This window comes from Citrobacter sp. CK198 (assembly GCF_030333295.1).
Taxonomy (GTDB): Bacteria; Pseudomonadota; Gammaproteobacteria; order Enterobacterales; family Enterobacteriaceae; genus Citrobacter_B; species Citrobacter_B koseri.
In genome coordinates this window covers 1-57671 of the sequence record NZ_JAOWGE010000031.1, presented here as the reverse complement: position 1 = coordinate 57671, position 57671 = coordinate 1, and the positions used below count along the sequence as shown (strand labels likewise).

At 53.1% G+C, this 57671-nt stretch carries 44 protein-coding genes (1 of these 44 running past the window's edge); 16 read left to right on the top strand and 28 right to left on the bottom strand.

Features of this window, described 5'->3' with window-relative positions; all coding sequences use genetic code 11:
* Positions 1–973 carry the 5' portion of an ABC transporter ATP-binding protein gene (locus OGY62_RS12600; protein ID WP_024130472.1) on the bottom strand. 935 nt of this gene lie to the left of the window's left edge, so 973 of the gene's 1908 nt are visible here — the first part of the coding sequence; the start codon lies at positions 971–973; its stop codon lies beyond the left edge, outside the window.
* A 12-nt stretch (positions 974–985) separates the two neighbouring features.
* On the bottom strand, positions 986–3094 hold the full coding sequence (gene rlmKL / locus OGY62_RS12595; RefSeq protein ID WP_286460037.1) for a bifunctional 23S rRNA (guanine(2069)-N(7))-methyltransferase RlmK/23S rRNA (guanine(2445)-N(2))-methyltransferase RlmL: 2109 nt from the start codon (positions 3092–3094) through the stop codon (positions 986–988).
* 153 nt (positions 3095–3247) lie between these two features.
* Between rlmKL and OGY62_RS12590 the strand changes: the two genes are divergently transcribed.
* A complete protein-coding gene (locus tag OGY62_RS12590) occupies positions 3248–4357 on the top strand; it encodes a YcbX family protein (RefSeq protein ID WP_286460035.1) in 1110 nt (369 codons plus the stop codon).
* Here the strand turns inward: OGY62_RS12590 and zapC are convergent.
* Entirely contained in the window at positions 4354–4896 is a 543-nt protein-coding gene (zapC, locus tag OGY62_RS12585) for a cell division protein ZapC (RefSeq protein ID WP_024130474.1), read from the bottom strand. The two genes, OGY62_RS12590 and zapC, sit on opposite strands and share 4 nt — an antisense overlap.
* Positions 4897–5066: 170 nt before the next feature.
* Complete coding sequence (pyrD, locus tag OGY62_RS12580) at positions 5067–6077, bottom strand: quinone-dependent dihydroorotate dehydrogenase (RefSeq protein ID WP_286460033.1); 1011 nt, start codon at positions 6075–6077, stop codon at positions 5067–5069.
* Positions 6078–6320: 243 nt separating this feature from the next.
* On the opposite strand from pyrD, the gene ssuE reads away from it, so the two are divergent.
* Genes ssuE through ssuB form a run of 5 tightly spaced genes read left to right on the top strand, consistent with a single transcriptional unit; the run spans position 6321 to position 10572 of the window.
* The gene (ssuE, locus tag OGY62_RS12575; protein WP_012132980.1) at positions 6321–6896 is read left to right on the top strand and encodes an NADPH-dependent FMN reductase; all 576 of its coding nucleotides are present in this window, start codon (positions 6321–6323) and stop codon (positions 6894–6896) included.
* On the top strand, positions 6889–7863 hold the full coding sequence (locus OGY62_RS12570) for a sulfonate ABC transporter substrate-binding protein (protein WP_012132981.1): 975 nt from the start codon (positions 6889–6891) through the stop codon (positions 7861–7863). The genes ssuE and OGY62_RS12570 overlap by 8 nt, the downstream gene beginning before the upstream one ends.
* Complete coding sequence (gene ssuD, locus OGY62_RS12565; protein WP_012132982.1) at positions 7860–9005, top strand: FMNH2-dependent alkanesulfonate monooxygenase; 1146 nt, start codon at positions 7860–7862, stop codon at positions 9003–9005. Before OGY62_RS12570 ends, ssuD begins: the two co-directional genes overlap by 4 nt.
* 11 nt (positions 9006–9016) lie before the next feature.
* Entirely contained in the window at positions 9017–9808 is a 792-nt protein-coding gene (ssuC, locus tag OGY62_RS12560; RefSeq protein ID WP_012132983.1) for an aliphatic sulfonate ABC transporter permease SsuC, read from the top strand.
* Positions 9805–10572 carry an aliphatic sulfonates ABC transporter ATP-binding protein gene (gene ssuB, locus OGY62_RS12555; RefSeq protein ID WP_115614886.1) on the top strand — a complete coding sequence of 256 codons (768 nt, stop codon included), beginning with the start codon at positions 9805–9807 and terminating at the stop codon, positions 10570–10572. The genes ssuC and ssuB overlap by 4 nt, the downstream gene beginning before the upstream one ends.
* A 72-nt stretch (positions 10573–10644) precedes the next feature.
* Here the strand turns inward: ssuB and pepN are convergent, their stop codons facing one another.
* Positions 10645–13257 (bottom strand): aminopeptidase N, encoded by a 2613-nt coding sequence (pepN, locus tag OGY62_RS12550; protein ID WP_286460030.1) that lies wholly within the window; start codon positions 13255–13257, stop codon positions 10645–10647.
* A gap of 214 nt (positions 13258–13471) precedes the next feature.
* A complete protein-coding gene (locus OGY62_RS12545) occupies positions 13472–14479 on the bottom strand; it encodes a stealth family protein (protein WP_012132987.1) in 1008 nt (335 codons plus the stop codon).
* A gap of 685 nt (positions 14480–15164) precedes the next feature.
* Here OGY62_RS12545 and pncB point away from each other — a divergent pair.
* The 4 genes from pncB to aspC all read left to right on the top strand — a co-directional run bounded on the left by pncB (position 15165) and on the right by aspC (position 21072).
* Positions 15165–16367 carry a nicotinate phosphoribosyltransferase gene (gene pncB, locus OGY62_RS12540; protein WP_071258278.1) on the top strand — a complete coding sequence of 401 codons (1203 nt, stop codon included), beginning with the start codon at positions 15165–15167 and terminating at the stop codon, positions 16365–16367.
* Positions 16368–16582: 215 nt separating this feature from the next.
* On the top strand, positions 16583–17983 hold the full coding sequence (asnS, locus tag OGY62_RS12535) for an asparagine--tRNA ligase (RefSeq protein WP_024130475.1): 1401 nt from the start codon (positions 16583–16585) through the stop codon (positions 17981–17983).
* Between the two features lie 595 nt (positions 17984–18578).
* A complete protein-coding gene (gene ompF / locus OGY62_RS12530) occupies positions 18579–19697 on the top strand; it encodes a porin OmpF (protein ID WP_047457749.1) in 1119 nt (372 codons plus the stop codon).
* A gap of 184 nt (positions 19698–19881) precedes the next feature.
* The gene (gene aspC / locus OGY62_RS12525; protein ID WP_047457753.1) at positions 19882–21072 is read left to right on the top strand and encodes an aspartate transaminase; all 1191 of its coding nucleotides are present in this window, start codon (positions 19882–19884) and stop codon (positions 21070–21072) included.
* Positions 21073–21145: 73 nt separating this feature from the next.
* On the opposite strand, the gene OGY62_RS12520 is transcribed toward aspC, so the two are convergent.
* The 7 genes from OGY62_RS12520 to cmoM form a co-directional block, all read right to left on the bottom strand.
* A complete protein-coding gene (locus OGY62_RS12520) occupies positions 21146–21793 on the bottom strand; it encodes an MBL fold metallo-hydrolase (protein WP_012132997.1) in 648 nt (215 codons plus the stop codon).
* Positions 21794–21821: 28 nt separating this feature from the next.
* The gene (mepK, locus tag OGY62_RS12515) at positions 21822–22370 is read right to left on the bottom strand and encodes a peptidoglycan L,D-endopeptidase MepK (RefSeq protein WP_012132998.1); all 549 of its coding nucleotides are present in this window, start codon (positions 22368–22370) and stop codon (positions 21822–21824) included.
* A gap of 180 nt (positions 22371–22550) precedes the next feature.
* Entirely contained in the window at positions 22551–24413 is a 1863-nt protein-coding gene (ldtD, locus tag OGY62_RS12510; RefSeq protein WP_286460028.1) for a L,D-transpeptidase, read from the bottom strand.
* A gap of 272 nt (positions 24414–24685) precedes the next feature.
* Complete coding sequence (mukB, locus tag OGY62_RS12505; protein ID WP_130028914.1) at positions 24686–29155, bottom strand: chromosome partition protein MukB; 4470 nt, start codon at positions 29153–29155, stop codon at positions 24686–24688.
* A complete protein-coding gene (mukE, locus tag OGY62_RS12500; protein ID WP_024130476.1) occupies positions 29155–29859 on the bottom strand; it encodes a chromosome partition protein MukE in 705 nt (234 codons plus the stop codon). Before mukE ends, mukB begins: the two co-directional genes overlap by 1 nt.
* Positions 29840–31162: a chromosome partition protein MukF gene (gene mukF, locus OGY62_RS12495; RefSeq protein WP_012133002.1), complete on the bottom strand. Its 1323-nt coding sequence runs from the start codon at positions 31160–31162 to the stop codon at positions 29840–29842. The genes mukE and mukF overlap by 20 nt, the downstream gene beginning before the upstream one ends.
* Positions 31163–31165: 3 nt before the next feature.
* The gene (gene cmoM, locus OGY62_RS12490) at positions 31166–31945 is read right to left on the bottom strand and encodes a tRNA uridine 5-oxyacetic acid(34) methyltransferase CmoM (RefSeq protein ID WP_115626555.1); all 780 of its coding nucleotides are present in this window, start codon (positions 31943–31945) and stop codon (positions 31166–31168) included.
* Between the two features lie 135 nt (positions 31946–32080).
* Between cmoM and elyC the strand changes: the two genes are divergently transcribed.
* Entirely contained in the window at positions 32081–32860 is a 780-nt protein-coding gene (elyC, locus tag OGY62_RS12485) for an envelope biogenesis factor ElyC (protein ID WP_012133005.1), read from the top strand.
* Here elyC and OGY62_RS12480 read toward each other — a convergent pair.
* The 12 genes from OGY62_RS12480 to serC all read right to left on the bottom strand — a co-directional run bounded on the left by OGY62_RS12480 (position 32837) and on the right by serC (position 47188).
* A complete protein-coding gene (locus OGY62_RS12480) occupies positions 32837–33730 on the bottom strand; it encodes a YcbJ family phosphotransferase (protein ID WP_286460026.1) in 894 nt (297 codons plus the stop codon). The genes elyC and OGY62_RS12480 overlap by 24 nt on opposite strands.
* A gap of 154 nt (positions 33731–33884) precedes the next feature.
* Complete coding sequence (gene kdsB, locus OGY62_RS12475; protein ID WP_012133008.1) at positions 33885–34631, bottom strand: 3-deoxy-manno-octulosonate cytidylyltransferase; 747 nt, start codon at positions 34629–34631, stop codon at positions 33885–33887.
* Positions 34628–34810, bottom strand: a complete 183-nt coding sequence (gene ycaR / locus OGY62_RS12470) for a protein YcaR (protein ID WP_012133009.1) — start codon at positions 34808–34810, stop codon at positions 34628–34630. Before ycaR ends, kdsB begins: the two co-directional genes overlap by 4 nt.
* A gap of 51 nt (positions 34811–34861) precedes the next feature.
* Positions 34862–36094, bottom strand: coding sequence for a winged helix-turn-helix domain-containing protein (locus OGY62_RS12465; RefSeq protein ID WP_286460025.1), 1233 nt, complete (start codon positions 36092–36094; stop codon positions 34862–34864).
* Positions 36095–36137: 43 nt separating this feature from the next.
* Positions 36138–37115, bottom strand: coding sequence for a tetraacyldisaccharide 4'-kinase (gene lpxK / locus OGY62_RS12460; protein WP_199971427.1), 978 nt, complete (start codon positions 37113–37115; stop codon positions 36138–36140).
* The gene (gene msbA / locus OGY62_RS12455; protein WP_286460023.1) at positions 37112–38860 is read right to left on the bottom strand and encodes a lipid A ABC transporter ATP-binding protein/permease MsbA; all 1749 of its coding nucleotides are present in this window, start codon (positions 38858–38860) and stop codon (positions 37112–37114) included. Before msbA ends, lpxK begins: the two co-directional genes overlap by 4 nt.
* A gap of 36 nt (positions 38861–38896) precedes the next feature.
* Positions 38897–41161 (bottom strand): ComEC family protein, encoded by a 2265-nt coding sequence (locus OGY62_RS12450; RefSeq protein ID WP_286460021.1) that lies wholly within the window; start codon positions 41159–41161, stop codon positions 38897–38899.
* 490 nt (positions 41162–41651) lie between these two features.
* Positions 41652–41936 carry an integration host factor subunit beta gene (gene ihfB / locus OGY62_RS12445; RefSeq protein WP_000167332.1) on the bottom strand — a complete coding sequence of 95 codons (285 nt, stop codon included), beginning with the start codon at positions 41934–41936 and terminating at the stop codon, positions 41652–41654.
* 157 nt (positions 41937–42093) lie between these two features.
* Positions 42094–43767: a 30S ribosomal protein S1 gene (rpsA, locus tag OGY62_RS12440; protein WP_012133016.1), complete on the bottom strand. Its 1674-nt coding sequence runs from the start codon at positions 43765–43767 to the stop codon at positions 42094–42096.
* Between the two features lie 113 nt (positions 43768–43880).
* Entirely contained in the window at positions 43881–44564 is a 684-nt protein-coding gene (cmk, locus tag OGY62_RS12435) for a (d)CMP kinase (protein WP_012133018.1), read from the bottom strand.
* A 181-nt stretch (positions 44565–44745) separates the two neighbouring features.
* Complete coding sequence (gene aroA, locus OGY62_RS12430) at positions 44746–46029, bottom strand: 3-phosphoshikimate 1-carboxyvinyltransferase (RefSeq protein WP_199977541.1); 1284 nt, start codon at positions 46027–46029, stop codon at positions 44746–44748.
* A gap of 70 nt (positions 46030–46099) precedes the next feature.
* The gene (gene serC, locus OGY62_RS12425) at positions 46100–47188 is read right to left on the bottom strand and encodes a 3-phosphoserine/phosphohydroxythreonine transaminase (protein WP_012133020.1); all 1089 of its coding nucleotides are present in this window, start codon (positions 47186–47188) and stop codon (positions 46100–46102) included.
* 409 nt (positions 47189–47597) lie between these two features.
* Here serC and ycaO point away from each other — a divergent pair, with 409 nt between their 5' ends.
* The 4 genes from ycaO to pflA all read left to right on the top strand — a co-directional run bounded on the left by ycaO (position 47598) and on the right by pflA (position 53890).
* A complete protein-coding gene (gene ycaO / locus OGY62_RS12420; RefSeq protein ID WP_286460018.1) occupies positions 47598–49358 on the top strand; it encodes a 30S ribosomal protein S12 methylthiotransferase accessory factor YcaO in 1761 nt (586 codons plus the stop codon).
* Positions 49359–49763: 405 nt separating this feature from the next.
* Positions 49764–50624 carry a formate transporter FocA gene (gene focA / locus OGY62_RS12415; RefSeq protein WP_024130478.1) on the top strand — a complete coding sequence of 287 codons (861 nt, stop codon included), beginning with the start codon at positions 49764–49766 and terminating at the stop codon, positions 50622–50624.
* A 51-nt stretch (positions 50625–50675) separates the two neighbouring features.
* Positions 50676–52958: a formate C-acetyltransferase gene (gene pflB / locus OGY62_RS12410; protein WP_012133023.1), complete on the top strand. Its 2283-nt coding sequence runs from the start codon at positions 50676–50678 to the stop codon at positions 52956–52958.
* Between the two features lie 191 nt (positions 52959–53149).
* Complete coding sequence (gene pflA / locus OGY62_RS12405; RefSeq protein WP_024130479.1) at positions 53150–53890, top strand: pyruvate formate lyase 1-activating protein; 741 nt, start codon at positions 53150–53152, stop codon at positions 53888–53890.
* A 78-nt stretch (positions 53891–53968) separates the two neighbouring features.
* Here pflA and OGY62_RS12400 read toward each other — a convergent pair whose 3' ends face one another.
* On the bottom strand, positions 53969–55117 hold the full coding sequence (locus OGY62_RS12400) for an MFS transporter (protein WP_110494425.1): 1149 nt from the start codon (positions 55115–55117) through the stop codon (positions 53969–53971).
* A 313-nt stretch (positions 55118–55430) separates the two neighbouring features.
* Here OGY62_RS12400 and ycaC point away from each other — a divergent pair, with 313 nt between their 5' ends.
* Positions 55431–56057, top strand: coding sequence for an isochorismate family cysteine hydrolase YcaC (ycaC, locus tag OGY62_RS12395; protein WP_012133028.1), 627 nt, complete (start codon positions 55431–55433; stop codon positions 56055–56057).
* Positions 56058–56154: 97 nt separating this feature from the next.
* Here ycaC and OGY62_RS12390 read toward each other — a convergent pair whose 3' ends face one another.
* Together OGY62_RS12390 and dmsB are read right to left on the bottom strand one after the other, a co-directional pair.
* On the bottom strand, positions 56155–57018 hold the full coding sequence (locus tag OGY62_RS12390) for a dimethyl sulfoxide reductase anchor subunit family protein (protein WP_104868844.1): 864 nt from the start codon (positions 57016–57018) through the stop codon (positions 56155–56157).
* 1 nt (position 57019) lies between these two features.
* On the bottom strand, positions 57020–57637 hold the full coding sequence (gene dmsB, locus OGY62_RS12385; RefSeq protein ID WP_012132456.1) for a dimethylsulfoxide reductase iron-sulfur subunit DmsB: 618 nt from the start codon (positions 57635–57637) through the stop codon (positions 57020–57022).
* Positions 57638–57671: the final 34 nt, after the last annotated feature.

Sequence of the window (57671 nt, the reverse complement as noted above, 5' to 3'; positions counted from 1 at the left end):
CGTTTTCCATCTCGAAAACAATCTTGCCGGAGCGGGCCGCTTCTTCGACCTGCATCTTCGCCGTCCCCATCACTTCACGGCGTTCGCTGCGCTCGCGGCGCATCGCTTTCAGGGCGCGTACGCGACCTTCATTGCGGGTACGGCGCGCTTTAATACCCTGGCGGATCCAGACTTCTTCCTGCGCCAGTTTGCGATCAAACTCGGCATTCTGTAACTCTTCCACGCGCAGGGCTTCTTCTTTCTCCAGCAGATACTGATCGTAATCTCCCGGATAAGAAACCAGTTTGCCGCGATCGAGATCGACGATGCGGGTAGCCATATTGCGGATAAACGAACGGTCGTGGGAAATGAAAATAATCGTCCCGTTGAAAGATTTCAGGAACGTTTCCAGCCAGTCGATCGTTTCAATATCCAGGTGGTTGGTCGGCTCATCCAGCAACAATACGCGAGGGTTGCTGACCAACGCCCTGCCCAGCGCCGCTTTACGCAGCCAGCCGCCGGAAAGCGAAGAGAGCGCCGCGTTAGGATCGAGCCCAAGCTGCGCCAGCACTTCATTAATACGGTTTTCCAGTTGCCACAGGTTGTGGTGGTCGAGCTGTTCCTGCACTCGCGCCATCTCATTGAGATTTTTATCGCTGGGGTCGGTCATCACCAGACGGGAAATATCGTGGTAACGTTTCAGGTATTCAGCCTGCTCCTCGATCCCTTCCGCAACAAAATCATAAACGCTGCCTTCGACATTACGCGGCGGATCCTGTTGCAGACGCGCGACGATCAGATCCTGCTCGTAAATGATGCGTCCGTCATCCAGTCCCTGTTCGCGGTTGAGGATCTTCATCAGCGTTGACTTCCCGGCGCCATTACGGCCCACCAGGCACACGCGTTCGTTATCCTCGATATGCAGCTCTGCGTTATCGAGAAGCGGCGCGTCGCTAAACGACAGCCATGCGCCATGCATACTGATTAATGACATTTACTTTTCCTTTCAGGCTGCGGTAATCAGCCAGCAGTTGTGGATCTGACGATTACGGGCAAAGTCCTGAGAAAGCGTTTTTTGCGTAATTTCTTGTGCTTTCAGTCCCAGCGCCGCCAGGCCGTCCAGATCCATACGGAATCCGCGTTTGTTGTTGGAGAACATGATCGTGCCGCCTTTGCGCAGCAGACGTTTCAGATCTTTCATTAACACCAGGTGATCGCGCTGCACATCAAACGACTCGTCCATCCGTTTTGAGTTGGAGAACGTCGGCGGATCGATAAAAATCAGATCGAACTGTTCATTCGCCTCACGCAGCCAGCCCAGGCAGTCGGCCTGAATCAGGCGGTGCGCACGGCCGCTCAGCCCGTTCAGACGCAGGTTGCGTTCAGCCCACTCCAGATAGGTACGCGACATGTCCACCGTAGTGGTGCTACGTGCGCCGCCCAGCCCCGCATGTACGCTGGCGCTGCCGGTATAGGAGAACAGGTTAAGGAAATCTTTGCCTTTGCTCATCTGACCCAGCATCCGGCGCGCAATACGGTGATCGAGGAACAGACCGGTATCAAGATAGTCGGTCAGGTTAACCCATAAACGCGCGTTATATTCGCTGACTTCAATGAACTCACCTTTCTCGTTCATCTTTTGATACTGGCTTTTGCCTTTCTGGCGCTCACGGGTTTTTAACACCAGTTTATTCGGCGCCATCTCCAGTACCAACAGCGTGGCGGCGATGATGTCGAACAGACGCTGACGCGCTTTCTGCGCATCAACCGTTTTCGGCGGCGCATATTCCTGAATCACCACCCACTCGCCGTAGCGATCGACCGCCACATTGTATTCCGGCAGATCGGCATCATACAGGCGATAGCATTCGATCCCTTCCTGGCGCGCCCATTTCTCCAGCTTCTTAATATTTTTGCGCAGGCGGTTGGCGTAATCTTCCGCCACCGTCGCAGGCTTGCTGTCTGGCGTTTTTTCCGCCAGATGATAGTTTTTCTGCACGCAGTCCAGCGGGCCGTTTTTGGCCTTGAATTGCTTATCCGCGCGCAGTTGCAGGCAGTTCAGCAGATCCGGCGAGGCGCTGAACAACGACAGGCTCCAGCCGCCGAACTGATTTTTCATGGTGCGCCCCAGCAGGCTGTGCAGCGCAATCAGCGCCGGTTCGCTGTCCAGACGCTCACCATACGGCGGGTTGCTGATTACCGTACCGTACGGCCCTTTCGGCAGCGGGTTGCTCAGTTGGGCGACATCTTTTATCTCGAAGGTAATCAACTCACCGATGCCTGCGCGACGGGCGTTGCTGCGCGCACGTTCAATCACGCGGGCATCGCTGTCAGAACCATAAAAATGCGAGCTATATTCCGCAAGCCCTTTACGGGCGCGGGTTTGCGCTTCTGCTTTGACTTCCTGCCAGATAGCCTCATCATGCTGCGCCCAGCCGCTAAAGCCCCAGTGACCACGATGCAGACCCGGCGCGCGATCGGTCGCCCACATTGCGGCCTCGATCAGCAGCGTACCGGAACCACACATCGGGTCGAGCAGCGGCGTTCCCGGCTGCCAGCCGGAACGCATCACGATGGCCGCCGCCAGCGTCTCTTTAATTGGCGCCAGACCGGTACGATCGCGATAGCCGCGCAGGTGCAGGCCATCGCCGCTCAGATCGAGGGCAATGCTGGCAGTGTCTTTGTTCAGCCAGACGTTAACGCGAATATCTGGAGATTCACGATCGACATTAGGACGCGGCAGGTTTTTACGCGTGAACGCATCAACAATCGCATCCTTTACTTTCATCGCACCATACTGGCTGTTGCGAATGGTGTCGTTCAGCCCACTAAAATGCACGGCAAAGGTGGCATCTGGATTAAAAATCTCTGTCCAGTTGATTGCCTGCACGCCGAGGTACAGGTCTAAATCGCTGTAGACCTTGCACTCTCCCATCGGCAGCATAATGCGCGAGGCCAGGCGGCTCCACATTAAACTCTGGTACACAAGCCGCGTGTCGCCCTGAAAATGGACACCACCCTGAACCACCTGGCAATCCGCAGCGCCCAGGTTTTCAAGTTCAGTTTTTAACAGCTCTTCCAGCCCGCGGGCCGTACTGGCAAACAGAGAATTCATATTGTCACTTTTACTCTAAGAAAATTGCTGCGCATTATACACAAAATCTTTCGCGTTGCCTCGCAGCGACAAGCGTGAAGGATGGGGCTTATATAGCTAATCTGGCGCTCATGTCATAAGATTGAAAGCTTATTTTCGTTCGAGGGCTGTACAGTGGTGACGTTAACCCGGCTTTTTATTCATCCGGTCAAATCGATGCGCGGCATCGGCCTGACGCATGCGCTGGCAGACATCAGTGGCCTGGCTTTCGATCGTATCTTTATGGTTACTGAACCTGATGGCACCTTTATTACCGCCCGCCAGTTTCCGCAAATGGTGCGCTTTACGCCTTCTCCGCTACACGACGGATTACATCTTAGCGCCCCGGATGGCAGCAGCGTGGTGGTACGCTTTGCTGATTTCGCCGCGCAGGATGCGCCAACCGAAGTCTGGGGAAACCATTTTACTGCCCGTATCGCCCCGGACGCGATAAATCAGTGGTTAAGCGGATTCTTTTCCCGTGACGTGCAATTACGCTGGGTCGGCTCCCAACTTACGCGCAGAGTCAAACGCCGCGACGATGTGCCGTTGTCATTTGCCGATGGTTATCCCTTTCTGCTGGCCAACGAGGCCTCACTGCGCGACTTACAGCAGCGTTGCCCGGCTGGCGTGAAAATAGAACAGTTTCGCCCCAATCTGGTCGTTTCCGGCGCGGCGCCCTGGGAAGAAGACACCTGGAAAGTCATTCGTATCGGCGACGTCATCTTTGATGTCGCAAAACCGTGCAGCCGTTGTATTTTCACCACCGTCAGCCCTGAGAAAGGGCAAAAGCACCCAACGGGTGAGCCGCTGGCAACCTTGCAAACCTTTCGCACGGCGCAGGACAACGGCGATGTTGATTTCGGGCAGAACCTGATTGCGCGTAACAGCGGCGTCATTCGCGTAGGCGATGAGGTTGACATTCTCGCAACCGCCCCCGCCAAACCTTATGGCGCCGCAAATTCTGATGATGCGGTGGCGCCGGAAAAACAGCCTGATACAACAGTCACTATCGACTGGCAGGGGCAAACCTTTCGTGGGAATAACCAACAGGTGCTGCTTGAACAACTGGAGAATCAGGGTATCCGCATCCCTTATTCATGTCGGGCCGGGATCTGCGGCAGTTGCCGGATAACGCTGCTGGAAGGCGAAGTGAGTCCGCTGAAAAAATCAGCGATTAACGATGACGGAACGATTCTTAGCTGTAGCTGCGTGCCAAAAACCGCGCTCAGGCTGGGAAATTAAACCGCTTGTTCAAGGCTGAAGCTGGCGAGTCGCTGTTGCGGCTTCAGTCTGTCGTTCATGATCTTAATCGCATCGCCAAGCTGCATAGTGCGTCCAGCCACGACGACACCGGGCTGGGCCAGCAGGCACAGCGCCGCGTTTTCACCCGGCTCAACCACCAGTAAATTCACCTGCTCTTCGGTGTCGCTAAGCCACACGCAGGCGGCATCACCCACCGTTGGCGTCCAGATCTCGCCGTGTGCGACAAAATGCCAGCTTTTTGGCATCTGTGGTTTCAGATAACGGATCGCCACCAGCGCATTGAGCACCAGTTCCGCTTTTTGTTCTTTCGATAATTCGAGGTCGCGACATTTTTCTTCAAAAGAGAAATAGAGCGCGGCATCATCGACACAAAAACCAGACGGCGAAAATGCATCCGGCGTGAGCATTTTGCGAGCAAAGCGCGAGCGAAATAACATGCCATTGGCTAAATCGAGCATCATTCGGTCATGCTCTTCATCATAATACCAGCGCCAGTTATCGTCAGGTTTAATTCGCATTGTACTCTCTCCCGTTTCCATCACCCTGTTGCAAAAATGTCCTTTTTCACCGCTTCGTTTATTACCTTAATAAGCAAAGCCTAAAATGTTTAAATAAGCAACAATGAAGGAATATAAAACAACCAGGGCCGGAAATAAAGCCCTGGTTGTCTGATAATGAGAGAAAAGAATCAAATATGGGTAACGATTTCTTTAATCAGTTGCGGACCTTTAAAAATAAAGCCGGAATAAATTTGTACCAGCGTAGCGCCAGCAGCCATCTTCTCACGCGCCGCGATGACAGAATCTATCCCGCCGACGCCAATAATCGGTAACTGTCCTTTCAATTCCTGGGACAGTCGGCGAATAATTTCTGTACTTTTTAACTGTAATGGTCGACCGCTTAAACCACCCGTTTCATCGCAATTTTTCATTCCCTGAACCAGAGAACGATCGAGCGTCGTATTTGTCGCAATCACACCATCAATATTATGGCGAACTAAACTGTCGGCCACCTGGATCAATTCGTCCTCAGAAAGATCCGGGGCGATCTTTACCGCGATCGGAACATATTTATGGTGGATCGTCTGGAGATCATTTTGCTTATTTTTAATTGCCGTCAGCAAATCATCCAGCGCCTCTCCATATTGTAGCGTACGTAACCCAGGGGTATTTGGCGAAGAGATATTAATGGCGATATAACCGGCATATGCATAGATTTTTTCCATACAAATCAGATAGTCATCTTTGCCATTCTCTACCGGCGTATCTTTATTTTTGCCGATATTAATTCCGAGGATACCGTCGAAATGCGCTTTTTTGACATTCTCTACCAGGTTATCAACGCCCAAATTATTAAAGCCCATCCGGTTGATCAACCCTTCGGCATCAACCAGGCGGAAAAGGCGCGGCTTATCGTTACCTGGCTGAGGGCGCGGCGTCACGGTTCCGATCTCAATCGATCCGAATCCCATTGCGCCCAGAGCGTCGATGCACTCTCCGTCCTTATCCAGACCCGCAGCAAGGCCGAGCGGATTCTTAAATGTCAGCCCCATGCAGCTTACTGGCTTCGCAGGGACATTCTGTCGGACAAGCGCTTCCAGCGGCGTGCCTGTTACACGGCGTAATTGCTGAAACGTAAATTCATGAGCGCGCTCTGGATCGAGCTGAAAAAGGGCTTTACGAACGAAGGGGTAGTACATGAACTCTCCTGGATTCCCGGTGTGCAGACCGGGGGCGTATTATGTGCGATATCCAGCAAAAAGGGAATTGACTTGCGGCAATAAATAGCAATCGTTTTCCTTGTTGTCTTCTTTTTATTCAATTTCCAACTTTTCTATCCCGCATAAATCATTTCGGTAAACAAAATCTCTCTGTCAGACTGCACAAATTGTTATCAATGTTAATGAAAATAGAATAATTAGTTATAAGTGGAGATTGAGATTATGCGCGTCATCACTCTGGCGGGAAGCCCACGCTTTCCCTCTCGTTCCAGTGCGTTACTGGAATATTCCCGGGAAAAACTGAACAGTCTGGACGTCGAAGTCAGCCACTGGAATTTGCATAACTTTGACCCCGAAGACTTGCTATATGCGCGTTTCGACAGCCCGGCGTTAAAAACATTTATTGAACAATTGCAGGATGCAGACGGGCTGATCGTCGCAACGCCGGTTTATAAAGCCGCCTATTCCGGGGCGTTAAAAACGTTGCTCGACCTGCTTCCTGAACGAGCGCTGGAAGGCAAAGCCGTATTACCGCTGGCAACCGGCGGTACTGTCGCCCATTTACTGGCCGTTGACTACGCGCTCAAGCCGGTGCTGAGCGCGCTGAAAGCACAAGAGATCCTGCACGGCGTGTTTGCCGACGATTCCCAGGTGATTGATTACCAGCATAAACCGCAGTTCACCCCTAATTTACAACATCGCCTTGACAGCGCGCTTGAAACATTCTGGCAAGCGTTGCACCGCCGCGATGTGCCGGTTCCCGTCATTCATTCACCACGAGGCGTTGCCCATGTTTAAATTTTTCAGACATCGTCCTCAATGGCTGGCGCTGGCCGGATTGCTCTCGCTTTCGGCCTGGTCACACGCGGCAGAGTCAGCGCCTGACGCACTGCGCATCGGCTATCAGAAAGGCAGCATCAGTATGGTGCTGGCGAAAAGCCACCAACTGCTGGAGAAGCGTTACCCGCAAACCAAAATCTCCTGGGTTGAGTTCCCGGCGGGCCCGCAAATGCTGGAGGCATTGAATGTCGGCAGTATCGATCTCGGCAGTACCGGCGATATTCCCCCTATTTTTGCGCAGGCTGCCGGGGCGGACCTGGTTTATGTTGGCGTTGAGCCTCCCAAACCAAAAGCTGAGGTTATTCTCGTCCCTGAAAACAGTCCGATTAAAACCGTCGCGGATCTGAAAGGACACAAAGTCGCCTTCCAGAAAGGTTCCAGTTCGCACAATCTGCTGTTGCGCGCACTGCAACAGGCCGGACTTAAATTTACCGATATCCAGGCCACATACCTGACGCCAGCAGACGCCCGCGCCGCGTTCCAGCAGGGGAATGTCGATGCGTGGGCAATCTGGGATCCTTACTATTCCGCTGCGCTGTTACAGGGTGGCGTTCGCGTCCTGAAAGACGGGACCGACCTGAAACAAACCGGTTCGTTCTATCTGGCGGCGCGCCCTTATGCCGAAAAGAACGGCAGCTTCATTCAGGGCGTTCTGGACACCTTCAGCCAGGCCGATGCGTTAACGATAAGCCAGCGTGAACAAAGTATCACCCTGCTGGCGAAAACGATGGGATTGCCTGAACCGGTGATTGCCACCTATCTGGATCATCGCCCGCCAACCACCATTACGCCGGTGAGCGCCTCTGTCGCTACCTTGCAGCAGCAAACCGCCGATCTGTTTTACGACAACCGTCTGGTGCCGAAAAAAATTGATATTCGCCAGCGTATCTGGCAGCCCACTCAACAAGAAGGAGCAAAATTATGAGCCTGAATATGTTCTGGTTTTTACCTACCCACGGTGACGGGCATTATCTGGGAACCGAAGCAGGCTCGCGCCCGGTCGATCACGGTTACCTGCAACAAATCGCGCAAACGGCGGACCGCCTGGGCTTTACGGGCGTATTGATCCCAACCGGGCGTTCCTGCGAAGACGCCTGGCTGGTTGCCGCCTCAATGATTCCGGTCACACAGCGACTGAAATTCCTGGTCGCCCTGCGCCCAAGCGTCACGTCGCCAACGGTTGCCGCCCGTCAGGCCGCAACGCTGGACAGACTCTCCAATGGCCGCGCGCTGTTTAATCTGGTTACCGGTAGCGATCCACAGGAGCTGGCCGGTGACGGCGTCTTCCTTGACCACACCGAACGCTATGAAGCCTCATCCGAGTTTACACAGGTATGGCGACGTCTGCTGCAAGGCGAGACGGTGGACTTCAACGGTAAACATATTCATGTTCGTGGCGCAAAATTGTTCTTCCCTGCCATTCAGCAACCGTATCCACCGCTCTATTTTGGCGGTTCATCGGATGTCGCACAGGATCTCGCCGCTGAGCAGGTCGATCTCTATCTCACCTGGGGCGAACCGCCTGCGCAGGTAAAAGAGAAAATTGAACAGGTACGCGCCAAAGCAGCGGCTCGCGGGCGTAAAATCCGTTTCGGCATCCGCCTGCACGTTATTGTGCGTGAAACCAATGAAGAGGCCTGGCGTGCGGCCGATCGCCTGATTGCTCACCTGGATGACGATACGATCGCCAAAGCGCAAGCCGCATTCGCCAGAACGGATTCTGTCGGTCAGCACCGGATGGCCGCGCTGCATAACGGTAAGCGTGATCAACTGGAGATCAGCCCTAACTTGTGGGCTGGCGTCGGGCTGGTGCGCGGCGGCGCGGGAACCGCGTTGGTGGGTGATGGCCCGACCGTCGCCGCACGTATAAATGAGTATGCGGCGCTGGGTATCGACAGTTTTGTGCTCTCCGGTTATCCGCATCTGGAAGAAGCCTACAACGTGGGCGAACTGCTGTTCCCGCATCTGGACGTCGCCATCCCGGAAATTCCGCAACCGCAGCCTCTGCATCAGCAAGGCGAAGCGGTTGCCAATGAATTTATCCCCCGTAAAGCCGCGCAGAGTTAAGGAGTACGCCAATGGCAACGCCCACAAACAAATGGTTATTGCGCGTTGCCCCCTGGTTTTTACCGGTGGGCATCGTGGCGGTCTGGCAAATAGCCTCTTCGATGGGCTGGTTGTCAACCCGCATACTCCCCTCTCCCGAAGGGGTGATCGCGGCATTCTGGACACTCTCCGCCAGCGGCGAACTCTGGCAGCATCTGGCCATTAGTTCGTGGCGCGCTTTCATCGGCTTTTCAATTGGCGGTTCTATCGGGCTGACGCTGGGGCTGATCAGCGGTTTGTCGCGGTGGGGAGAACGTCTGCTGGATACTTCAGTACAAATGCTGCGTAACGTGCCGCACCTGGCGCTGATCCCGCTGGTGATTTTATGGTTCGGGATTGATGAAAGCGCGAAGATTTTTCTCGTAGCGCTGGGAACGCTGTTTCCGATTTATATCAATACCTGGCATGGGATTCGTAATATCGATCGGGGTCTGGTGGAGATGGCTCGCAGCTATGGCTTATCCGGCTTCCCGCTGTTTGTGCATGTGATCCTCCCCGGCGCCCTGCCCTCTATTATGGTTGGCGTCCGTTTTGCGCTCGGGTTGATGTGGCTGACGCTGATTGTGGCGGAAACCATTTCGGCGAACGCCGGGATCGGCTATCTGGCGATGAACGCCAGGGAATTCCTGCAAACGGACATCGTCGTGGTCGCGATTATTTTGTATGCCCTGCTCGGTAAACTCGCCGACGTCAGCGCGCAGCTGTTAGAGCGCGTCTGGCTGCGCTGGAATCCTGCTTATTACACGAAAGAGGCAACCGTATGAATACCGCTCGTCTTAATCAGGGAACGCCGCTACTGCTCAACGCGGTAACCAAACAATATGCTGACAACACGGTGCTGAACCAGTTGGATCTGCATATTCCCGCCGGGCAATTTGTGGCGGTGGTTGGACGCAGCGGTGGCGGGAAAAGTACGCTGCTGCGTCTGCTGGCCGGTCTGGAATCCCCTACGGCTGGCGAATTGCTTGCCGGAACAACGCCGCTGGCCGAGATCCAGGACGACACGCGTATGATGTTCCAGGATGCGCGTCTGCTGCCGTGGAAGTCGGTGATCGATAATGTTGGATTGGGTCTGAAAAGCGGCTGGCGGGATGCGGCGCGTCAGGCGCTGGCGGCGGTCGGTCTCGAAAACCGGGCGACGGAGTGGCCTGCGGCGCTGTCCGGCGGGCAGAAACAACGTGTCGCGCTGGCCCGCGCGCTGATCCACCGGCCGGGATTACTGCTGCTGGATGAACCTCTCGGCGCGCTGGATGCCCTGACCCGGCTGGAAATGCAGGATTTGATCGTCTCGTTATGGCAAGAGCACGGTTTTACAGTGCTGCTGGTCACGCATGACGTCAGCGAGGCCGTGGCGATGGCCGATCGGGTTCTGTTGATCGAGGACGGGAAAATTGGTCTGGACTTGACGGTGGATATCGCGAGGCCGCGCCGTCTGGGGACGGTACGTTTAGCGGAACTGGAAGCGGAAGTGTTGGGTCGGGTGATGCAACGTGGTGAAAATGAGGCTCCGCTACGCAAGCACGGTTAAAAAATGCCGGATGGCGCTGTTGCTTATCCGGCCTACACGTAAATGGTAGGCCGGACGCATCCGGCAATATTATCAGGCTAACGCTTTGGTAATCTTCTCGAACAGATCGCCAGAGAGGTTTTCCAGCCCTTTTAGTTGCTCCAGCGCGGCGCGCATTTTTTCCTGGCGCTTCGCATCGTAACGTTTCAGACGAATCAGCGGTTCAATCAGGCGTGATGCCACCTGTGGGTTACGGCTGTTGAGGTCCGTCAGCATTTCGACCAGGAACTGATAGCCGCTGCCGTCTTCAGCATGAAACGCCGCCGGATTGCTCCCGGCAAATGCGCCAATCAACGAACGAATACGGTTCGGGTTGCTCATACTGAAAGAACGATGCTTCAGGAGGTCACGCACCGTTTCCAGCACGTTATCCGCCGGGCTGGTGGATTGCAGGATAAACCATTTATCCATGACCAGTCCGTCCTGATGCCACTTATCATCATACTCCTGCATCAACGCGTCACGGCACGGCAATTGCGCCGCGACCGCCGCCGACAGCGCCGCCAGCGCATCGGTCATATTATTGGCTTCATGGTACTGCTTGCTCACCAGCGTATCCGCCAGGTGGGTTTCACCAAAGGCCAGGAAGCGCAGGCAGGCATTGCGTAGCGTACGCTTGCCAATGTCGGCGTGTTCAACGCGGTACTCATCAAGATGATTCGCGTTATAGATTGCCAGGAACTCGTCTGCCAGTTCCGCCGCCAGCGTGCGGGTCAACGCTTCGCGGACTTCGGCAATTGCCAGCGGATCGATGATCTCGAACAGTTCCGCGATCTCATTCACCGAAGGCAACGTCAGAATTTCCGCCGCCAGCGCCGGATCGATTTTCTCATCCAGCAGAACCGCCCGGAAGGCATCCGCCACATGTACCGGCAGCGACAGCGGCTGCCCCTGCTGGTGGCGCGCAACGTTCAGCTTAATATACGTCGCCAACAGGCTTTGCGCCGCGTCCCAACGTGAGAAGTCATTGCGCGAATGACGCATCAGGAACGTCAGTTGCTGATCGCTCCATTTGTACTCCAGTTTCACCGGCGCGGAGAATTCGCACAGCAGTGCTGGCACCGGCTGGAAATACACATTGTCAAAGACAAAGGTTTGCTCCGCCTGGGTTACATTCAACACGGAATTGACCGGATGACCGCCCTTCTGCAACGGAATAACGTTGCCTTCGTTGTCGTACAGCTCAATCGCGAACGGAATATGCAGCGCTTGCTTTTCTGCCTGATCCGCCGTCGCAGGCGTACGCTGACTAATGGTCAACGTGTACTGTTCCGTTTCCGGGTTATAGTCGTCCCGTACGCTGACAACCGGCGTGCCGGACTGGCTGTACCAGCGGCGGAAGTGAGACAAATCGACATTCGACGCATCCTCCATCGCCTGCACAAAGTCATCACAGGTAGCGGCGCTGCCGTCATGACGCTCAAAATAAAGCTGCATCCCTTTCTGGAAATTCGTTTCGCCCAGCAGCGTGTGGATCATGCGAATCACTTCCGCGCCCTTCTCGTAGACGGTCAGGGTGTAGAAGTTGTTCATCTCAATGACCTTATCCGGGCGGATAGGATGCGCCATTGGGCTCGCGTCCTCAGCAAATTGCAGACCACGCATGGTGCGCACGTTGCTGATGCGGTTCACCGCGCGGGAGCCGAGATCGGAACTGAATTCCTGGTCGCGGAAAACAGTCAGGCCTTCTTTCAGACTCAACTGGAACCAGTCGCGACAGGTAACGCGGTTACCCGTCCAGTTGTGGAAATATTCGTGACCAATAACGCGCTCAATGTCGAGATAATCTTTGTCGGTCGCCGTATCGGTGCGGGCCAGCACATACTTGGAGTTAAAGACGTTCAGACCTTTATTCTCCATCGCGCCCATATTGAAGAAGTCCACCGCCACGATCATGTAGATGTCGAGGTCATACTCCAGGCCGAAACGCTCTTCATCCCATTTCATGGAATTTTTCAGCGAGGTCATCGCCCACGGCGCACGGTCCAGATTGCCGCGATCAACGTACAGTTCCAGCGCCACCTCCCGGCCAGAACGCGTGATGAAGGTATCGCGCAGTACATCGAAATCGCCCGCCACCAGCGCAAACAGGTAGCAGGGTTTCGGGAACGGGTCCTGCCACTGCACCCAGTGACGGCCATTATCCAGTTCACCCTGCGCAATACGGTTGCCGTTGGAAAGCAGGAACGGATATCTGGATTTATCGGCGATGATTTTGGTGGTAAACCGCGCCAGCACATCCGGGCGGTCGAGATACCAGGTTATGTGGCGGAAACCTTCCGCTTCACACTGCGTACACAGCGCGTCGCCTGACTGGTACAGGCCTTCCAGCGCCGTGTTCGCCGCCGGGCTGATCTCATTCACAATGCGCAGAGTAAAGCGCTCGGGCAGGCTGCCGATCACCAGCTCGCCCTCTTCTTCTTTGTAGTCAGTCCACGGCGCATCGTTTACATGGAGGGATACCAGTCGCAGATCTTCACCGCTCAGGCGAAGGGGCGCGTCAGATGCGCCATGACGGACAGCCTGACTCAGTGCTGTAACGACGGTTTTCTCAGCATCCAGGTCAAAGGTCAAATCAATGTCAGTAATCTGGTAATCCGGGGCACGGTAGTCGTGACGGTATTTGGCTTGTGGCTGTTGTGTCATAAAAAACCTTTAGCATCTTTTGTAGAGTCCCGACTCCAGTCTATTCCTGTTGTCGAAATCGCGCTATGCAGAATGTTCATCTTTTCAGACACAAACACTCTTTTTGCTACATTTTTATAACATAAAGGCGTCACGTTTAAAATCACGGAGGCCGTTCAGGCCCCCACCAGCCAAATGAAAACGTCACATCGCCAGTACAATGAGAACCACAGGCTTAAATCTCAAAACTTGATTTATGACCAAGCCTCATTTCAAAGGCATTTCTTAGCGTAGTCGTTACCTTTTCAAAATCGTGTAACTTTTCAGTGTCATTAAAACAGGCCTGCGCGGTGCCATTTGACAGCGTCTTGATGGCCTCGTTTATGTTACTGGACGACAAATTGAAATATACTCCACGCCCTTCCGGGTTCTTAGGATTAAAGTTACCGTGGGCCAGTTGCCAGTACCTGAATAAATACTGCGTTAAACATAATGGCTCTCTGAACCTTTTACTTGATGATTTTTTCAACAACTCCTCTTCGGCCTGCCATATCTCAGTGAATGTACTTTTCAGGAATGGCTGCGGAAGATGCTTACCGTAGAAGCCTTCAAAATAACTTGCACGACGGTTCATAAAATTTTTCAACAGACCTTTTTTATAACGTAAGCTATAGTATTTACGTCTGTTTTCTTTGATTATTGTCTTTTTATTAATATGCGTATTTAAGACACTGACATTAAGAAATTCTGATGACCTCATTATGATCTCGTCTTTATTTTTAGGTGATTGTTTTTTTATGATGAGGAAGTCATTAGGATAGCCATTATCAAAATAAAAATCTTCCCGCAAAGGAGAGGTAATGAACGTATCGTCATTAAATAAAACAAATTTATTACTGAGATCTTTTATCCGATGAAGATTTAGCTCTATCGTATTAGAGTTGAACGTTGGTAAATATTCAGACGGAATAAACTCATCATGAAAGACAATATTTAATTTTTCATGTTCTACATTGATCCATGACGGAATTTGTCCACAGGTAACCAAATGTACTTTTCTTACCCATGGCGCATATTTTTCGACACATCTGAACCAATATTTAAAGATACCCATATCCCTGAACCGCGCAGGGTGGACGGCTCTCTCACCGTGGCTACCTTTTCCTTTGAACTCAGTAAACTTTTCTTGCCAGGCTACATCGGTTGAATCAACCCATAAAACAACAAAATCAATATCACTCATCGTTTTTATCTCAAATAATCATTGCGCTCATAAAATATAACAAGTCCGAAAGGCTATTTTTAACCCCATCAAGGCAAAGGCAAACAAGATGAGCACGGTTAAATTGCCTGACGATGAACCCGCCGGAGCGGTGAGTCGCGCATAAATAATCAGGTAATAAAAGCATCAGCCGGGCACGTTTTCATACCCTTTAAGCCTTTGAGAATAAAGATTCAATATTGATAAGCCCAGGTAATAGAGGGTTTTCCTGGGTTCGAACAGGCTCTGCGATACTTTATCGCGAAAATGATACATGACGGATTCAGATGAAATCAAGGACAGAAGTCATAGAATCGCCCTGTTATCCGGTAATGCAGAATGATTTTTGAAGAAAAAATAAACGATAAGATGATTCTTACACGTCGATATTTCACGATCTGATCAATTTGATTATTGGGGGCGGGATGAACATTGTCTCCACCAGCCCCTCGGGGCGCGGCATCGGGGGCTAACAGTGATTAAATTCAAAGAGTTAATAGCATACGTTCTACATTGTCATAACACGCGGCACGAAATGCACTCGACCGCAAAGACAGCTTATGTTGTGATCGGGGTTCAATAAATCGCTAAACAAGGTATACTCCAGCGGTTTTCTTAGTTGTTTATTGTACTAAACGCTCCCGTGAGAGGATGCTACTGCGCACCTATGACACAATTCGCTTCTCCTGTTCTGCACTCGTTGCTGGATACAGACGCTTATAAGTTGCATATGCAGCAAGCCGTTTTTCACCACTACTATGATGTGCATGTAGCGGCTGAATTTCGTTGCCGTGGTGACGACCTGCTCGGTATTTACGCCGACGCTATTCGCGAGCAGGTGAATGCAATGCAACACCTGCAACTTCAGGAGGACGAGTTCCAGTGGCTCTCCGGCCTGCCCTTCTTTAAAGCTGATTATCTCAACTGGTTACGTGACTTCCGCTATAACCCGGAACAGGTTTGCGTGACCAACGATAACGGGAAGCTAAACATCCGCTTAACCGGTCCGTGGCGCGAAGTCATCATGTGGGAAGTCCCGCTGTTGGCGGTGATCAGCGAACTGGTGCACCGTTACCGCTCGCCGGAAATGGGTGTGGCGCAGGCGCTTGATGCGCTGGAGAGTAAACTCGTCGATTTCTCTGCATTAACCGCCGATCTCGATATGTCCCGCTTCCATCTGATGGATTTCGGCACCCGTCGCCGTTTCTCTCGCGAAGTGCAGCAGGCCATCGTCAAACGCCTTCAGCAGGAACCGTGGTTTGTCGGCACCAGTAACTACGATCTCGCCCGTCGGCTGTCGCTTACGCCTATGGGCACACAGGCGCATGAATGGTTCCAGGCGCATCAGCAAATCAGCCCGGATCTGGCGACCAGCCAGCGCGCAGCTCTCGCCGCCTGGCTGAATGAATACCCTAACCAGCTCGGTATCGCACTGACGGACTGCATCACGATGGACGCTTTCTTACGTGACTTCGGCACCGAATTTGCCACGCGTTATCAGGGCTTGCGCCACGATTCTGGCGATCCGGTTGAATGGGGTGAAAAAGCCATCGCCCATTACCAGAAGCTGGGCATTGACCCGCTGAGTAAGACGCTGGTCTTCTCAGATAACCTCGATCTGAAGAAAGCGGTCGATCTCTATCGTCACTTCTCTTCACGCGTGCAGTTGAGCTTTGGTATTGGCACCCGTCTGACCTGCGATATCCCGCAGGTGAAGCCGCTCAATATTGTCATCAAACTGGTGGAATGTAACGGCAAACCGGTCGCCAAATTGTCAGACAGCCCGGGGAAAACAATCTGTCATGACAAGGCTTTTGTGCGTGCATTACGTAAAGCTTTTGACCTTCCTCATATAAAGAAAGCCAGTTAATCATTGTTGGCCGGATAACGCGCTTGCGCCGCTATCCGGTCGACAGAAAGCGCGTCTTATCGCGACTTTGCTTCCCTTTTCATGTTTATTTCCGAAATCTTTCGTTCCAGCTGCGAATTCTGCTTGTCTGATTGCAGATGCCAGGTAACATAGGTATCCCCCCAAGCAGGGTGGACAAGTGTTTATTTTTTCCGACTATTAACAGAGAGAATATTATGAGCGTTGTGCCTGTAGCCGACGTACTCCAGGGCCGCGTAGCCGTTGACAGCGAAGTCACCGTGCGCGGATGGGTGCGTACCCGCCGAGATTCAAAAGCTGGCATCTCCTTCCTCGCCGTTTATGACGGTTCCTGCTTTGATCCTGTACAGGCTGTCATTAATAATTCTCTGCCCAATTACAATGAAGACGTATTGCGTCTGACAACCGGCTGCTCGGTTATCGTCACGGGTAAAGTCGTTGCGTCTCCAGGACAAGGGCAAAGTTTTGAAATTCAGGCCACCACAGTTGAAGTAACCGGTTGGGTTGAAGATCCTGATACCTATCCGATGGCGGCGAAACGCCACAGTATCGAATATCTGCGTGAAGTCGCGCACCTGCGTCCGCGCACCAATATGATTGGCGCAGTCGCGCGCGTGCGCCATACGCTGGCGCAAGCGCTGCACCGTTTCTTTGACGAGCAGGGTTTCTTCTGGGTTTCGACGCCGTTGATTACCGCCTCCGATACCGAAGGCGCGGGTGAAATGTTCCGTGTATCAACATTGGATCTGGAAAACCTGCCGCGTAACGACCAGGGCAAAGTCGATTTTGATAAAGACTTCTTCGGTAAAGAGTCCTTCCTGACCGTATCCGGCCAGTTGAACGGCGAAACCTATGCGTGCGCCCTGTCCAAAATCTATACCTTTGGCCCTACATTCCGTGCAGAAAACTCCAACACCAGCCGCCACCTGGCTGAGTTCTGGATGCTGGAGCCGGAAGTCGCCTTTGCCAACCTGAATGACGTAGCTGGCCTTGCCGAAGCGATGCTGAAATACGTCTTCAAAGCCGTACTGGATGAACGCGCGGATGATATGAAATTCTTCGCCGAGCGTGTCGATAAAGATGCGATTTCTCGTCTGGAACGTTTTATTGATGCAGACTTCGCCCAGGTTGATTACACCGATGCGGTCACAATTCTGGAAAACTGCGGTAGGAAATTCGAAAACCCGGTTTACTGGGGTGTGGATCTCTCCTCTGAGCACGAACGCTATCTGGCAGAAGAGCACTTTAAAGCGCCAGTGGTAGTGAAAAACTACCCGAAAGACATTAAAGCGTTTTATATGCGCCTTAACGAAGACGGTAAAACCGTGGCGGCAATGGATGTTCTGGCGCCGGGCATTGGTGAAATCATTGGTGGTTCCCAGCGTGAAGAGCGTCTGGACGTACTGGATGCCCGTATGGCGGAAATGGGCCTGAATAAAGAAGATTACTGGTGGTATCGCGATCTGCGCCGCTACGGTACTGTTCCGCATTCAGGTTTCGGTCTCGGCTTCGAACGTCTGATCGCTTATGTCACCGGCGTGCAAAACGTTCGTGATGTGATTCCGTTCCCGCGTACTCCACGTAACGCCAGTTTCTGATTTTAAAAGGCCAGCTTTGCTGGCCTTTTTCTCTCTCAGAATGTCAAGTTTTATGGATAAGAAGTAAACAAATCTAAAAACAAGCCCCTCAGTTCTCCCTTCCTGTTACCTGATATTTCATTGCAACATCTCAGTACAAAAAATAATCCCTCCGATCATTGCGGATTAGTTTTTCCTCACCTGATAGCATAATTTTTAATCAATCGCACGGCATTCCAGACGTCTGAAAAAAGTTATCAATCACACCCTCGTTCAATCACATTTGCAGTAAGTGCTATGTTTAGAAAAATTAAACATAAGGAAATCATATAAATAGAAATAAAAATGGGAAATGGTGGCTGAAATTGGCCCGAAATTTGAAGTCGTTCACAAAGCGCCAAAAATAAAACATTTAGTTACACATTTTTTCTTTTTGAAACTAATTCTTTATCTTTGTAGCACTTTCACGGTAGCGAAACGGTGGTTTGAATGGAAAGATGCTTGTCAGACACATAAAGACACCAAACTCTCATCAATAGTTCCGTAAATTTTTATTGACAGAATTTATTGGCGGCAGTGGCAGGTGTCATATAAAAACCAATGAGGGTAATAAATAATGATGAAGCGTAATATCCTGGCAGTGGTAATCCCTGCCCTGCTGGCAGCTGGCGCCGCAAACGCAGCCGAAGTGTATAACAAAGATGGCAATAAACTGGACCTCTACGGTAAAGCGGTAGGTCTGCACTACTTCTCTAAAGACAACGGCAAAAACAGCTACGGCGGTGATGGCGACCAGACCTATGCACGTCTGGGTTTTAAAGGTGAAACCCAGATCAACGATCAACTGACCGGTTACGGCCAGTGGGAATACCAGTTCAGCGGTAACAGATCCGAAGGTGGTTCTGACTCTCAGAAAGGCAACAAAACCCGTCTGGCATTCGCGGGTCTGAAACTCGGCGATGCGGGTTCTCTGGACTACGGTCGTAACTACGGTATCGTTTACGATGCACTGGGCTACACCGATATGCTGCCAGAATTTGGTGGTGACACCGCATACAGCGACAACTTCTTCGTTGGCCGTGTTGGCGGTGTGGCAACCTACCGTAATTCCAACTTCTTCGGCCTGGTTGACGGCCTGAACTTCGGTGTTCAGTATCTGGGCAAAAACGAGCGCGCAAGCAACTACGTTGTTAACGCAGACGATTCCAGTAACTTCAGCGACGTACAGCGCTCTAACGGCGACGGCTGGGGTGCATCTCTGAGCTATGAATTCGAAGGCTTTGGTATCGTTGGTGCTTACGGTGCCGCTGACCGCACCAACGCTCAGCAAGATTCTCGCCTTGCTGGTCGTGGTAAAACCGCTGAGCAGTGGGCTACTGGTCTGAAATACGACGCCAACAATATCTACCTGGCAGCCAACTACGGTGAAACCCGTAACGCCACGGCTATCGACGGCGGCTTCGCCAACAAAACTCAGGACATCCTGTTAGTTGCTCAGTATCAGTTCGACTTCGGTCTGCGTCCGTCCATCGCTTACACCAAGTCCAAAGCCAAAAACGTTGAAGGCGTGGGTAGCGAAGATCTGGTCAACTACGTAGAAGTTGGCGCGACTTACTACTTCAACAAAAACATGTCCACCTATGTTGACTACATCATCAACCAGATTGATTCTGACAACAAACTGGGCGTAGGCTCTGACGACACGGTTGCTGTAGGTATCGTTTACCAGTTCTAATCAGCAGACCTCTTTGTTAAATGCCTAAAAAACAGGACTTCGGTCCTGTTTTTTTATGTCTGCCAGCAAAATCTGGCGTCTTAAAAAAACACTCATCCTTTTTGTCACTAACAGTTGGCATTTTGTAAATCTGCCGTTAACCTGATTACGGATTTCCCTTCTGTAACCACAATGGAACCTCGTCATGTTTGAGAACATTACCGCCGCCCCTGCCGACCCTATTCTGGGCCTGGCCGATCTGTTTCGTGTCGATGACCGTCCCGGAAAAATTAACCTTGGTATCGGTGTCTATAAAGATGAGACAGGCAAAACGCCGGTGTTAACCAGCGTTAAAAAAGCCGAGCAGTATTTACTGGAAAATGAAACCACCAAAAACTATCTCGGTATTGATGGTATTCCAGAATTCGGCCGTTGCACGCAGGAATTACTGTTTGGCAAAGGTAGCGCGCTGATCAATGACAAACGCGCTCGCACCGCGCAAACGCCAGGCGGTACTGGCGCGCTCCGTGTTGCCGCGGACTTCCTGGCAAAAAATACGGCGGTAAAACGCGTGTGGGTAAGTAATCCAAGCTGGCCAAACCATAAGGGCGTGTTTAATTCTGCCGGTCTGGAAGTGTGCGAATACGCTTATTACGATGCAGAAAATCACGCGCTTGATTTCGATGCCTTGCTGGCAAGCCTCAATAACGCGCAGGCTGGTGACGTCGTTCTGTTCCATGGCTGCTGCCATAACCCAACCGGTATCGATCCGACGCTGGAACAGTGGCAAACGCTGGCTCAGCTTTCTGTCGAAAAAGGCTGGCTGCCGCTGTTTGACTTCGCCTATCAGGGTTTTGCTCGCGGTCTGGAAGAAGACGCGGAAGGTCTGCGTGCGTTCGCAGCGCTGCATAAAGAGCTGATCGTCGCCAGTTCCTACTCTAAAAACTTTGGCCTGTATAACGAGCGTGTCGGTGCCTGTACGCTGGTTGCCGCAGATGCGGAAACCGTTGACCGCGCATTCAGCCAGATGAAATCCGCCATTCGCGCCAACTACTCTAACCCTCCGGCACACGGCGCATCCGTTGTAGCGACTATCCTGAGCAACGATGCCCTGCGTGCTATCTGGGAACAGGAACTGACCGATATGCGCCAGCGTATTCAGCGCATGCGTCTGTTGTTCGTCAATACGTTGCAGGAAAAAGGCGCAGATCGCGATTTCAGCTTTATCACCAAACAGAATGGCATGTTCTCATTCAGCGGCCTGACGAAAGAGCAGGTACTGCGTCTGCGTGAAGAGTTTGGCGTATATGCGGTGGCTTCTGGTCGCGTCAACGTGGCTGGAATGACGCCGGATAACATGGCTCCGCTGTGCGAAGCCATTGTCGCCGTACTGTAAGTATCATAGCGCCAGGTAGTGCCTGGCGCTTACCCGGCCTACAGTGGTTTCCCATTGCAGACCGGACAAGAATTTACCAGACCGGCATTTCATCTTGCAGGAACGGGTTATGCAGCCGCTCATGGCCAAGCGTCGACATCGGCCCATGACCCGAAATAAACGTCACATCATCGCCCAACGGCAATAATTTACGCTTGATCGAATCAATCAGCTGAGCGTGATCGCCACGCGGGAAATCGCTGCGCCCAACGCCGCCTTTGAAGATCACGTCACCGGAAATCAGTAGCCGTGAAGACTCATCAAAGAAGACGATATGGCCCGGCGTATGCCCAGGACAATGCAACACCTGTAAAGTCACATTCCCTACGCTAATACGATCTCCCTCATTCAGCCAACGGTCAGGCGTCAGCGGCTGACACTCTTCCAGACCAAACATGCGACTTTGCGCCGGTAAACCCTGTAGCCAGAACTCATCTTCTTTTTCCGGGCCGATCACTGGCACGCCATAATGCTTCGCCAGTTCCGCCGCCGCGCCAACATGATCGAGATGACCGTGCGTAAGCAGGATCTGCATCAACGTCACGCCGCTGGCGTCCACTTCCTGTTTGATGGTCTGTGCGTCGCCGCCGGGATCGACCAGCGCGGCCAGACGGGTTTGCTCACACCAGATCAATGAACAGTTCTGGGAGAATGCGGTGACCGGAATAATACGATAGTTCATACTGCTCCTGTTTCGTTAAGTCTGCGGATCACCAGTGCCGTGCCGGCCCGGTGTCAATATGCACAAAGTTACTGCGTGGGTAGTATCCTACACCACCTGCGCGCATAGATAACGCAGCTTTGCGAATATTACTTAACGAAACGCCTTCAATATGGAAATCCATCGCCTGCCCTTTCGTGTGGTAGCTTTTTTTCGCCACTCCACGACTGTGCGCACGCAGTTCGTTATTGGTATCCAGTGAGCGGTAACCCGAGATGAGCTGTACGGGCTTACGGGTGCCTAAAAGGCCTTGCAGGCGGAAGAGCTGATCGAACAATCCTGGGTCGATGGCTTTCACTTTATTCGCGCGAAAATCACGGAAAAAATGGTTTAGTTTTGCTAATTCATCCTGAATATAGGCTCTTCCGTCGAAAAACTCCGCTTTAATTGACTCTCCGGTATGGAGGTTGTTCAGTGTCAAAATACGCGGACGTGGGGTGGAGAGTGTGGCAAATGCTGGCGTAGGCAAGATGGCGGCGCCGAGAGCAACGCCACCAAACGCCAGCAACTTGCGGCGATTAGCGTCAAATTTGTCCATGATAATCAGGTCTACAGGTAAATGTTTTCGTTAATATGCACTTCTGGCGCACGAGGGGCACCTTAACTGGCAAAAAAGCCGACGTCAAGGTGGCCCATCCCCAGCAACGGCGGGGCTTGCAGCGAATCAGCCCTGCCGATGACCAATATTACGACAACAGATTTATCAGAACTTCTTCATTTACCTGATTAATTGTTCTGCTTTTGACACAATTTGTGCGCTGGATCGCGCAGTCAGATCATAATTGTAAATATCTGTACGATACTGAGTGCGTCCGTCTGCTCCCACAAACGCCGTCAGGTAATACAGATTCACCGGAATATTCTGGCGGATGTTGACGTACCGGGTATCACCTTGCTTCAGCGCATCCGAAATCCGCGTATCGTTCCAGCCTGCATCCTGAAGCAGCATATTTGCCAGCTCAGAGGCCTTATTCACACGCACGCAGCCGGAGCTGAGCGCTCGCGTATCTTTCTGGAACAGATTGTGATTCGGCGTATCGTGCAGATAAATCGCGTCTGAACTTGGCATATTAAATTTGTAACGCCCCAGCGAGTTGTGCGCGCCCGGCGCCTGCTGGAAGCGGAACGGCAGATTCGATGGCGTAATGGTCGACCAGTCCACCTGCCACGGGTTAATCGTCTCTTTGCTGTTCCAGCCGCGCATAACGGTATAACCGTGGCGTTCCAGATACCCTGGATCATTCCAGACTTTGGGCAGAATATCTTTTCGGGCCAGCGTTGGCGGCACATTCCAGGGCGGATTCACCACCACGTTATTAAGCGCGCTGCTCATCATTGGCGTTTTCCGATCGGGGCGGCCAACAATCACCCGGGAAGCCAACACCTGGTTGCCGTTCTGGTAATAAACCAGCGAATAGGCCGGAATATTGACCATAATGCCCGTTGATAATTCTCCTGGCAGTAAACGCAAACGCTGAATATTCAGCGCCAGTACCCCTGCACGTTGCGCAGGCGTCACATTCAGCCATTCGCGCGTCGCCGGGCCGACAGCGCCATCCGCTCCCAGTCCTTGCCAGGTCTGAAAACGTTTCACCGCATCAACAAGCTCACGATCATAAGCCGCACGGACTGCCGGAGCGGATTGGCTGCGCTGAGTGGATTGCCGGGCGACAGGTTTCACGGCGGCAGGCTCCACTGCGACGGCGGAAGGGCTGACAACCACATCGGCCGCCACGTCATCCCCCGGGAGCGCTATCTTAGGCCCGCCTTCCAGCATACCGGTGCGCTGTAAAATCTCACGCAACGCAGGCACATCATTGCTCCACTGACCAGGACGCAACGTCGCGGTACTGGTCAACTGTGGCCAGGGACGAGCGTCGCTAACCAGCTTTTTCAGTGAATCATGCAGCGCGGCGTATTGCGGATGCTGTGGCGCAAGGCTGGCGACAAACGTCATCAGTTGACCGTTGTCCAGCGCAACCTGCCACTGGTTGATCACCGAAAGCGGCGGTGTTGCCAGCGCATAAGGTTTGTCGCTGTACAGCCAGCGCGTCCCTTTTACGGGAATATTGGCGATGAAATGGAGATAGCCCATCATGGCGTCGGATAAAACAGCATCTCGCGCCAGACCGGTGACTGACGGGTCGGTCAGCAGCGCGACCCAGGTGGTGAATTGCGGCTGGAACCCGGCGATGGCCACTTCCGCCAGCTGCTGCTGAAACGCTTTCACCGCATCGCGATTTTCCCACATTGGTTGCATATCGCGGGCGGCATACAGCAGTTCCAGTTGATTCAGATAAACCGGCGTATAACCAGAAGGAAGTTGCGATTGTAATTCAGCCCGGGCTTTCTCCGCAGAGATCCCCTCCGGCAGCGGCTGAATCCCCGCCATTACCGCTGTCGCAGGCGATTGCGCTTGCGGCTGTGACAACGCGGTAGGCTGTTCGCTGACGGTCGCAGAGCTGTCGCCAGGAATCATTTCAGGCTCATCGGCCTGCACACTGAACAGTGGAGCAAATGTTACGGCCAGGCATAAACTGATTGCCGACAGCCGACGACTACAAATTTTGTTAAGCAACATCCCTTGCCCCCTGTTTCTTTATCATACTTTGAATAGCCAGGTTGCCCGCTCACATTGGGTAAAAACCTGAAAACGCCAATACCTTCTGAAGTATGACGAGCAAGCCTGCTTACTCGTCAGGCTTACCTTCAGTATATAAACATCAAAAAGGTTTTGCCTAACCTAATGTAAAGAAGTTTAAAGAAAAAGCACCTGGTGTAAGGTGCTTTTCAGACTTCTATTGATCGATTTTATGATGAAAAAAGACGGCGCGAAGGCCGTCTTCATCTTACTTACCCGGCGGCCTGCGACGAGGCATCTTCGGTACCGGTGCCAGGTAGCGTCTCCGGCAGTTGTGGAGCGAAGCCACGCAGTCCGACCACATGAACGTGTTCGGTATTGTGGAAAACCTTACGCACCAGCTTATAGGTGGTGCCTTTCTCAGGGCTGATGTTTTCCGGCGCTGCGATGATAAGCTGCATTTGCAGACGTTCGCACAGTTCGAACAGCGTCGCGATGGAACGCGCATCCAGACGTGCAGCCTCATCAAGGAACAGCAGGCGGCATGGGGAGATATCTTTTCCGCGCAAGCGGCGGCCTTCGTCTTCCCAGCTTTGTACTACCATCACCAGAATGGACATCCCGGTACCAATCGCTTCACCGGTAGACAGCGCGCCGGACTCCGCACGCAGCCAGCCGTCTGAACCACGGTTGACCTCGACTTCCATCTCCAGATAGTTACGGTAATCCAGCAGCTCCTCGCCAATGGTCTGCGGCGTACGCTGCCCCATATCAATCTGCGGATTCAGGCGCTGATACAGCTTCGCCAGCGCTTCAGAGAAGGTCAGGCGGTTGCTGTTAAACAGATCCTGATGCTGCTCATGCTGTTCGGAAAGAACATCCAGCAAGGTCGCATGCGTTTCCCGCACGTTAACGTTGAGACGCACGCTGTTCACCTGACCGAACGAGACGTTTTGCAGCCCCTGGTTCAGCATACGAATACGGTTTTGTTCGCGCTGAATCGTCTTACGAATAATGTTCGCCACGCTGCGCGAGCTGATCGCCAGCTTCTGTTCGCGGGAGGTTAGCTCTTCCGTCAGGCGACTCAACTCAATTTCCATCTGTTCGATGGCCTCAACCGGGTCATCGGTACGGATGATATCCTGGCGAATACGCTCCCGAAGATGCTGGTAAACCGCCACGAAGAACTGGATCTTACGTTCCGGTCGTTTTGGATCTTCCGACATACGTAATACATCACGCAGGTGTTCGTTATCCGCCACCGCCAGACGCAACGCACCCAACGCCTTATCCGACATGGAGCGAAGTTCATCTGCCGACAGATAAGCCAACTCGCGACGATGCAGACGGCGCTCTACCCCGTTATCTTTCACCATCCGCATCACCGCGCACCACCCGGCTTTCGCGGTGACCACCTGCTCGCGCATTTCATGATAATCGCGTTCCAGCTTGCGCAGTCTGCGGGTCAGGTTATCCATTTCTGCTTCACAGAAGGTCAGCGCTTTTTCCAACTGGTTACGACGTGAGCGGTTATTGCTCAGTTGCGTATGCAGTTCGTCTCGGCGGATACGCGCGCGCTCTTCCGAACCGCTGTCGGCACGCACGCCGATATCCTGTAATTCACGTTGCAGGTCGCCCAGCAGCTCTTTCTTGGTGTCATACGAGCTTTTCAGTGAGGCCAGAACCTGATTGTACTGGCTGAGTTGCGCGGCATGACCGCGTAACGCTTCACGGGCACGGGTACGCTCGGCTTCCGCCTGTTCCAGACGCTGGCGCAGTTTTTCGTTCAGATCGCTGTTGCCGCTCAGCATTTCGGCCGAGTCGGAATAGCTGAAGTGCGCCCGACGCTGTACGACCTCGGTCAGCGCAAAAGCCTGCTGACGCGCATCCCGCTGCGTTTGCTGGGAGTATGCGTAATCTTCTTTCAGTTGCTCAAACTGTTCGGGATCGTTTTGCAGAACCGAAACGATCGGCTCCAGTTTGGCTAACTGATTACCGTGTTGCTGTATAAAACGCGCCGCTTCCTGCGCATCATCCAGACGTTCCTGAATTTCATCCACGCGGTCAGCCAGCGTGTCGTCCGCCAGCAGGTTCAGGCGCGGCAGTAAGCGGTTCAGAGCGGAGACGCCCTCTTTCGCCTGTTCGTACTGAATACGCTGCTGCTGGTTGTCGTTTTCATGCGTAGCCAGCGCGCGTTCCAGTTCAACGCGACGGCCATTCAATTGGCGAATTTCCGCTTCCGGGTCGGCCTCAAACGCGACCGCCAGATGGCTGCCGATAAAACGACTGAACGCCTGATGCAGACGCTGAGTTTTCTGCACGTCGAAGGACAACGTCGCAAAGCGTTCAGACAGCCCTTCGCGCTCAGCATGCAGACTTTCAATACGGTTTTCACGCGCGGCGCGACCAAAGATCGGCACCGTCGGGAAACGGGAATAACGCCACTGACGCTCGGCGGTTTTCACCACCACCGCGTTTTCCAGCTCATCAACGCTGAAGACGCTGTCATCGAACGACTGCGGGTCCCCTTCGATGAAATAGAGATCTTCCGGGCAATCCGTCAGCCCTTCAAGCTGTTCGGCGATCAGCGACAGATCCGGCACCACGATAGCATGACGGGACGGGCCATACAGCGCGGAGAAGTACGGCGCGTCTTCGAAGCTGACGTCATCATAGATTTCCGACAGCAACACGCCGCCAAAACGCTCCGCCAGCGCGTTCAGACGCGAGTCTTCCGAGCCGCCCGGCTGGCTTAAGCGTTCAATCTCTTCGTCAACCGCGTTCTTACGCGCGCCAACTTCGTCACGCTCTACAATCGCTTCACGCTCGCGCTCCAGCAACTGTTGCAGATACTCGGTTACCTCCTGGCTGGAGGTAAACTCTTCGCCGCTCTGTTCGCACAGCTGATTCAGACTGTTTTGCGCCGCCAGCCAGATCGGGGCGCGCTGCATTAAGTGCTGAATGCGGGACTGGAGTTGCTCCTGCTCCTGACGCAGCGTCATACGCTGTTCATGGGCGTTAGAAACGCTATCCGACAGGGCGGCGATGCGGGCTTCCAGCTCCTGGTGCAGCGCTTCCAGCTCATCAATGTCGAAATGTTTGCCCTGACGTTTACAGAATTCCGCCAGCAGGCGTTCAGCTTCCTGCTGTTCGCGCAAGCGCTGTTCCAGCTCACTCAGACGCATACGCAGCGGCTGAACCTGCTCCGCCAGGTGACGCTGTTCCACGCCTTCGCGCAGCAGGTCACGCGCCACGCTCCAGGCTTCATTACGCGCCAGTGGGCCATTAATGGCGGCCACCAGCTGATATGCCTGTTCAAACTGACTGTGCGCGGTTTGCGCCACGCTCATTTTCTGTTCCAGCGAAAGCAGTTTTTCCGTTGCTTCCTGCTCTTTCGCCTGGAACGTCTCCAGCCATTCTGCGGCGCTGTCCGCCGTCAGGTCAGGCAGATGACAAAGCGCTTTGGCGCGGTCGAGCGCCTGGATCGCCTGGTTGTACTGAATCGCGCGCGTCTGCTGCACATCCAGCGCCTGCTGATAGTCCGCCAGTTGGCTTTTCAGTTCATCCACTTCCAGCTCGGCGGCTTCCGCACGGGCTTCGTTCTCTTCCTGCATGTCGGCGGCTTCAGCCACCACTTCATTTTGCTCTTCGAGACGAATTTGCAGCTCATCGAGATCCGCTTCATAGCGCTCGATCTTCTCCTGCTGGCGCAGCGCGGTCTGCACCAGGTTCAGGTGGTCGCTGGCGGCCTGGTAATCCGCTTCCAGATCCCCTTCCGCACCGTTGTGCTCGCCCAGTTCACGCGCCATGTCGACGTGTTTGTACTGTTCCGCCGCCAGTTGCTTACGCGATGTGTACAGCTCGCGACGAAACTCCAGCGCTTTATCCAGATGAACCCGGCGTTCGTTGGCGTGGCGCATGTAGTCCGCCGCCACGTAGTTAGTGGCTTCGCTAATCAAATGCTTGAACAGGTCACGATCCGACTGGGTTACGCGGATCGCTTCCAGCGTCATACGGTTTTCACGCAGCGCGGCTTCCATATCCTGGAACGCTTTACGCACGCCGCTATTTTCCGGCAGCAGGTAGTCACGCAGGGAACGAGTAATCGCGCTGGAGATCCCGCCGTACAGCGAGGCTTCAATCAGACGATAGAACTTGCTGCGATCGGACGCAGAACGCAGACGGCGGGCAATGATGCCCAGATCGAACATCAGCGAGTGATAATCGGTGATCGAGTTAAACTGCTTAAACTGCACGCCTTCCATCGCATCGAGCTTCTCTTTCAGCTCCGCGAGGGTCAACACGCGCGCCTGGCGCTCGTTCAGCGTTTCCGTCACCAGCTGCGTCGGCTGCACCGACATCGGCAAGCCCTGAATGGCAAACGGTTTGATATCAACTTTGCGATCGCGTCCGGCGACCTGCTGCAAACGTACGCCCACCACAACACGCTGATGGCGGGAATTGAGGACGTCGAGCATGGAATAACAGACGCCCGCTTTCAGCTTACCGTGCAGGCCTTTATCGCGCGATCCGCTGGTGGCCCCGGCTTCCGTGGTGTTACGGAAATGCAGTAAGGTTAAGTCCGGGATCAGCGCCGTGACGAACGCCGCCATCGTGGTGGATTTACCGGCGCCGTTCCCGCCGGACAGCGTGGTGACCAGCTCATCGAGGTCAAAGGTGCGGGCAAAAAAGCCGTTCCAGTTAATCAGCGTTAGTGAGCGAAATTTACCGCGTTCAATCATTATTCTTCCTCTCCACTGTCCGGCTGATTCTCTTCGGTCTCATCGTTGAGTTGCAGGTGATTTTCAACCGGCATGGCTTCCCCATCGCGGATTAAGCGACGCTGCGCTTCTCGCGGATCGTCACCGGTACGCACATCCGCGCCAAAGCGGAACACCGATTCCGTGATGCGGAATTTGCTGCTGTCATGGCCCATAAACCACACCATCCCTAAGCGACGCAGACGGTTTAACGACGAGCGCACCTTCTCCTGTAGTTTCTGACGATCCACGTCAGACCCCGTTGAGCGGTTGTTGACCAGTTTCAGCAATTTGGCTTCGTCTGTCAGGGCGAGCAGCTCATCGTACAGTTCCTGCTGGGTAAAAATCCCCTCATTTGCCAACCGCTCCGGGCTGAGATAGAGATAGCAGAGGATTTTACCCACCATCATGTCCAGTTCAGACAAGACGGAGCGTGGGATAATCGTCGTGGAACGCGGGCGCAGGTAGAAAAAACCCTCCGGCGCGCGAATCAGTTCGACGTTATAGCGACTGTAAAACTCTTCCAGATACTCCTGGAAATCCATCAGGAAGGCATGATTATCCAGCTCATCCAGACCGATATGTCTGCCGGAGCGTAATGCGCTATCCAGCGCCGGAAATAACGGGTTTGCCAGCGCCTGCGCCAGCTTAACCGGCATCACTTGTTCAATATTTGTCAATGACATGCGCCTGTACCTTGGCTCCGTAATCATTAATCGGCTGCCATTTGGCTGGCAGTCCGGTGAAGTCTGCTTGCGCTACGCCAAGACGTACCGCCTGATCGATAACAATACGCGCCACGTCGAAGTGACGCGCTCGTGGGTATTGCGCCAGATATTCGCGCACTACCAGGCCGAGATCCAGTGGGGCTTGTCTGGATTTATAGATAGCCAGCTGTTCTTCGATGATCGCCGCCAGTTGTTCGCGGATCTCGTTAAATTCTTCATATTCCAGGTCCGGCGGCAGTTCGCCGGTCACCTCTTCATCGCGCAGCGCCATCTCTTCATCGCGCATATCCAGCAGACGATCGGCGTTGGCATAGGTCAGTGCCCACGGCTCATCAAAATAGCCCTGAATGGACTGGCGCAGTCGCTGGGCAAAGACGCGGTTTTTATCCATATCAATCGCAGTACGGATAAATTTGTGTACGTGTCGGTCATAGCCAATCCACAGGTCGATGGATTGCTGACCCCAGCTAATAATGCGGTCGAGTTTGCTTTGCAGATCGAACACCAGACGATCCACAAAATGCAGGTCGTCATGCGCCATCGTGGCGTCCTGGATGCGTAACAGATTGGCCTGCAATTTATCGCCAGCCGCTTCGAGCGTATCCTGTAACTCACGCAGCGTGCCGGATGTTTCAGAAAGCAGCAGTTCGCAACTCGAAATCGCCGCGCGCCAGTCTTTGTTCAGCAACTGCGCAATGTCGTCTTTTACCTGCTGCTGCTGCTCATCCATGATGCGCTGGGTCAGGTCGATGCTGTCGAAAATTTCCGCGACCGAATATTTCAGCGGCGCATAAACGTTGCGATGCCAGTGAAATTCGTCGCCGCCCTCATCTGCCGCATCCGCCGCCCGCTTCAGTTCACCCGCGACAATGGATAGCTGCATGGAAAGGCGCAACGTGGAAAACTCACGCTGGCGGATGTAGTAATCGGTAATGCCAATCCCGAGCGGCGTCAGGCGATAAATGGCGTTGCCTTCCGCTTGCTCGCTGGTAAAGCGGTTCAGCAGACGTTGACGTACCATATCGTTGATCGCGTTGTTGGCGCGCACGCCGATGGTTTCGCTGGTTTGCTCAAACGCATCACTGACATGGCGGAACGCATCCACCAGTTCGCCTTCACTCATCTCCCCGTCCAGGCGCTCGCCGTTCAGCGTGGCTACCGCCAGCAGGAACGAAAGTCGGTCTACCGGCAGAGAGATGGAAAAGTCATTTTTTCTGGCCCAGGCAACCAGTTCGGGGACTGTCTGGGAAAATTCACTCATAAGTTATCCTTGCATCTGCGGTTTGCGCGCGGTGACATGAATGTAGCGGCCAAGGCTAATATACGGCTCCTGGCGGCAATAACGCGTTTCTAATTCAACTAACATCTCATAGCAGTCACGCTGTTGATGCTTCTCACGCAGATAATCATGAAATACGCGTACGCCGGTCTTACCGGTAATCTGCCAGCCAATATCTTCCAGCCACTGATAAACCTGCTCGGGTTTACGTGGATAGTCTGGCGAAAGCGTACGCTTTTTGCGTTTTGGCATCCCCACCTGCACATAGTCAAAGTTCCCTGCCACCATGTTATGCATCAACAGGCCGTTAGCATTGTAGAACATTAACGACAGTGCTCCGCCGGGGCGCAAAACTGACCAAAGCGTCTCTAACACGCCGACCGGTTCCGCCACCCACTCCAGCACAGCATGAAACAATATCAGATCAGCGGAGGTTTCCAAATGCGAAGCGACATCCTGAACGGCGCATTGTATAAAATGCATGTTTCCGCTCACACCTTTTGCTTCTGCCGCCTGCTGCGCACGCGCGATCATCTCGCCGGACAGATCGCACAATGTAACCTGATGCCCACGCTCCGCCATTTTGATGGCCGTTTGCCCCTCTCCGCCGCCAGCATCCAGGATGTGCAGTTTTTGCTCGCCGAATTCCGCCAGCAACCGATCAAGATCCTGCCACAGAATCGCCTGTCGCAGCTGTCCTTTGGTGGTTCCGTAGATGTTACGGGAAAACTTTTCAGCAATGTCATCAAAATTGCGGTCCCGCATCGGACTCTCCACAGGCTGGCTCAGGTGTGCTTTTAAAAAGAAGCTATTTTGTCATAGTCGCGGCGATATTTAACCTGTCTGGTGTAATATCCCTGCTGATCCCCTGCTGTATGGTCAAAAAAGGAACCAAAAAGGATGCTTTTTACTCTGAAGAAAGTGACTGGCGGTCTGTTGCTGCCGCTTCCCTTTATGCTGCTCATCATGGGCGTGGGGCTGGCGCTGGTATGGTTTAGCCGCTTTCAGAAAACCGGGAAGGCGTTTATCAGCCTGGGATGGCTGGCAATATTTCTGTTAAGCCTGCAACCTGTTGCTGACCGTTTACTCAAACCGATTGAAGACAGTTACCCCACCTGGCAGGGAACGCAAAAAGTAGACTACATCGTGGTACTGGGCGGCGGCTACACCTGGAACCCCCAGTGGGCGCCCAGTTCGAATCTGATCAATAACAGCCTCCCACGTCTGAACGAAGGCGTACGCCTCTGGCTGGCCAATCCGGGATCGAAACTGATCTTTACGGGCGCGGCGGCAAAAACCAATCGCGTGAGTACGGCAGAAGCGGGCGCAAGAGTGGCACAATCGCTGGGTGTGCCGCGCAGCGACATCATCACGCTGGATCAGCCAAAAGATACCGAAGAAGAGGCGGAAGCGGTGAAACAGGCCATCGGCGATGCCCCTTTCCTGCTGGTCACTTCCGCCTCCCACTTACCGCGCGCCATGATCTTCTTCCAGCATGTTGGGTTACATCCGCTGCCTGCGCCAGCCAATCAACTGGCGATAGATTCACCGTTAAATCCGTGGGAGCGAGCAATTCCCTCCCCGGTATGGTTGATGCATAGCGATCGCGCCGGTTATGAAACGCTGGGGCGCATCTGGCAGTGGCTGAAAGGCGCGTCAGGCGAGCCAGGGCAGCAGTGATTTTGTCGCGAGGTCAAAGTTGGAGCGGCTAAAACGCCCGGTATTGACCAGCTGCGCGACTTCGTCCCATAACACATAAAGCCAACGCCGCCAGATGAACGATTCCGCCACTGGCGCGTGTTGCAGATAATGCCAGAGCAGCCCTTCCGCCAGCGCATTGTCCATCAGCCGGAACAGTTCATACTCTCGTGGCGCCCACAGCATAACGCCAGGCCCCACCATCGCCAGAAGCTGATCGCTGCGGGCGTCTTTCAGCATACTGCGCAGGCTAAAATTGCCGTGGATGAGCACGCAATTATCATTAAATCCTTCAAACAGCGCAGGCAGGCACTCCCGAGTACGAAACAGAATGCGTTTATCCTGCATAGTTAACCCGGTGTTGTTGAACTGGTTTAACGTCGTCCATAGCACTTCAACACGCTGGCGATACCAGGACGGCCAGATATTTTCCTGCGTATGATCCACCGCACCCACGCAACCCCGACTGTCCTGCCGATGCCAGGCTAACAAACCCTCTACAATCTGATCCTTCAACTGCTCCCAGCGCTCAGGCGTGCGGGTGGGCGCTTCCACAGAGACGCCACGCAGACGCTCCAGCAGCAGGACATCAGGCCCAGGGTGTTCATCATGCGTCATCACGCCATAGACAACCGGCATGCGTACCGTGCCGCTACGCGCCAGCATGGTCGTTTTCCATGCCAGTTGCTGCGCCACGCCAGGGGTCGTAAAACTTCTCGCCATTAGAGGCATCGGGTTTCCCTGACTGTCGTACAGCGACCACAAGGCCGTATCCGCCTTTTCACTCACGCACTCTATACGGCTGAGTTTTTCGCCCAGCAGATGACTCAGTTCGGCTCGCAGCTGTTCCATTTCAGATTGCCCTCATAAACGCCACTGCTTTTATAATGAGCGCCGTATGGACAGATGTCACCCGGATGAGATCAATTGATGAAAAGAAAAATGAAGGGAAAATCGTAACGATACGACACTCCTCCCATTTGTGAGAGGAGTGCGATAGCGGATATCAGCGCATTTCGGCGCGAACGCGCTCAAGATCTTCGGCTGTATCAACGCCCGTTCCCGGGACTTCTTTGGCGACGGCAACATGGATTTTTTCGCCATACCACAGCACACGAAGCTGCTCCAGCATCTCAATATGCTCAAGCGGGCTGGGCTGCCAGTTCACGTAGCGGCGAATAAACCCGGCGCGATAGCCGTAAATTCCCAGATGGCGCAGGAACGTGTCGCCCACGGTCTCAAGGCTTTTCGCAAAACGATCGCGATCCCAGGGGATCGTCGCACGCGAGAAATAAAGCGCATAGCCTTCAGCGTCCAGCACAACTTTCACTGCATTAGGATTAAAGGCTTCTTCAGCACCGTGAATCGGCGCCGCCAGCGTCGCCATACCAACCTGGCGCTGTGCCAGGTTTTCCGCCACCTGACGAATAATCACTGCCGGGATCATCGGCTCATCGCCCTGCACGTTAACAATAACGGTATCGTCGCTAAAACCGCATTTTTCAACGACTTCCGCCAGACGCTCCGTCCCGGACTGATGGTCAGCGCGCGTCATGCAGACTTCCCCACCCGCCGCTTCTACCGCGCGAGCGACATCTTCATGGTCCGTCGCGACAATAATGCGTTCAGCGCCAGATTCGCGCGCGCGTTCCAGAACATGCACGATCATCGGTTTGCCGTTGATATCCAGTAAAGGCTTACCGGGCAGACGTGTGGACGAAAAACGAGCGGGAATAATGACCACAAAACTCATGATTTACTCTCATCAGCAGTAATGGAACGCGCTTCCGTTTCCAGCAATACCGGAATGCCATCGCGCAATGGGAAAGCCAGGTTATCCAGTTTGCAAATCAGTTCTTGTTTTTCCTGGTTATACCAGAGTTTGCCGTTGCATACCGGGCAGGCAATGATTTCAAGTAGACGATGATCCATAGTTCCTCCAGATGGACCGGATTGTGAATTCATCAATATTAACATAATCGTTTATGAGACCGCGTCTATTTCCCAGCCATGACGATTTTCTGCAAACAAGCAGGATGGGCAGCTCCCTAGCGTGACGCGGCTGGCCTGTTGCCAGCGAGCGAACGCATTAATCGCCTGCAACAGCCCTTTTTGCAGCGTCGGGCCCGGTTTAACCCCCTCCTGCAACCAGAGCGAGATGACTTCCAGCACGCCCGTTTTGCGATGCATTTTGGCATCCATGCGCCCAACCAACTGCCCCCGATGCAGCAGCGGCAAAACAAAATAGCCGTACTGGCGTTTAGGCGCCGGGGTATAGCACTCCAGGCGGTAGCTAAAATCGAACAACTGCTCTGCCCGTTTCCGGTCCCAGACGACGGGATCAAAAGGGGATAAAACCGCGCTATGCGTAGCGGTGAGCTTATTGTTCAGCGCCTGCTCCAGTAGCGGCAACAGATCGGCGTGTAGCCACATTGCCCCCAGCCTGTCGGCCTGAACGGGAACCAGTTGCCCTTGTTCAACGCGGATATCACGCCACGTTTTCACTTCAGGTCGCCGCAGGCGATAGTAATCCGCCAGCCACTGCTCGCGAAAAATCCCCAGACTGCGCGCGCTATTATCCAGCATGGCGATTTCTGCTTCTGCCTGCGACAGTAAATCGCGTTTATCGTCCCAGTGCGGCATCACGCGTTGCGTCAGGTCATACACGCGCTGAAAGTTGCGCCGTTCTACAACCATGACTTTCCCGGCAGTGAACAATCCTTCAAGATGGCGCTTATGCGGCTTCCACTCCCACCATCCACTGGCGCCTTTGTGTGGATGCGCAAAATCCGCTGAGCGCACAGGGCCGTTATGGTGAATATGCTGGATCAACTGCGCGATCTCATCGGCATGTTCCTGCATCCACGATGCTTTGTACTTCCAGCCCATCTTCTCAGGCGCCAGCATACGGTGACGAATTAGCGTAAAGTCGCTACGCGGTAAGAAACAGGCCTCATGCGCCCAGTATTCCATGAGTTCGCCACGCGACAACGAGTCGTCCAGCCACTGTTGCGGGTAGTGGCCCAGACGGCTAAACAGCACCAGATAGGGGCTGCGCGCCACAACGTTGATCGTATCGATTTGCAATAAAGACATGCGCGAAATCGTCGCGAGAATATCCGCAGGCAATGCCTGACGGCGGGGCTTTTTCAGCAAACCTTGCGCAGCAAGATGGAGATGACGAACATCCGTAAGAGAGAGATGCGGCAACGACATGTATAACTCCGGGAATCGTTCGCTGCCGCCACATCAATTTGTGCTAGCGAGCCAGCGAGATGAGTTGTTCAAGCAGTGCATCAGGTTGTTCACCCGACAAACGCGCGTCTACAGGTAAATACCACCAGTTGTCCTCGGCAAATCCCCGGCATTTAACGGCATCTTTTTCCGTCATGACCAGCGTTTGCCCGTCGGTTACTAACGCCTTCACATCGTTAGAGGCGAGAGACTGATGATCGGCCAACGGAACGCATTTCTGTAGCGACGCCCCACACGCTTCGAGCGTAGCAAAGAAACGTGGAGGATGGCCAATCCCCGCCATCGCGACAATGTTGCTTAACTCCGCGACATGACGGCGCTCACCGGTGCATAAATTGACCGCCAGCCCTGGCGCCAGCTGCATCGGAATTTCTCCTGGTCTGGCAACGCCGCCGTTGACGATCACCGCATCTACCGATTTAAGTCGGCTGGCGCGCTCACGCATCGGCCCTGCGGGCAACCACCAGCCATTGCCAAACCGGCGCACGCCGTCGATGACAACGATTTCAATATCGCGCGCCAGACGATAATGCTGTAGCCCGTCATCCGTTACGATAATTTGTACATCGTGACGCGCGAGAATCGCTTTTACTGCGTCTGAGCGAACCGGCGAGACAGCAACAGGCGCGCCAGTTCGTTGATAGATCAGTACCGGCTCATCACCCGCTTCCGCAGAGGACGTTTGTGGAGTAAGCAACAGCGGATAAGACGCCGCTTTACCGCCATACCCCCGCGAAACAACCCCTACGCGAATGCCGCGCTGTTGCAGTTGTTCGACCAGCCAGATAACGACCGGCGTTTTTCCGTTGCCCCCCGCCGTAAGGTTCCCGACGACAACGACCGGCACCGGCGCACGCCAGGCGCGTTTAATTCCCAGCCGGTAGCACAAGCGAATCCCCCCACTCACCAGGCCATACAGCCAGGAGAGTGGGAGCAACAGACGCCACAGGGGCGATTCACCAGACCAGATGCGGGCGATCATTGGCCAAATTGCATTTTATGCAGTTGCGAATACACACCGCGCTGCTCCAGCAATTCGCTATGGGTTCCACGCTCAACAATAATCCCGTCTTCCACCACGACAATTTCATCAGCTTGTTCAATCGTTGAAAGGCGGTGCGCGATAACCAGCGAAGTACGGTTTTTCTGCAACTCATCCAGTGCGGACTGAATCGCGCGTTCGGATTCGGTGTCCAGCGCAGAGGTGGCTTCATCCAGAATCAGGATTGGGCTGTCACGCAGCAACGCACGGGCAATCGCGATACGCTGACGCTGGCCACCGGAAAGCAGTACGCCGTTCTCGCCGATAACCGTATCCAGACCGTTATCCATCTTGCTGATAAAGTCCATGGCATACGCCATACGCGCCGCTTCTTCAATTTGCTCGCGGCTGTACTCTTCAGTACGCGCATAGGCGATGTTGTTCGCAACCGTATCGTTAAACAGGTGCACATTCTGCGAAACCAGCGCGACCTGATTACGCAATGAAGACAGGGTATATTCACGCAGATCGTGTCCATCCATCAGGATGTTCCCTTCATTGATGTCGTAGAAGCGCGTGATCAGACTGGCAATGGTTGATTTACCTGAACCGGAACGCCCGACCAGTGCAACCGTCTTACCCGCCGGAATGTGCAGATTGATATTGCGCAGCGCAGGCGTTTCACGCCCCGGATAGGTAAAGGTCACATTGCGGAATTCCAGATCGCCCGTCGAACGTTCAATTACGCGTTTGCCTTCGTCTTTCTCTTGCTCGCTATCCAGAATAGCAAACAGCGTCTGGCATGCCGCCATACCACGCTGGAACTGCGCATTGACGTTGGTCAGCGATTTCAGAGGACGCATCAGGGCAATCATTGATGAGAATACGACGGTAATCGTACCCGCAGTCAGGCTGTCCATTACGCTCGGGAAGCTAGCCGCATAGAGAACAAAGGCCAGCGCCAGAGACGCGATCAGCTGAATGATCGGATCAGAGATGGATGATGCAGACACCATTTTCATCCCTTGCAGACGCATTTTATTGCTGACTTTGTCAAAACGCTTCGTTTCAACTTCCTGACCGCCAAAGATAAGCACTTCTTTGTGGCCTTTCAGCATCTGCTCTGCACTGGTGGTCACCTGCCCCATCGTGTTCTGCATGTTTTTACTGATGCTACGAAAACGCTTCGATACCACGCGAATCGCAATAGACACAACGGGCGCCAGAATGACCAGAATGATCGACAGTTGCCAGCTGTTATAGAACATCATGATAAACAAAGCGATGATCGATGCACCTTCACGCACGACCGTAATCAACGCCCCGGAAGACGATGACGCAACCTGTTCTGAGTCATAGGTAATACGAGAAAGCAGTGTCCCCGTTGATTGTTTATCAAAGAATGCAACAGGCATCCCCATCATATGACCAAACAGACGACGGCGCATGGTCATCACCACTTTGCCCGATACCCATGAAATACAGTAGCTGGAGATATAGCTGGTGATACCACGTAATATCATCAGGCCAATAACCACCAGCGGCATCCAAAGCAGCACCGATCGATCTGTTTTACCAAAACCATCGTCCAGCAATGGTTTGAGGAGCGATAACATAAAAGCATCGCTGGCCGCATTGAGGATCAACGCGACACCCGCCACGATCAGCCCAGTTTTGAAAGGCGCAATGGTAGGCCACAGTCGGCGGAACGTCTGCCACGTAGAGAGATCTTTATCGTTATGCATTCAAAAAACCAGCATTTGTTGAAATAGCCGCATATTCTACCCGTTATCCTCTGACACGCCAAACCACTGATGATACCAACGAGGTAAAATTTGCTCCCGTAAACCTCGTATGCGCCAGCCTTGCGGGGAAAAATCCACCGAAATTTGCCCCTGATGCGGGGTATCCAGCCATTGATAACCTTGTTGTTGATAGCGCTGTTTTACCTTCCAGGAAGGCAGACGCCAGGCGTTGTAGCGCGATGCCGACGCCAGCGCGGCCAGGCCCTCAACCCGTTGAATTAACGCTAATGACGACGATGTATTACTGCCATGATGCGGAACCTGAATGATTGTCGCCTGCAAATGCCGCCAATAACGACTTAGCATTTTTTGTTCAGCCGGAGATTCAATATCGCCCGTCAGCAAAATACTCTGCTTTCCGTCATCCACTTTAACCACGCAGGAATGGTTGTTGCCCTTTTCCCTGTTTCCTTTAATCGGCCAGTGTGCGCTGAAGGATAGCCCCTGCCACGTCCACTGCTCCGCACGAAAGCACGGCAGATGGCCCTTCCAGCCTAATGGGCTTCGTATCCAGAGCGAAGGCCACGTCTTCTGTAATGATGACAGGCCACCCCGATGATCCAGATGTTCATGGCTCAGGATAATCCCCTCAGGTTCCAGATTGTGCCAGCGTAGCCAGGGAATGATGAGCTGCTGTGCGCTATCGCCATCCGGCCAGGCGCGTCCCGTATCATAAAGTATCGCTTTCCCGTTATGCGCGATAACCATCGCCAGCCCCTGTCCGACATCCAGCATATGAACCTGCCACGCCTCCGTGCGCGGCGTACGCCAGAACGGCCAGCTCAACAGCAACACGCCAGACAAACAGATCACCGGGTAAGTTCGCCAGGCATTCAATCGCCACGCCATAAGCGTTAACCAGGGAGCCAAAGACAGGTATTGCCAGCGATAATCAATATTAATCCACCCTACCGGCAGACTTTTCAGCGCCCGGAACAACACGTCCAGAGAGGCGTCAGCCAGCGCCCAGAGGCCTTCTTCAACCATCAGCGGCCCGGTCAAATGGCCGATCATTCCCGCCAGTATCAGTGGTACAGAGATAAATGTAACCAAAGGAACCGCAAACAGATTCGCCAGAAAAGAGGTCACACTTACGCCATGAAAAAGCGCTATTTGCACAGGTAAGAGCAGAAGCGTAATGCCCAACTGTAAGTGAACGAGGTCCAACACGACTTTCCCTGCCCAAGGCAACGCCCAGGCCGGTACTGGAAACCACTGATACCAGAAAATAAGCGCAGCGACGGCAAAGGCCGAAAGCCACAGACTTTGCGACAGAACAGCAATCGGATCGGCAATCACTATTGCCGCCAGGCAGCAGAACCAGACCTCCCAACCGCTCCATTGCCGACCGCTCAGCTTCAGTAATCCCCACGCTGCCAGCGCCACAACCTTACGTAACGCGGGTGGTTGTAACCCCGTGAGCCAGGCGTAAAACGTCGCGCACACAATCCCTCCCACTAACGGCGTTTGCCAGTGAATCCAGCGGGTGGGAAGTAAAAATTGCGCGCCACGAATCAATCCTCCCGCCAGCAGTGCGGCAAAGGCGATATGCAACCCTGAAATGGCCATCAGGTGCGCCGTACCAGTATCGCGCATAATATTTTTGACCTCTTGCGATACTGATAAACGCTCGCCCATGCCTAATGCCAGGATAACCTGCTGCCAGGGGTAGCGCGCCAGCGTGGTATTGAGGGAGGCAAGATAACGCGCGCGTAAACTACATGACGATTCGATGACCGTCGCATGCAGAAACCGGCCGCTCAGAGGCTGATGTTGCGTGAGCGCATAACGCTGGCTATCAAATCCCCCCTCATTAAGCTGACCATGCACGGCACGGACTTTTAGTTTCATCGCCCAACGTTGACCTGCACACACCTCGCCGGGCAAATATTGCCCATAAAGAACAACGCCCACCGAGGGAAACAGGCGTTTCCCCTGTACATGGGTAATTTGCCCGTAATGTGTGGTGGCATGATCGGTCGCCGTAATTTGCACCACGGTTTCCTGTGTTGCGCCAGGCAAGGTATTACCCGGCCAGACGGCTTGCTTTGCAGCAAGTATTCCCCAGAGAAAAAACAGCAGGGTCAAGCTGGCGTACTGCGTATATTTATATGGAACAAAGGACAGCGCGCAGGCAAAACAAAATATGCCAATGAGACACAACGAACCGGGAAGTACAGGTAAGAATATTAGCGGAAGAATTCCGCATAATGCACACACGCTGACCGTTGTTATTTTCATAGACACCTCCCTGTTACAAGAAGTGTGCAGATTTGGCTAACGTTTGTCTGGCGACAATTTGTGGTTATTCGGCGCAAATTCCGTGGTTTTCGCGTTGGGAATGCAAGATGCACATAAAAATGCGAGAGGCTTTCCAGTTACGCCTACGAGCACGTATCTGTAGATCTGATGAATGTAGTGCCATCAGGCGCTGCTTTGTGCCGGATGGCGACGCAAAGCGTCTTATCCGGCCTACGGAGTCACAGGTACATATCTGTAGGCCTGATAAGCGTAGCGCCATCAGGCACAGCTTTATGCCGGATGGCGACGCGAAGCGTCTTATCCGGCCTACTGAGTCACGGGAGCATACCTGTAGACCTGATAAGCGTAGCGCCATCAGGCGCTGCTTTGTGCCGGATGATGGCGTTGAAGTCTCTTTTCCGGTCGGAATGCAGAAATGAAAAAAGCACCGTTCAGGTGCTTTTTTCTGGATCAAGTTTTTCGTTAAAACTTAACCGTAAATATTGGCGCGATCGCGCAGTTCTTTACCCGGCTTAAAGTGCGGAACATACTTTCCTTCCAGTTCTACTTTATCGCCAGTCTTCGGGTTACGTCCGGTACGAGGTGCGCGGTAGTGCAAAGAAAAGCTGCCGAAACCGCGGATTTCAATACGCTCGCCCTGCGCAAGAGTCGAGGCCATATGTTCCAGCATCTCTTTTACTGCATCTTCAACCGCTTTCGCGGGAATGTGAGATTGCTGGGTTGCAAGTCTTTCAATCAATTCTGACTTGGTCATGATTCCTCCGGTTCCTGTAAGCAAATTGGCTGCTGCTGTTGTTGCATTGATTAAGGGCGGCCGTAGCCGCCCTTAGTGCTTGATTACAGGACGAATCTTGTAATCTGTCAAGTAAACTCATCAAACTTCGGGATAAAACACCCGAAGTTTCAGAGAATTACTCGCCTTTAGCTGCTTTGAAAGCTTCAGCCATTGCGTTGTTGGAGAAGTTTGCATCTTCCTGTTTGTTAACAGTTGCGATTGCATCTTTCTCGTCAGCTTCGTCTTTCGCACGAACAGACAGGCTGATTGCGCGGTTTTTACGATCAACGCCAGTGAATTTAGCTTCAACTTCGTCGCCAACGCTCAGAACCAGAGTCGCATCTTCAACGCGGTCACGGGATGCTTCAGAAGCACGCAGGTAACCTTCAACGCCGTCAGCCAGTTCTACGGTTGCGCCTTTAGCGTCAACAGCAGTGACTTTACCGGTTACGATAGCGCCTTTCTTGTTCAGAGCAACCCAGTTGTTGAACGGATCTTCTGCAAGCTGTTTAACGCCCAGGGAGATACGCTCACGCTCTGCGTCAACTTGCAGAACAACTGCTGCGATTTCGTCGCCTTTTTTGTATTCACGAACTGCTTCTTCGCCTGCAACGTTCCAGGAGATGTCAGACAGGTGAACCAGGCCGTCGATGCCGCCGTCCAGGCCGATGAAGATACCGAAGTCAGTGATAGACTTGATTTTACCTTCAACACGGTCGCCCTTGTTGTGGGTTTCCGCAAACTGCTGCCACGGGTTGGATTTGCACTGTTTCAGACCCAGGGAGATACGACGACGTTCTTCGTCGATATCCAGAACCATAACTTCCACTACATCGCCAACGTTAACAACTTTGGACGGGTGGATGTTTTTGTTGGTCCAATCCATTTCGGAAACGTGAACCAGGCCTTCAACGCCTTCTTCGATTTCAACGAAGCAGCCGTAGTCGGTCAGGTTGGTCACGCGACCAGTCAGTTTGGTACCTTCTGGATAACGTTTAGCGATAGCTACCCACGGATCTTCGCCCAGCTGTTTCAGGCCCAGAGATACACGAGTACGCTCGCGGTCGAACTTCAGCACTTTAACAGTGATTTCGTCGCCAACGTTTACGATTTCGCTCGGATGCTTAACGCGTTTCCATGCCATGTCGGTGATGTGCAGCAGGCCGTCAACGCCACCCAGATCAACGAATGCACCGTAGTCAGTGAGGTTCTTAACGATACCTTTAACTTCCATGCCTTCTTGCAGGTTTTCCAGCAGCTGATCGCGTTCTGCGCTGTTTTCGGATTCGATAACGGCACGACGGGAAACCACAACGTTGTTGCGCTTCTGATCCAGCTTGATGACTTTGAATTCAAGCTCTTTGCCTTCCAGGTGCAGCGTGTCGCGCACCGGACGAACGTCTACCAGGGAACCTGGCAGGAACGCACGAATACCGTTCAGCTCAACAGTGAAGCCGCCCTTAACTTTGCCGTTGATAACACCGGTAACAGTTTCAGCATCTTCGTAAGCTTTTTCCAGCGTGATCCAGGCTTCGTGACGTTTCGCTTTTTCACGGGACAGCAGGGTTTCGCCGAAGCCGTCTTCTACTGCATCCAGAGCAACGTCAACTTCGTCGCCAACCTGGATTTCCAGTTCGCCCTGGGCGTTTTTGAACTGCTCAGCCGGAATGGCGGATTCAGATTTCAGACCAGCGTCAACCAGTACGATATCTTTATCAATAGCAACAACAACGCCGCGAACGATGGAACCCGGGCGGGTTTCGATTTCTTTTAAGGACTCTTCAAAGAGTTGAGCAAAAGATTCAGTCATGTTTAATCTTCAGGTTTCATATTTAACGTCCACCTGGCTCCATGCCGGATGGGGTTGTTTCACATACCCACTGTCAATCCATTGCAGCGGGGGTACTACAAATTCGGTCGCACTTAAGCGAGTGCCAGTTTTTGGCGCGCGTATTGTAACGCTTTTTCAATCACTTGCTCAATGCTTAATCGGGTAGAATCCAGAACTAAAGCATCGGCAGCAGGAACCAGTGGCGCGACAGCGCGATTACGATCGCGGTCGTCACGTTCCTTTATCTCGGCCAAAAGGCGTTCAAAGTTAACACTAAAGCCCTTCTCCTGCAACTGTAGCATACGGCGGTGAGCGCGTTCTTCAGAAGACGCATCCAGGAAAATTTTTACTGGCGCATCAGGGAATACCACCGTTCCCATGTCGCGGCCATCGGCAATCAACCCTGGCGCATCGCGAAACGCACGCTGGCGGCGCAAAAGCGCTTCGCGCACGCGCGGGAATGCAGCGACCTGAGATGCCGCGTTCGCGACTTCTTGCGTGCGGATTTCCCCGCTCACATCTTCCCCTTCCAGAATGACTTCCAGATTGCCATTGGTTGAGACAAAACGAACATCCAGATGAGACGCAAGCGGTACAAGAGCGTCTTCAGAGGTGACATCAACATGATGATGTAAGGCCGCCAGCGCCAGTACACGATAAATCGCGCCCGAGTCCAGCAGATGCCATTGCAATGCTTCCGCCATTGCCTTGCACAAGGTGCCTTTACCTGCACCGCTTGGGCCATCAATGGTAATTACCGGGGCAATTGCCGTCATCTTTTTCTCCTTAAACAGGCATACCGTTAACGTGAACGCCGCGCATTATACGCGCCAACGCTCACAATCGTTATCTTTGTATGCAAAAACCCATTTTGTCTGTCATCAGATGAGGAAGATTTGCGCAATTATAGCGGGCTGGCGAAGAGCCAGCCCAAAAGATGACAATGTTTTACTTTTATCAGGCAGGCGTACTAATACGCGCCAGTTGCTCGAAGTAATCCGGGAAGGTTTTAGCGGTACATTTCGGATCGAGAATCGTCACCGGCGTATCCGACAACGCGACCAGCGAGAAACACATCGCCATACGGTGATCGTTATAGGTGCCGATTTCGGCAAACTGCAACTGAGCCGGTGGCGTGATACGAATGAAATCATGCCCCTCTTCCACTTCAGCGCCGACTTTACGCAGTTCCGTCGCCATCGCAAACAGGCGGTCAGTCTCTTTCACACGCCAGTTATAGATATTACGCAGCGTGGTGGTGCCTTTAGCAAACAACGCCGCCGTGGCGATGGTCATCGCCGCATCCGGGATATGGTTCATGTCCATATCCACAGCGTTCAGTTCACCGCGCGTACAGGCAATGAAGTCATCACCCCAGGTGATGGTGGCGCCCATCTTCTCCAGTACGTCGGCAAAGCGGATATCGCCCTGCATACTGTTGCGGCCAATCCCCGTCACTTTTACCGTTCCGCCTTTAATGGCGCCAGCGGCAAGGAAATAAGAAGCGGATGACGCGTCGCCTTCCACCAGATATTGACCCGGTGAACGATACTGCTGCTCCCCTTTCACCACAAAACGCTGGTAATTCTGGTTCTCAACCTCAACGCCGAATGTTTTCATCAGGTTCAGCGTGATGTCGATATACGGTTTGGACACCAGATCGCCTTTAATTGCGATCGTCGTATCCTGCGGCGCAAGCGGCGCGGTCATCAGCAGCGCGGTGAGGAACTGACTGGAGACGCTGCCATCAACCTCAACGTGACCGCCGCTAAAACCGCCGCGCAGACGCAGAGGCGGATAGTTTTCCTGCTCCAGATAATCAATCTTCGCACCGCCCTGACGCAGCGCATCGACCAGATGACCGATCGGGCGCTCTTTCATGCGAGGCTCACCGGTCAGCACGATATCATTTGCCCCCAGGCACAGCGCGGCGGCAAGCGGACGCATCGCCGTTCCCGCATTGCCCAGGAACAGTTCCAGCGCGCCTTCAGCATGTAATACGCCGCCCAGCCCGGTAATTTCACAGCGGGTACGGTCGGCGGAAAGGGTATAACTGACCCCCAACGCACTCAGCGCGTTCAGCATATGGCGAACATCATCGCTGTCCAGCAGGTTTGTCAGAACAGTGGTGCCGCTTGCTAATGCCGCCAGTAACAAAGCGCGATTCGAAACACTCTTGGAGCCAGGCAGATTGATGGTGCCATCGACCCGCGCGATGGGTTGTAACGTCAGGGATTCCATGAAACTCAACTCTCAAAAACAGAAATAAAAACCCCACAGGCTGGCTGTGGGGATGAAAAAAGAAAACGAATTAGCCGTGGCGACGCTCGAAATCGACCATGAAATCCGTCAACGCCTTCACGCCTTCAAGCGGCATTGCGTTATAGATAGAGGCGCGCATTCCGCCCACCACGCGATGGCCTTTCAGCGCATGCAGACCCGCAGCGAAAGACTCCTCCAGGAAGACTTTATCAAGCGCGCTGTCCGCTAGCTGGAAAGGCACGTTCATACGTGAACGATTCGATTTCGCCACATCGTTACGGTAGAAATCACTGTTATCAATCACGCCATACAGCAGTTCCGCTTTTTGCTGATTGATTTTGTTCATCGCCGCAACGCCGCCCTGCGCTTTCAGCCATTTGAACACCAGGCCAGAAAGATACCAGGCAAAGGTCGGCGGGGTATTGAACATCGAGTCGTTGTCGTTCAGCACGGTGTAATCAAGGATAGACGGGCAAGCGATGTTCGCTTTACCTAACAGATCTTCACGCACGATCACAATTGTCAGCCCCGCCGGGCCGATGTTTTTCTGCGCCCCGGCGTAGATCACGCCATAACGCGACACATCCAGCGGCGCGGAAAGAATTGTGGATGAGAAATCCGCAGCCACAACGACATCCGAACCAAAATTCGGCGTTTCATCAATTGCGATGCCGTCGATAGTCTCGTTCGGACAATAATGAACGTAAGCGGCGTTATCAGAAAGCTGCCACTCGCTCATCGGTTTGACCGCACGCAGACCGTCAACCGTGACTTTGGCGTCAATCACGTTTGGCGAACAGTATTTTTTCGCTTCTTTGATGGCGCTGGCCGCCCAGTAACCGGCATCAACGTAATCCGCCGACGTTTTATCGCCCAGAATATTTAACGGAATTGCCGCAAACTGCCCACGGCCGCCGCCGTGGCAGAACAATACTTTGTAGTTGGAGGGGATGCTGAGGAGATCGCGAAAATCCTGTTCCGCTTCCTCTGCGACCTGGATAAATTCTTTGCCACGGTGGCTAATTTCCATTACTGACGTGCCAAGACCGTGCCAGTCACGCAGATCCTGTTGAGCCAGTTTAAGCACTTCCGCCGGTAGCATTGCCGGACCTGAACTAAAATTGAAGACCTGAGCCATTTCCCCTCACCACGTTGCGTTATTATCGCCTCAACACCCGGACGTCTGCGCAAGGCAGGACGACGGATATTGGGTATAAGTTATTCCTGTGGATATCGGTTTTATCATTCAGTGACACGCGCCGCAATGGGTAAAACTCATCAGGCCAAAAATGCGCGCTACGTCACACAACAGAATCTATCGGATTGACGACATAAAACCGATAGATTCGCTGTCAGGTAGCCCGTTTTACCCGGCTGGCCTTCGACCATTCTGGATTTGCGCCGCGCGGGCGTCATTGACGATCCCCGGCATTCACAGGAACGACGCTACTACGCACTTTTATTTACGCTGCCGGGGCGGCGGCGATAGCGCCGTCAACATAAAACCCGTATCATTGCGCGCTTTCCGTACGACAAAAGTGATTTTCATGACGCAAACATTTATCCCCGGCAAAGACGCCGCCCTGGAAGATTCCATCGCTCGCTTCCAGCAAAAACTGCTCGACCTCGGTTTTCATATTGAAGAGGCCTCCTGGCTGAATCCGGTGCCTAACGTCTGGTCTGTGCATATTCGCGACAAAGAGTGCGCGTTGTGCTTTACCAACGGCAAAGGCGCAACCAAAAAAGCCGCGCTGGCTTCCGCGCTGGGTGAATATTTTGAGCGTCTGTCCACCAACTATTTCTTCGCCGATTTCTGGCTGGGTGAAACCATCGCCAATGGCCCGTTCGTGCATTATCCGAATGAAAAATGGTTCCCGTTAACCGATGACGACGCCCTGCCGGAAGGGTTACTGGATGACCGTCTGCGCGCGTTCTACGACCCGGAAAACGAGCTGGCTGGAAGCATGCTTATCGACCTGCAATCCGGTAACGAAGATCGCGGTATCTGCGGCCTGCCGTTTACCCGCCAGTCTGATAATCACACCGTGTATATTCCGATGAACATTATCGGCAACCTGTACGTTTCCAACGGGATGTCGGCCGGTAACACCCGCAACGAAGCGCGTGTGCAGGGTTTGTCTGAAGTGTTCGAACGTCATGTTAAAAACCGCATCATCGCCGAAAGCATTAGCCTGCCGGAAATTCCAGCCGATGTGCTGGCACGCTACCCGGCAGTGGTTGAGGCCATCGCTAAGCTGGAGGCGGAAGGTTTCCCAATCTTCGCTTATGACGGCTCGCTGGGCGGTCAGTATCCGGTTATCTGCGTCGTCCTGTTCAACCCGGCCAACGGCACCTGCTTCGCCTCCTTCGGCGCGCATCCTGATTTCGGCGTTGCGCTGGAGCGCACCGTCACCGAGCTGTTGCAAGGCCGTGGGCTGAAAGATCTTGATGTCTTTACCCCGCCAACGTTCGACGACGAAGAAGTGGCTGAACACACCAACCTTGAGACGCACTTCATTGACTCCAGCGGTTTGATCTCCTGGGATCTGTTCAAGCAGGATGCCGACTACCCGTTTGCTGACTGGAGTTTCTCCGGCACCACGGAAGAAGAGTTCACCACGCTGATGGCAATCTTCAATGCGGAAGATAAAGAGGTCTATATTGCCGACTATGAGCACCTCGGCGTTTATGCCTGCCGCATTATTGTGCCGGGCATGTCTGATATTTATCCGGCAGAAGATCTGTGGCTCGCCAACAACAGCATGGGAAGCCATCTGCGCGAAACCCTCCTTGCCCTGCCGGGCAGCGCATGGGAGAAAGAGGCTTACCTCAATCTGATTGAACAATTAGATGAAGAAGGCTTTGATGACTTTACCCGCGTGCGCGAGTTACTTGGTCTGGCGACAGGCCCGGATAATGGCTGGTATACCCTGCGCATCGGTGAGCTTAAAGCAATGCTGGCGCTGGCTGGCGGCGATCTGGAGCAGGCGCTGATCTGGACAGAGTGGACGATGGAATTCAACGCCTCCATCTTTAGCGCTGAACGTGCGAACTACTACCGCTGTCTGCAAACGCTGCTGCTTCTGGCGCAGGAAGAAGACCGCGAACCGCTGCAATACCTGAATGCTTTCGTTCGGATGTATGGCGCCGAAGCTGTTGAAGCGGCCAGCGCGGCACTGAGCGGCGAAGCGGCATTTTATGGGCTGCAAGCGGTTGATAGCGATCTGCATGCTTTCGCATCACATCAGTCCCTGCTGAAAGCCTATGAGAAATTGCAGCGCGCCAAGGCCGCTCACTGGTCAAAATAGAAGCGAATAACCCACTATAGGTAGGTTTAAACAATCGACTGAGCTATATTACGGGGCGCTTTATGCGCCCTGTTTTTTTATTTTTTTGGCAAACGAAAATAAATGTAATAACAAGGTTAAATATTGGTAGTTGATATTACAGATATTAATGTGCTGGTGTTACTTTATTTGCCAATTACTCCATTTTAATTAACTGCCACCGGGGAGGCTCAGCGAAAAAATTCAACTCACTTTATAATTTTTAAAATTTATTTTTATTTGGATAATCAAATATTTACACCGCAATCGCGTAAAAACCACGCATCTTGCGGGCCTATAAGCCAGGCGAGATATGATCTATATCAAATTCTCATCTATAATGCTTTGTTAGTATCTCGTCGCCGACTTAATAAAGAGAGAGTTAGTGTGAAAGCTGACAACCCTTTTGATCTATTACTCCCTGCTGCAATGGCCAAAGTGGCCGAAGAGGCAGGTGTCTATAAAGCAACGAAACATCCGCTGAAGACTTTCTATCTGGCGATTACCGCGGGTGTGTTCATTTCCATTGCCTTTGTTTTCTATATCACCGCCACAACCGGTACAGGCACAATGCCTTTTGGTATGGCGAAACTGGTTGGAGGCATCTGCTTCTCGCTGGGGCTGATTCTCTGTGTTATCTGCGGCGCAGATCTTTTCACATCAACAGTGCTGATTGTTGTCGCGAAAGCGAGCGGCCGAATCACATGGGGCCAACTGGCAAAAAACTGGCTCAACGTTTATTTTGGTAACCTGATCGGTTGTCTGCTCTTTGTGTTGTTGATGTGGCTTTCCGGCGAGTATATGACCGCCAACGGCGGATGGGGGCTTAACGTCCTGCAAACCGCCGACCACAAGATGCATCATACTTTTATTGAAGCTGTCTGCCTGGGTATCCTGGCTAACCTGATGGTTTGCCTGGCCGTGTGGATGAGCTACTCGGGTCGTAGCCTGATGGACAAAGCGTTTATCATGGTATTGCCCGTCGCCATGTTTGTTGCCAGCGGTTTTGAGCACAGCATCGCAAACATGTTTATGATTCCGATGGGGATTGTAATCCGTGACTTCGCCACACCGGAATTCTGGGCCGCAGTGGGCTCCAGTCCGGAAAGTTTTTCTCACCTGACCGTGATGAATTTCATCACCGATAACCTGATTCCGGTCACAATCGGTAACATTATCGGCGGCGGTTTATTGGTCGGGTTGACATACTGGGTCATTTACCTGCGTGGCGACGATCATCATTGCTGATGAGCGTTATACGCAGTAAATAAAAAATCCACTTAAGAAGGTAGGTGTTACATGTCCGAGCTTAATGAAAAGTTAGCCACAGCCTGGGAAGGTTTTACCAAAGGTGACTGGCAGAATGAAGTAAACGTCCGTGACTTCATTCAGAAAAACTACACTCCGTACGAGGGTGATGAGTCCTTCCTGGCTGGCGCGACGAATGCGACCACTGCACTGTGGGACAGCGTAATGGAAGGCGTTAAACAGGAAAACCGCACTCACGCGCCTGTTGACTTTGACACCTCCGTTGCTTCTACCATCACTTCTCACGACGCTGGCTACATCAATAAAGCGCTTGAGAAAATCGTTGGTCTGCAAACTGAAGCTCCGCTGAAACGTGCGATCATCCCGTTCGGTGGTATCAAAATGGTTGAAGGTTCCTGCAAAGCGTACAATCGCGAGCTGGACCCAATGCTGAAAAAAATCTTCACCGAATACCGCAAAACCCACAACCAGGGTGTATTCGATGTTTATACCAAAGACATTCTGAACTGCCGTAAATCTGGTGTTCTGACTGGTCTGCCAGATGCGTATGGCCGTGGCCGTATCATCGGTGACTACCGTCGCGTTGCGCTGTACGGTATCGACTTCCTGATGAAAGACAAATACGCCCAGTTCGTCTCTTTGCAGTCTGACCTGGAAAACGGCGTAAACCTGGAAGCGACTATCCGTCTGCGTGAAGAAATTGCTGAACAGCACCGCGCGCTGGGTCAGATCAAAGAGATGGCGGCTAAATATGGCTGTGATATCTCTGGTCCGGCTACCAACGCTCAGGAAGCTATCCAGTGGACCTACTTCGGCTACCTGGCCGCTGTTAAGTCTCAGAACGGTGCAGCAATGTCCTTCGGTCGCGTATCCACCTTCCTGGATGCGTACATCGAACGTGATATCAAAGCAGGCAAAATCACCGAACAAGACGCACAGGAAATGATTGACCACCTGGTCATGAAACTGCGTATGGTTCGCTTCCTGCGTACGCCGGAATACGATGAACTGTTCTCTGGCGACCCGATTTGGGCAACTGAATCTATCGGCGGTATGGGCGTTGACGGCCGTACTCTGGTTACCAAAAACAGCTTCCGCTTCCTGAACACCCTGTACACCATGGGTCCGTCTCCTGAGCCGAACATCACCGTTCTGTGGTCTGAAAAACTGCCGCTGAACTTCAAGAAATTCGCCGCTAAAGTGTCCATCGACACCTCTTCTCTGCAATACGAGAACGATGACCTGATGCGCCCAGACTTCAACAACGATGACTACGCTATCGCTTGCTGCGTAAGCCCGATGGTTGTTGGTAAACAAATGCAGTTCTTCGGTGCGCGTGCAAACCTGGCGAAAACCATGCTGTACGCAATCAACGGCGGCGTTGATGAAAAACTGAAAATGCAGGTTGGTCCTAAATCTGAACCGATCAAAGGCGACGTTCTGAACTTCGACGAAGTGATGGACCGCATGGATCACTTCATGGACTGGCTGGCTAAACAGTATGTCACCGCGCTGAACGTTATCCACTACATGCACGACAAGTACAGCTACGAAGCCTCTCTGATGGCGCTGCACGACCGTGACGTTATCCGCACCATGGCGTGTGGTATCGCAGGTCTGTCCGTTGCTGCTGACTCCCTGTCTGCAATCAAATATGCGAAAGTTAAACCGATTCGTGACGAAGACGGCCTGGCTGTAGACTTCGAAATCGAAGGCGAATACCCGCAGTTTGGTAACAACGACTCTCGCGTTGATGACATGGCGGTTGACCTGGTAGAACGTTTCATGAAGAAAATTCAGAAACTGACCACTTACCGTGGCGCTATCCCGACTCAGTCTGTTCTGACCATCACTTCTAACGTGGTGTATGGTAAGAAAACCGGTAACACCCCAGACGGTCGTCGTGCTGGCGCGCCGTTCGGACCGGGTGCTAACCCAATGCACGGTCGTGACCAGAAAGGTGCTGTTGCCTCTCTGACCTCCGTTGCAAAACTGCCGTTTGCTTACGCTAAAGATGGCATCTCTTACACCTTCTCTATCGTTCCGAACGCACTGGGTAAAGACGACGAAGTACGTAAAACCAACCTGGCGGGTCTGATGGATGGTTACTTCCACCACGAAGCGTCCATCGAAGGTGGTCAGCACCTGAACGTGAACGTGATGAACCGTGAAATGCTGCTGGACGCGATGGAACACCCGGAAAAATATCCGCAGCTGACCATCCGTGTATCAGGTTACGCAGTACGTTTTAACTCCCTGACGAAAGAACAACAGCAGGACGTTATTACTCGTACCTTCACTCAGACCATGTAATTGGGTTTTGACTGAAATCGTACTGTAAAAAGCGTACAATAAAGGCTCCACGTAAGTGGGGCCTTTTTAACAACTAAGTCTCTTTCGCCAGCTATCTATACTCAATGGATGACTGCCAAAACAGACTCGACACAGTTAATAACTGTGCACTAACACGGCCCCGGATGGGCCACATCTGGAGAAACACCGCAATGTCAGTTATTGGTCGCATTCACTCCTTTGAATCCTGTGGCACCGTTGACGGCCCGGGCATCCGCTTTATTACGTTCTTCCAGGGCTGTCTGATGCGATGCCTGTATTGCCATAACCGCGACACCTGGGATACGCATGGCGGCAAAGAAGTTACCGTTGAAGATCTGATGAAAGAGGTCGTCACCTACCGCCACTTTATGAACGCATCCGGCGGCGGCGTAACGGCTTCCGGCGGCGAAGCGATCTTACAGGCAGAGTTTGTTCGCGACTGGTTCCGCGCCTGTAAGAAAGAAAGCATCCATACCTGTCTTGATACCAACGGCTTTGTTCGCCGCTACGATCCGGTCATCGATGAACTGCTGGAAGTCACCGACCTGGTGATGCTTGACCTGAAGCAGATGAATGACGAGATTCATCAGAATCTGGTTGGCGTATCCAACCATCGCACGCTGGAGTTCGCCAAATACATCTCCGCAAAGGGCATTAAGACCTGGATTCGCTACGTTGTGGTGCCGGGCTGGTCTGACGATGACGACTCAGCACACCGTTTGGGCGAATTCACCCGCGATATGGGCAACGTTGAAAAAATCGAACTGCTGCCCTATCACGAGTTAGGCAAACACAAATGGGTCGCAATGGGCGAAGAATACAAGCTTGATGGCGTTAAACCGCCGAAGAAAGAAACCATGGAGCGCGTAAAAGGTATTCTTGAGCAGTACGGTCATAAAGTGATGTACTGAGTTATTTTATCGGTATCGCCGGATGGCGATGCGAAAGCGTCTTATCCGGCCTACAGACTTCATACCTGATCACATAAATTAAACGTGCGCCACAGGAGTCGGCGTATGTCCTGCGTTGCGCAGCAGCATAAGCAAATAAACAAACGAGACGCTGGCAATCATAATAAACAACAGATTATCAGAGTAATTCTGCATCAGCATCGCGGTAAATGACGGCCCAAGCAGGCTGCCTACGGTATAGCTGAGCAGCAACGCCTGGTTCATTGCCACAAGCTGATGACGTTCTACCTTTTCACAAGCCCAGGCCATCGCGACGGGATAGAGCGTAAAGCCTGCCGCCCCCAGAATGAATAAGGCGGGCGCCATCGCAGCCTGAGTCAGCATGGCAATACTGCCGAGGATCACCACGAAGACCTGTACACGCAGCACCAGAAGACGACCAAACTTATCGGCCAGACGACCAATCGGCCATTGGCCTAAAATACCGGCGCTCACCAGCACGGCCATCCAGAAACCGATGCTCGCATTGCTAATCCCCTGATGATTAAGATACAGCGGCATCAGGCCATACAGCGATCCCAGTACAATCCCGGAAATAATGCACCCGTTTACACCTAACCGCGCCTGACGCAGTCTCAGCATTGACGTAATCGGCGTCGTATCGTGTTCTTCCGACTGCTGGTTCAGGATACGGGTAAAGAGCAGCGGCAAAATGCCCGCCAGAATCATGCCGGTTACCCACGGCAGAACGCTCATTAATTCTGTCGAAACTTTACTGACCAGCAGTTGCCCCAAAAACGTTCCCACGTAATAGACCATCATGTACGCAGCCAGTAACCGCCCACGATTACGGGATGTTCCGCTGCACATCAAAGCGCTTTCCACCACGACCCAAATCATGGCGCAGCCCACGCCGGCAACAAAGCGCCAGGCCAGCCAGCTCCAGAAACCAATCATCATGCCCAGCCCTACGCAACCCGCCGCAAAAATGAGCGAGGCAATATAGTAACTGCGGTTAAAGCCCAGGCGCTTGATTAAATACCCGGTAAGCAACGTCCCAACCAGATTCCCGGTAAAGTAGGACGAACTGACCATACCGACCTGCCAGGTTGCCAGGCTTTCCTGGGCAAGCCACAAGGGGACGAGCGTGTTTAATACTGCGATCGCCAGGGTCAACAAAAGCAGGCCGCACAGCAAAAGCATGACGGGCCGGGTATAGATGGACATGGATAAAAACCGTGAGGAAGTTCAAATTTCATGCGCATCATGCCACCAACAAAAACATTGTCAATCTACCCGAATCGCGGCATCACGCGCTTTCCCGCCCTTCGATTTGAAATACTGATTCATGGCATGAAAGAGCAGCGTCTGATAAACATCATGTTATTGTTTTAATTGACCTAAAACAAAACTGCCGCGTTTCGTTCAGTCGAAAAATTTCATGGTTCCTGCAACATCATTTTTCCGGTCTATGCTTTTGGGGAAGACAACACACCGGAATGGCTTTTGATGTAACGCTAACTCTCATCAGGAGAAGATAATGACTAAGCCTTACGTTCGTCTCGATAAAAATGATGCTGCGGTTCTTTTAGTTGATCACCAGGCAGGGCTGCTGTCTCTTGTACGAGACATCGATCCTGACAAATTCAAAAATAACGTTCTCGCACTTGGCGATTTAGCCAAATATTTCAACCTCCCCACCATCCTTACCACCAGTTTCGAAACGGGGCCAAACGGACCGTTGGTGCCGGAATTGAAAGCACAGTTCCCCGATGCCCCCTACATTGCACGCCCCGGAAACATCAACGCGTGGGACAATGAAGATTTCGTGAAAGCCGTTAAGGCGACAGGTAAGAAGCAGCTCATCATTGCGGGGGTTGTCACGGAAGTGTGCGTGGCCTTCCCCGCCCTCTCTGCGATTGAAGAAGGGTTCGATGTGTTTGTCGTGACCGATGCGTCAGGCACCTTTAATGAAATTACCCGTCACTCCGCCTGGGATCGCATGTCGCAGGCTGGCGCGCAATTAATGACATGGTTTGGCGTGGCGTGTGAGTTACACCGCGACTGGCGTAATGATATCGAAGGTCTGGCGACGCTGTTCTCTAATCACATTCCTGATTATCGCAATCTGATGACCAGCTACGACACGTTAACTAAGCAGAAGTAAAAGACCAGGGACATATTGTCTGATGGCGCTTCGCTTATCAGGCCTACACGATCCGTAGGCCTGATAAGGCGCGAGCCGCCATCCGGCATATTATGGATTAACTCGCCACCGCCATTCCCACGGTCATATGGAGCCCGTAGAATACGCCGCGACCAATCAGTTCCCCCACCAGCAGCAGGATAAACGCCACCGACAGTAGCGGTACCGCAGGTTGATAACCTTTCAACTGCGGCACAATCCAGCAGCACAGTGCCACGACCAGCACCACAATACGCCAGGCCATCAGCGAACCATAATCCGGTACGAGCGCAGAAGCCTGCTGGATGGAGCTATGAATCGTCGCCAGCTCCGCTCCCTGCATCACTGACATAATGGCGCTGACCACCAGTGCGAGGACTGAAATTACGGGCAGCAGACGCATCGCCCAGCCATCGACGCCCGCAATACGCAGCAGCAGATAACCCAGCAGCGGCCCCCCCATAAACAGCGTCAGGAAGAAGCCCAGCGGCGTCCAGATGCTGTACCAGGTCGGTACGGTATCAATGCTGTTATACACGCGCACCATCATCCAGACAAAGATAACGCCCAGCACGATCGTCACAACCAGCCAGAGATTACGCAGCGCCGGAGAGAGCTTTTTCAGCACCGCCAGTAACCAGCCGATCCCGCCGACGGCAAAAAAGAGCGAGCCGCTGGCAATTTCATTGCTCAATGCCGACGAGCCCACGCGGTTCAGCGAATTGAAGGCGCGCATTGGCGACCCCAGATGCAGCATAGACGCGATGAAGCCAATTCCCATTAGCACCCACAGAGCAAACATGCCGGTCAGCACTCGCTGTTGAGATTCGGTACGCAACTCGCCTTTCATCAGCGCCAGAGCCAGAACGATAAAACCGCCGACCACGCACTGACCAAAAACCGTGAAGATCATCAGCGGCCATTCATGCCATCCACTTCCCATCTTACACCTCCTTCGGATTTGCCAGATAACCCGTGGTATCCCCGGTCGGGCGGCTGTTGGCGTTGGGTTTAATCACAATGTTCGGTCTGGTGAAGTGCGCGCCCGGCAGCGGCGCAACTGCCGCCAGCGTGCCATGTTTCTTCCGCAGCTCTTCTATCGGGCCAAAGTCCAGCGCGCGCAGCGGGCAGGACTCGACGCAGATCGGTTTTTTGCCGTCGGCAACGCGGTCATGACAGCCGTCGCATTTGGTCATGTGGCCTTTGGCGGCGTTATACTGCGGCGCACCGTATGGGCAGGCCATATGGCAGTAGCGACAGCCGATGCAGACGTCCTCATCCACCACCACAAAGCCGTCCTCGCGTTTGTGCATCGCGCCGCTCGGGCACACTTTCGTGCAGGCCGGGTCTTCGCAGTGGTTGCAGGAAATGGAAAGATAGTAGGCAAAGACGTTCTGGTGCCAGACGCCGTTATCCTCCTGCCAGTCGCCGCCCGCATATTCATAGATGCGGCGGAAGCTGACGTCCGGGGTTAAATCTTTGTAGTCTTTGCAGGCCAGTTCGCAGGTTTTGCAACCGGTGCAACGACTGGAGTCAATAAAAAATCCATATTGGGTTGTCATCGGTTACTCCTTATACCTTCTCAACCTGAACGAG

Excerpts from the sequence above, each read along its gene's own strand:
- OGY62_RS12545 (WP_012132987.1), bottom strand. The coding sequence starts at position 14,479 with ATGAGTGATATTGATTTTGTTGTTTTATGGGTTGATTCAACCGATGTA.
- msbA (WP_286460023.1), bottom strand. The coding sequence starts at position 38,860 with ATGCATAACGATAAAGATCTCTCTACGTGGCAGACGTTCCGCCGACTG.
- mukE (WP_024130476.1), bottom strand. The coding sequence starts at position 29,859 with ATGTCATTGACAAATATTGAACAAGTGATGCCGGTTAAGCTGGCGCAG.
- dmsB (WP_012132456.1), bottom strand. The coding sequence starts at position 57,637 with ATGACAACCCAATATGGATTTTTTATTGACTCCAGTCGTTGCACCGGT.
- OGY62_RS12400 (WP_110494425.1), bottom strand. The coding sequence starts at position 55,117 with ATGTCCATCTATACCCGGCCCGTCATGCTTTTGCTGTGCGGCCTGCTT.
- pyrD (WP_286460033.1), bottom strand. The coding sequence starts at position 6,077 with ATGTACTACCCCTTCGTTCGTAAAGCCCTTTTTCAGCTCGATCCAGAG.
- OGY62_RS12570 (WP_012132981.1), top strand. The coding sequence starts at position 6,889 with ATGTTTAAATTTTTCAGACATCGTCCTCAATGGCTGGCGCTGGCCGGA.
- ssuD (WP_012132982.1), top strand. The coding sequence starts at position 7,860 with ATGAGCCTGAATATGTTCTGGTTTTTACCTACCCACGGTGACGGGCAT.
- lpxK (WP_199971427.1), bottom strand. The coding sequence starts at position 37,115 with ATGATCGCCCGCATCTGGTCTGGTGAATCGCCCCTGTGGCGTCTGTTG.
- cmk (WP_012133018.1), bottom strand. The coding sequence starts at position 44,564 with ATGACGGCAATTGCCCCGGTAATTACCATTGATGGCCCAAGCGGTGCA.
- pncB (WP_071258278.1), top strand. The coding sequence starts at position 15,165 with ATGACACAATTCGCTTCTCCTGTTCTGCACTCGTTGCTGGATACAGAC.
- pflA (WP_024130479.1), top strand. The coding sequence starts at position 53,150 with ATGTCAGTTATTGGTCGCATTCACTCCTTTGAATCCTGTGGCACCGTT.
- serC (WP_012133020.1), bottom strand. The coding sequence starts at position 47,188 with ATGGCTCAGGTCTTCAATTTTAGTTCAGGTCCGGCAATGCTACCGGCG.
- OGY62_RS12520 (WP_012132997.1), bottom strand. The coding sequence starts at position 21,793 with ATGAACTATCGTATTATTCCGGTCACCGCATTCTCCCAGAACTGTTCA.
- OGY62_RS12390 (WP_104868844.1), bottom strand. The coding sequence starts at position 57,018 with ATGGGAAGTGGATGGCATGAATGGCCGCTGATGATCTTCACGGTTTTT.
- ycaR (WP_012133009.1), bottom strand. The coding sequence starts at position 34,810 with ATGGATCATCGTCTACTTGAAATCATTGCCTGCCCGGTATGCAACGGC.
- ompF (WP_047457749.1), top strand. The coding sequence starts at position 18,579 with ATGATGAAGCGTAATATCCTGGCAGTGGTAATCCCTGCCCTGCTGGCA.
- pepN (WP_286460030.1), bottom strand. The coding sequence starts at position 13,257 with ATGACACAACAGCCACAAGCCAAATACCGTCACGACTACCGTGCCCCG.
- aroA (WP_199977541.1), bottom strand. The coding sequence starts at position 46,029 with ATGGAATCCCTGACGTTACAACCCATCGCGCGGGTCGATGGCACCATC.
- ssuB (WP_115614886.1), top strand. The coding sequence starts at position 9,805 with ATGAATACCGCTCGTCTTAATCAGGGAACGCCGCTACTGCTCAACGCG.
- aspC (WP_047457753.1), top strand. The coding sequence starts at position 19,882 with ATGTTTGAGAACATTACCGCCGCCCCTGCCGACCCTATTCTGGGCCTG.
- zapC (WP_024130474.1), bottom strand. The coding sequence starts at position 4,896 with ATGCGAATTAAACCTGACGATAACTGGCGCTGGTATTATGATGAAGAG.
- pflB (WP_012133023.1), top strand. The coding sequence starts at position 50,676 with ATGTCCGAGCTTAATGAAAAGTTAGCCACAGCCTGGGAAGGTTTTACC.
- mukF (WP_012133002.1), bottom strand. The coding sequence starts at position 31,162 with ATGAGTGAATTTTCCCAGACAGTCCCCGAACTGGTTGCCTGGGCCAGA.
- elyC (WP_012133005.1), top strand. The coding sequence starts at position 32,081 with ATGCTTTTTACTCTGAAGAAAGTGACTGGCGGTCTGTTGCTGCCGCTT.
- mepK (WP_012132998.1), bottom strand. The coding sequence starts at position 22,370 with ATGGACAAATTTGACGCTAATCGCCGCAAGTTGCTGGCGTTTGGTGGC.
- ycaC (WP_012133028.1), top strand. The coding sequence starts at position 55,431 with ATGACTAAGCCTTACGTTCGTCTCGATAAAAATGATGCTGCGGTTCTT.
- ycaO (WP_286460018.1), top strand. The coding sequence starts at position 47,598 with ATGACGCAAACATTTATCCCCGGCAAAGACGCCGCCCTGGAAGATTCC.
- rpsA (WP_012133016.1), bottom strand. The coding sequence starts at position 43,767 with ATGACTGAATCTTTTGCTCAACTCTTTGAAGAGTCCTTAAAAGAAATC.
- ldtD (WP_286460028.1), bottom strand. The coding sequence starts at position 24,413 with ATGTTGCTTAACAAAATTTGTAGTCGTCGGCTGTCGGCAATCAGTTTA.
- OGY62_RS12465 (WP_286460025.1), bottom strand. The coding sequence starts at position 36,094 with ATGTCGTTGCCGCATCTCTCTCTTACGGATGTTCGTCATCTCCATCTT.
- ssuC (WP_012132983.1), top strand. The coding sequence starts at position 9,017 with ATGGCAACGCCCACAAACAAATGGTTATTGCGCGTTGCCCCCTGGTTT.
- rlmKL (WP_286460037.1), bottom strand. The coding sequence starts at position 3,094 with ATGAATTCTCTGTTTGCCAGTACGGCCCGCGGGCTGGAAGAGCTGTTA.
- asnS (WP_024130475.1), top strand. The coding sequence starts at position 16,583 with ATGAGCGTTGTGCCTGTAGCCGACGTACTCCAGGGCCGCGTAGCCGTT.
- OGY62_RS12480 (WP_286460026.1), bottom strand. The coding sequence starts at position 33,730 with ATGGAACAGCTGCGAGCCGAACTGAGTCATCTGCTGGGCGAAAAACTC.
- ssuE (WP_012132980.1), top strand. The coding sequence starts at position 6,321 with ATGCGCGTCATCACTCTGGCGGGAAGCCCACGCTTTCCCTCTCGTTCC.
- OGY62_RS12450 (WP_286460021.1), bottom strand. The coding sequence starts at position 41,161 with ATGAAAATAACAACGGTCAGCGTGTGTGCATTATGCGGAATTCTTCCG.
- cmoM (WP_115626555.1), bottom strand. The coding sequence starts at position 31,945 with ATGCGGGACCGCAATTTTGATGACATTGCTGAAAAGTTTTCCCGTAAC.
- mukB (WP_130028914.1), bottom strand. The coding sequence starts at position 29,155 with ATGATTGAACGCGGTAAATTTCGCTCACTAACGCTGATTAACTGGAAC.
- kdsB (WP_012133008.1), bottom strand. The coding sequence starts at position 34,631 with ATGAGTTTTGTGGTCATTATTCCCGCTCGTTTTTCGTCCACACGTCTG.
- ihfB (WP_000167332.1), bottom strand. The coding sequence starts at position 41,936 with ATGACCAAGTCAGAATTGATTGAAAGACTTGCAACCCAGCAATCTCAC.